The sequence below is a fragment of the Streptomyces sp. NPDC007808 genome, from assembly GCF_042868655.1.
Classification (GTDB): domain Bacteria; phylum Actinomycetota; class Actinomycetes; order Streptomycetales; family Streptomycetaceae; genus Streptomyces.
Genome location: NZ_JBIAEQ010000008.1, coordinates 337,644 through 395,314 on the forward strand (window position 1 = coordinate 337,644; position 57,671 = coordinate 395,314).

The following is a 57,671-nucleotide window of genomic DNA, read 5'->3' on the forward strand; positions in this document are numbered from 1 at the left end:
CGGCAGGCGGCGAGCGTACGGGCGCCGCGCACCGTGATCAGGTCGGCGGCGCCGGGGCCGGCACCGATGAAGTACACGGTCATCTGTCTGCTCCAGGAAGGGAATCGAGGGTTTTCTCCACGGCCCACTGCGTCACCGGCATCGCCTGCCGCCAGCCGGTGAAGCCGCCCACGGGGACGGCGTGGGCCACCGCGAGCTTGGTCAGTTCGCCGCCCAGGCGCCGGTAGGCGTCGGTCAGCAGTGCCTCCGACTCCAGTGTCACGGTGTTGGCGACGAGCCGCCCGCCGCCGGGCAGCGCCTCCCAGCAGGCGTCGAGCAGGCCGGGCGCGGTGAGCCCGCCGCCGATGAACACGGCGTCGGGAGCGGGGAGTTCGGCCAGGACGGCGGGTGCGGCACCGGTGACCACGCGCAGTCCCGGGACGCCCAGCCGCTCGGCGTTGCGTCCGATGCGCTCGGCCCGTACCGGGTCGCGCTCCACGGTGACCGCCCGGCACGAGGGGTGCGTCCGCATCCACTCCACGGCGATCGAGCCGGAACCGCCGCCGATGTCCCACAGGAGTTCCCCGGGGGCGGGCGCGAGAACGGCCAGTGTGGCGGCGCGGACATGGCGCTTGGTGAGCTGGCCGTCGTGTGCGTAGGCGGCGTCCGGCAGTCCGGGTACGGCGCCCAGGCGGGGTGCGTCCGGGGCGCGCCGGCATGCGACGGCGATCAGGTTGAGGGGGTCGCCGGGCGGCTGGGACCACGTGTCGGCGGTGTCCTCGGCCGTGATCCGTTCCCGCGGGCCGCCGAGTTGTTCCAGCACGCGCATCCGGCTCGGCCCGAAGCCGCGGTCCCGCAGCAGGGCGGCGACCTCCCCGGGGGTGGTGGCGTCGGCGCTGAGCACCAGGAGCCGGCGGCCCTCGTGCAGGGCGGCGGCCAGGCGGGCGGCGGGCCGGCCGACCAGGGTGACGACCTCCACGTCCTCCAGCGGCCAGCCGAGGCGGGCACAGGCGTACGACACGGAGGAGGGGTGCGGCAGGACACGTACGGCACCGGCGCCGAGCACCTCGGTGAGGGCGCGGCCGATGCCGTAGAACATCGGATCGCCGCTGGCGAGGACGGCGATACGGCGGCCTGCGTGCGCGGCGAGCAGGCCGGGGACGGCCGGCCGCAGGGGTGAGGGCCAGGAGATCCGCTCCCCCGGGCACTCGGGCGGCAGCAGGTCCAGTTGGCGGGGCCCCCCGATGAGGACCTCGGCGTCGAGCAGCGCGGTGCGGGAGGCCTCCGGGATGCCCGCCCAGCCGTCGGCTCCGATCCCGACGACGGTCACGGCGACGGGCCGGGCGGTTCCGGCTCCGGCGGGTCCGGCGGCATCGGCGGGGTTCACGGAGGTCACGGCTCGGTTCCTCGGGCTCGGCAGGGCAACGAAGAGGCACTTTACGGGGCAGTGGCCTGCGCTTCCTCGGTCGGGTCGCCCCCCGCGCATCGCCGTTGCGCACGCGGGCGTGAGGCCGGCCGTACGACGCCGGACACCACGGCGCCGACGACGAGGGCGGGTGCCAGGTGAGGGACGGGCAGGACGGCGGCGCTCCGGCCCCCGGGCGGGTTCAGCGGTCGATCGGGTCGTGGTACGGGTCGGGCGGGGCGTCGCCGCCGCCCGACCGGACGCGGCGGTAGGCGGCGCGGGCGTGCAGGAGGCGGGCCAGGGTCGTGCCGAGGAGGGTGGCGGCGAGCAGGCAGGAGAGCCAGAACGTGTCGCGGTGCCCGGCCCAGGTGAGGGTGCCGGCCGGCGGGATGGCGAAGCCGTTGAGGAACAGCCAGCACAGGACGGCCGTACCGGGCGCCGCGGCGAAGTGGGCGCGCAGCCCGAGGAACGCCGCGAGCAGGGACAGCACGACCAGGGCGAGCGAGGGGCGTCCGATGCCGACGAGGAAGTTCAGCAGGGCCACCAGGAGCAGTGCGCCGCCGGACGCGGCGGCCCACACCAGCGGCGTGGCCGCGGGTTTGGGAACGGGCCGGGCTCCGGTACCGAGTGACACCCACTCAATCATGCCTGCGCTTCCTTCCGGTGTCCCCGTCCCGGTGATGCGGGATCCCGGGCGTTCGTCAGGGTGTCATTAAAGATCGTCCGTGGAAACACCGTTGTCGGACAGGTACGTGCGGCCATGCCCCCGGGTCCTCGGCCGTGAAGCGGACGGCGCCGAACTGCAGGAGATCGGGCCGGTGCCGCTGCGGAACTCTCATGTGCGTGGCCACCTGGACGCCGTGGCCGCGGTAATCCATGGAGCAGTACGGGCCGTTCACCTCGACCGTGCGGCCGGCCTCCTGCGGGCGGAGCGCGGTGGCCTCACCCGAGGGGCCCGTCGGCGCCGTGGGACGAGGTGGGGTTCGCCGCCGCCCGGGTCAACCAGGGCTCGGAGTACTACACCATCCGGTGACTAATGGGCGCCGCCGCGTTATTCATATCACCCGATTTCCTATTCATTCCACTGTCCGGCTCTTGGTGCTGACGAGTTGTCACTAGGCCCTGACCCAAGTCGAGGAGAGTGGAGAAGATGACACCATCGCCGAGATGGCGATCTGTTCTGGTGCCGGCGGCCATGGCTGCCGCGCTGGCCGCAGCCGCACTGGGGAGCGCGAGCACTGCCTCCGCAGGAGACCACACCACCCCGCACCCCCCGTACCCGGCGAAGCCCGCCCACCCGGCCCACGGACCGAAGCCCGCCCACCCCGCGCACGCGGCGAAGCCGGCCCACCCGATCCACCATGCGAAGCCGGCTCACCCCGTGCACCCTGGGAAGCCCGCCTACCCGGTCCACCCGGTCAAGCCCGCCAAGCCCGTACACCCGGTCAAGCCCGCCTACCCGGTCCACCCGGTCAAGCCCGCCAAGCCCGAACTCCCGGTCAAGCCCGCCTACCCGGTCCACCCGGTCAAGCCCGCCAAGCCCGAACTCCCGGTCAAGCCCGTTCTTCCGGCCAAGCCGGCTCACCCCGTCAAGCCCGAACTCCCGGTCAAGCCCGTTCTTCCGGCCAAGCCGGCTCACCCCGTCAAGCCCGTTCTTCCCGCCAAGCCTGCGATGCCGGCGAAGCCTGTCCTTCCCGCCAAGCCTGCCTTGCCGGCGAAGCCGGAACTGCCTGCCAAGCCCGCGCTGCCTGCAAAGCCCGTACTCCCGGCCAAGCCGGATCTCCCCAAGAAGCCCGACCTCCCCTCGAAGCCACACCTCCCGGCCAAGCCCGCACTTCCTGCCAAGCCGGAACTGCCCGCAAAGCCCGCACTCCCCGCCAAGCCCGCCTTGCCGGCCAAGCCGCAACTGCCCGCGAAGCCCGCACTCCCGGCCAAGCCCGCACTCCCCGCGAAGCCGGAACTGCCCGCCAAGCCCGCCTTGCCGGCGAAACCGGAACTGCCCGCAAAGCCCGCACTCCCGGCCAAGCCCGCACTCCCCGCAAAGCCGGAACTCCCCGCCAAGCCCGCCTTGCCGGCGAAACCGGAACTGCCCGCAAAGCCCGCACTCCCGGCCAAGCCCGCACTCCCCGCAAAGCCGGAACTCCCGAAGAAGCCCGACCTTCCCTCGAAGCCGCACCTCCCGGCAAAGCCCGACCTCCCGTCAAAGCCCCACCTGCCGTCGAAGCCCGACCACCCCAAGAAGCCCGACCACCCGAAGAAGGGCGAGCACCACTCGAAGAAGGGCGAGCACCACTCGAACGAGCACCACGGCTGACGACCATCAGTGGTAGCTGATCCAGTTCGGCCATCGAGCCGGGCCCGGGACACTCGGGCCCGGCTCACCGCTGCGTCGTCGTGAAGCACCACCCCGGTCTGCAGGCGGCAGCGCTGCGGTCGGCGTACGGCGCGCTGTCGTGATCGCCCGTCAGGGGGTCTCCTGCTCGGCCCAGATGACCTTGCCTCCGGCCGTGTAGCGGGCTCCCCAGCGATGGGTGAGCTGGGCCACCAGAAACAGGCCGCGGCCGCCCTCATCCATGCTGCGGGCGTGGCGCAGCCGCGGCGCGGTGCTGCTGCCGTCGGCGACCTCGCAGGTCAGCCGGGAGTCGCGCAGGAGCCGTACGCGGATGGGTGGTTCGGCGTAGCGGATCGCGTTGGTGACCAGCTCGCTCACGATCAGCTCGGTCGTCATGGCCAGTTCTCCGAGGCCCCAGGCCTCCACCTGTCGGGTCGCCAGGGCCCGGATGTCGGCGACGGCGGCCGGGTCCACGGGCACGTCCCAGGAGACGATGTGATCCGGGCCCAGGGCGTGGGTGCGGGTGAGGAGGAGGGCGATGTCGTCGGGCTGCGGTACGGGCAGGAGGTGGCGCACCGCGGTCGCGCACAGGGTGTCGAGGTCGAGGCCGCGCCGGGACAGCAGTTCACCGAGCCGGGTCATGCCGCGTTCCATGTCCCCGTCGGCGGACTCGACCAGGCCGTTGGTGTACAGGCCGAGCAGGCTGTTCTCGGCGAGTTCGATCTCGCCGGCCTCGAACCCCATGCCGCCGAGCCCGAGCGGTGGTCCGGCAGGGGGTTCCGGGAAGGAGACCTGACCGTCGGGTGCGACGACGACCGGGGGCGGATGGCCGGCGCGGGCCATGGCGCAGCGCCGGGTGGCCGGGTCGTAGACGGCGTACAGGCAGGTCGCGCCCTGGAAGGCGGTCGCGCTGTGGGTCGTCCCGCCGTCCGTCTGCTCCTCGCTGAGCCGGAGCACGAGGTCGTCGAGGTGGGCCAGCAGCTCGTCGGGCGGCAGCTCCATGTCGGCGAGGGTCTGTACGGCGGTGCGCAGCCGGCCCATGGTGGCCGCCGCGGTGATCCCGTGGCCGACGACGTCGCCGACGACCAGGCCCACGCGGGCGCCGGACAGCGGGATGACGTCGAACCAGTCGCCGCCGACTCCGTCGCTCGGGTCCGCCGGGAGGTAGGAGGAGGCCACCTCCAGTGCCGTACCGCCGGTCAGGGCCTGGGGCAGCAGGCTGCGTTGCAGGGTGACCGCGGCCGTGTGTTCCCGGGTGTAGCGGCGGGCGTTGTCGACGCACAGTGCGGCGCGGGCCACCAGTTCCTGGGCGACGAGGACGTCGTCGGGCTGGAAGGAGGCGGGGTTGAGGGACCGGATGAACGTGGCGAGGCCGAGGGCGGTGTTGCGGGCCCTCATCGGCACGGAGATGAGGGAGTGCAGGCCGAACTCGCGGATGCTGGCAGCTCGCGCGGGCTGTTCGGTGGCCCACGCCTCGTCGGAGGGGTCGAGGACGGGGATGAGGATCGGGTCGCCGTCGACGATCACGTGGGCGTCGTGCGGCGGGGGCACGAAGTCCACCGGTTCCCCGATCCGTACCACGGCCTCCGGGCAGCCCTCGCGCACCGAGCTCATTCCGGCCCGGCGCATCACCGGCCCGGCGGGTGCGGGGCCGGCGTCGGGGAGCCACGCGCCGTGCCCGTCGGTGCTGAGGACCGGCTCCAGGAGGTCGACGACGACGAAGTCGGCGAAGCGCGGTACGGCGAAGTCGGCGAGCTCCTGAGCGGTGCGCAGCACGTCCAGCGTGGTGCCGATCCGGGTGCCGGCCTCGTTGACCAGCGCGAGCAGCTGGCGGGCGTTCCATCGCTCGGTGACGTCCAGGACCATGTAGCCGACGCCGGTGATCGAGTTGTCGGCGTCCACGAGGGGGAAGAACGAGGTGGAGTAGGCGTGCTGACGGTGGGGGTCGGCCCAGCTCCATCCCACGTACTCGTAGTCGGTGACCGGGACGCCGGTCTCGATGACCTTGCTCATCAGGCCCTCGATGGCGTCCGTCTCCAGGCCGGGCAGCAGTTCGCTCAGCCGGCGGCCCAGCCGCTGCTGGCGGGGCACACCGCCGAAGCGCTCCAGGGTTTCGTTCAGCCAGAGGTAGCGCAGCTGGGTGTCCAGCACGGCCATGCCGACCGGGGCGCGGGTCAGGAAGCCGTCGAGGAGGGACCGGCCCACGGTCCACTGCGGGCGCTGTTCGCGTGCCGAGAGCAGGAAGCACTCGTCGGCGCCCAGCTGGAAGGAGGCGGAGACCCGCAGGTCCGCCTCGACGCTGCGGCCGTCGCGGTGCCGCAGCCGGATGAGCCCGCTCCAGCCCTTGCCGGCCCGGCAGCGCTCCGCGACGCCGGCCGCCCGTACCGGATCGCCGGGCATCGCCAGCAGGCGTGCGGCCGGGGCGCCGACGATCTCTGCGGCGGGGATGCCGAGGAGGTCCTCGGCGGCCCGGGTCCAGCCGATCACCACGCCGCGCGCGTCGACCACCGCCACGGCGTCGGTGGACGCATCGAAGACAGCGCGCTGTCCTGCGGACGCGGGCGCCGCCGTTCCCTCTCGCGGAGCATCCATGGGTCCTCACGGAGCGTTCCTGGGTCCCACCTCTACAGGACCATGTTCCTGCTTGTGCGCCCGATGTGCACGGGCCCGGCGGACCGCTCTTCCCCGTGCGGGCCCGGCGGAGCCCTCTTCCCCTGTGCGGGCCCCGCGGACCGCTCTTCCCCGTGCGGGCCCCGCGGACCGCTCTTCCCCCGTGCGAGCCCGACGGACCGCTCTTCCCTCGTGCGAGCCCGGGGCCGTCCTCAGCCGCGGGGCGGGTGCGCTCGGACGGTCGAGCCCGGTCACGCCCTCGCAGGTCGAGCCCGATCGCGCCCTCGCAGGTCGGGCGGTCGTGGGTCCCGTCGACCGTCCGGACTGGGCAAGGCGCCGGGGCGGAGGGAGCATGGAGGTACCGGTCGTCGCAGTCGGGTACCGGCTGTGGCCGAGTGGCAGGGCCTGCCGGCCGGTGGCCAGGGAGCTGCGATGACAGCGGGATCCGGATCCTTCGAGTCCAGCGGTGGCGGGTACGGCGCGGAGTCGCCCCGGCCGACCGGTCTGCTGGACATGCTGAGTGTTGCCGCGGTGGTGGTGGACGCCGACGGGCGCATCGTGTTCTGGACGCCGCAGGCCGAGGAGTTGTTCGGCTACACCTCCGAGGAGGCGCTCGGCACGTACGCGGCGCGGCTGTTCATCCACCCCCAGCACCTGCCGGCCGTGGCGAAGCTGTTCGCCGAGGTGCTGAAGACCGGCCGCAGCTGGGCGGGGGCCTTCCCGGTGCGGCACAAGGACGGCAGCACCCGGCTGACGGAGTTCCGCAACATGCGGCTGCTGGACGACCTCGGTGACGTCTACGCCCTCGGCATCGCGGCCGACCACTCGCTGCTCCAGCGGGTGGAGACCGATCTGGCCCTGTGCGAGCGGCTGATCAGCCAGTCCCCGATCGGCATCGCCCTCCTCGACCCCGATCTGCACTATCTGCTGGTCAATCAGGCTCTGGAGCGGATCGACGCCACCCCGGCCGAGGAGCACATCGGCCGACGGCTCCGGGAGACCCTGCCCCTGCCGGACATCGACACCATCGAGTCCTCTCTGCGTCAGGTGCTCACCACCGGCACCCCGCTGCTCGACCAGTACCACGTGGGCCGCCCGCCGGCCGACCCGGACACCGAGCACGCCTGGTCCCTGTCCTTCTACCGGCTGGAGGATCCCAGCGGTCGGGTCCTGGGCGCGGCGATCTCGTTCGTCGACGTCACCGAGCGGCACCGCGCCTCCGCCGAGGCCGACCGGGCCCGGCGGCGGCTGGCACTGATCGCCGACGCCTCCACCCGCGTGGGCACCACGCTGGAGGTGGAGCAGACCGCCCATGAGCTGGCCGAGGTCGCCGCTCCGGAGCTGGCGGACGTGGTCGCCGTGGACATCCTCGACTCGGCCCTGGCCTGCCGCCGCAAGCGCAGGCCCGACAACGGGCCCGAGCTCTTCCGGGCCCTCGCCCTCAAGGCGGCGTATCCCAGCGTGGCCCTGCGTGCCGCCGACCCGCCGGGTGACCTGGCCGCCTACGAAGGGGACCGCCTGGTCACCCTGTGCGTGCACACGGCCCGGCCGGTCCTGGTGCGCCATGTCGGTGAGCGCGATCTGCCCCGTATCGCGCGGGACGCCGAGGCCACGACGCTGCTGGCGCGGGCCGGGGTGCACTCGTATCTCGCCGTGCCGTTGATCGCACATGGCGAGGTGCTCGGCGCCCTCGACCTCAAGCGCACCCGCAACCCGGTGCCGTTCGACGAGGACGACGTCGTCCTGGCCAGTGAGCTGGCCAGCCGTGCCGCGGTGGCCATCGACAACGCCCGCTGGTTCCAGAGCGTGCGCAACACCGCGCTGACCCTGCAGCGCAGCCTGCTGCCCGACCACCCGCCCCACCACACCGGTCTGGAACTCGCCTCCCGCTACCAGCCCGCCCAGGCCACCAGCGAGGTCGGCGGTGACTGGTACGACGTGATCCCGCTGACCGACGACAAGACGGCCCTGGTCGTCGGCGACGTCATGGGCAACGGCATCGACGCCGCCGCCACCATGGGCCGGCTGCGCACCGCGACCTGCGCCTACGCGGACCTCGACCTGGAGCCGGCCTCCGTGCTGCAGCACCTGGACAAGATCACCTGCGATCTGGAGCACTACATCGTCACATGCCTGTACGCGGTGTTCGACCCGCGTACCGGGCAGTGCCACATCGCCAACGCCGGACACATGCCGCCCGCGCTGGCCCGCCCCGACCGCCCGCCCGAGCTGCTGGAACTGCCCGCCGGAGCTCCGCTCGGCGTCGGGGGCGTCCCCTTCGAGGCCACCACCGTCGACCTGGGACCCGGTGATCTGCTGGTCCTGTACACCGACGGCCTCGTCGAGACCCGCCACCACCCGATCGACGACCGTCTGGACGTGCTCCTCGGTTTCCTGGACGAGCCGCGCCGCCCCTTGGAGGAGAGCTGCGACCTCCTCCTGTACGGTCTGCGCCACCCAGACGACCACGACGACGTCGCCCTGCTCGTCGCGCGCGTCCTGTAGTTGCCCGTACCGTGCGCCGGGCGCACGCTGTTCGTATGGGTGCGAGTGACGGCCCGACGCTGATCAGCTCCGTGCAGCGGGCCTTCCGGTTGCTGGAGGTGGTGAGCGCGCACGAGAACGGTGCACCGGCGAAGCAACTGGCCCGGGAGGCGGACCTGCCCCTGGCCACGGCGTACCACCTGCTGCGCACGCTGGTCCACGACGGGTACGTGCGCAAGCTCGACGACGGCGGGTTCATCCTGGGCGACCGGCTCCGGACGCTGCACACGGCGGGTCGGACGCAGACGCTGCTGAGCCGGATCCGGCCGACGCTCGCGGCACTGCGGGACGAGCTGTCGACCCCCGCCTACCTCACCTTCTACGAGGAGGGCGAGATCCGGGTCGCCGAGATCGTCGACGGGCCGCGCACCCCCAGGGTCGACCTGTGGGTGGGGTTCGAGGACGCCGGGCACGCCACGGCGCTCGGCAAGTCGGTGCTGCGGGAGCTCGACGAAGAGGCGCGCAAGGACTACCTGTCCCGGCATGCCCTCGCCGACCTGACGCCCAGGACGATCACCCGCACTCCGGAGCTGCTCCGGCGACTGGACTCCTCGCCGCTGGCGCCAGCCGTCACGGACATGGAGGAGTACGCCCTGGGCACGGTGTGTGTCGCGGTGCCGGTGTACAGCGGGAGCACGCTCGGCTCGCTCGGCGTCTCGCTGCGGGCCGACCAGCTCTCCCGTCTGCCGGAGATCAGGGCACGTCTGATCCCGACCGCGAGCCGGGTGACCAGAGGGCTGTCGTTCACTATCTGAAAATCCACGCCTTGTCGCGCCAGGGGTCGAACCTATTCCCTAGACGAAACGGACATTTCCGGGCTACATGCCCCTGCGTACAGGTGAGGACAGCGGACAAGACATGAGCCAGGCTGCAGACCATGGTCCTGATCACTGGCCCAGGCAATGGGTCGCCGCTCTGCCCATACTGCCCCTCCTTCCGATACTGATCGTCTCCGTCATCGTGCTGATCGATGTGATCGGCGGCTCGGGGATGACGTGGCTGCCACTGCTCGCCGCGGCACCCGCGCTCTCGGCGACCACCAACGCGCCGCGCGGTGTGCTGAGCGTGGGAGTGCTCACCGCCGCCGTCGGCGCGGTCCTCGGCATCCGGGACGGCGCCGCGCGCAGCGATCTGGCGGTCGTACTCGCCGCCCTGCTGGCCGTCACGCTGGCGGGCTGCCTGGCCAGCGCGCTGCGCGGACGGCGCGAGCGGGTGCTGGCGGCGGTCCGCTCGGTCGCCGAGGCGGCCCAGCACGCGCTGCTCCAACCGGTGCCAGCGACGGTGGGGCCGTTCCGGGTGGCGGTGCGCTACAGCGCCGCCGCGGCGGAGGCCCGGATCGGCGGCGACCTCTACGCGCTGGTGTCCACGCCGTACGGCGTGCGGATGATCGTCGGCGACGTGCGCGGCAAGGGGCTGCCGGCCGTGGGGACCGCCGCGCTGGTGCTCGGCGTCTTCCGCGAGGCCGCCCACGACGAGCCCGACCTGCTCGCCGTCGTCGCCCGGATCGAGCGCAGCCTGGCGCGCAACCTGGACAGTGACGACTTCGTCACGGCCGTGGTCGCCGGGTACCCGCGGGCGGGCCGGATGGAGGTGGTCAACTGCGGCCACGCCCCGCCGCTGCTGGTGCGCGACGGGGACGTCGTCCCGGTCGAACCGGACCGTCCGACGCCGCCCCTCGGCCTGCGCACGCTCTCGGGGGAGACGCCCGTGCTCCAGGTACTGCCCTTCGCCGACGGCGACCAGTTGCTGCTGTACACGGACGGGGTCACCGAGGCCCGCGACCACGCCCGGGAGTTCTACCCCCTCGCCGAGGGCCTGGCACGGCACGCGTGCGACGAGCCCGCCCGCACCGTCACGGCGCTGCACGACGAGCTCCTGGCCCACGTGGGCGGCCGGCTGCACGACGACGCGGCGCTGCTCCTGCTGCGCATACCGGCCGCCGAGGCGCCGGTCACCGCCTCGCCCGCCGGGGCCGACCCCGATCGGGTGGGGACCCGCTCGCCGTAGCACGACGACTGTCCGCCGCCTGTCCGTACGGCGCCGGGACGGTACCGGCTGCCGCTGACCGTGCCGTGCCCACCTGCGCCGAACGGTGCTAGAAATGAGGCATGGCCGGAATCCTCGGCCGCCTGCGCTCGCTGTTGAGCGCGCGTACCGTCGCCCGGCAGGTCTTCGTGATGCAGGCGGCGATCGTCGTGCTCCTCGTCGTCGCCGCGGTGGTGGCCCTGGTGCTGCAGATCCGCACCGACACCGAGCGGGAAGCCCGCAACCGGTCTTTGGCCGTGGCCGAGTCCTTCGCGAATGCGCCAGGTGTCGTCGAGGCCCTGTCCGAACCGGATCCGACAGTCGTGCTCCAGCCGCGTGCCGAGGCGGCGCGCGAGGCGACCGACGTGGACTTCGTCGTGGTGATGAGCCCGCAGGGGCGCAGGTACACCCACCCCGACCCGGAGCAGATCGGCAAGCAGTTCGTCGGCACGATCGCCCCGGCCGCGGCGGGCGGGGTCGTCCGGGAGACGTACACCGGCACCCTGGGTCCGTCCGTGCGGGCGGTGGTGCCGGTGACGGACGACGGCCGGGTCGTCGGACTGGTGGCGGCCGGGGTGACCCTGGCGAGCGTGAGCGGGCTGGTCGACCATCACCTGCCGGTGCTGCTCGGCTCGGCGGCGGCCGCGCTCGTCGTGGCCACCGGCGGGACCGCGCTGGTCAGCCGACGGCTGCTGCGGCAGACGCACGGGCTGGGGCCCGCCGAGATGACCCGGATGTACGAGCATCACGACGCCGTGCTGCACTCCGTACGGGAGGGCGTGCTGATCCTGGACGGCGAGCGGCGGCTGGCGCTGGCGAACGACGAGGCGCGCCGGCTGCTGGGGCTCTCCGCGGACGCGGAGGGGCGGCTCTGCGCCGACCTGGGCATCGGCCCCGATCTGGCCCGGCTGTTCGCCTCGGGCCGGGACGCCACCGACGAGGTGCATGTGGCGCGGGGCCGGCTGCTGGCGGTGAGCCAGCGGTCGACCGACCGGGACGGCGGGCCGCCCGGCAGCGTGGCCACCCTGCGGGACACCACCGAGCTGCGGACCATGACCGGCAGGGCGGATGTGGCGCAGGAGCGGCTGAAGCTGCTGTACGACGCGGGGCTGGAGATCGGCACCGTCCTCGATGTCACGCGCACCTCTCAGGAGCTGGCCGACTTCGCGGTGCCGCGGTTCGCCGACTTCGTCAGCGTCGATCTGGCGGATCCGGTCCTGCGGGGCGAGGAGCCCAAGGTGGGCCGTACCGACATGCGCCGGGTCGCCTTCCGGGGTGTGCGGGAGGGCAGTCCGCTCTATCCCCTCGGCAAGCTGATCCACTTCGCTCCGTCCACCCCGCAGGCCTTCGGTTTCGGCACCGGCGAGTCGGTGCTGGAGGCGGACATGCCCGCCTTCTCCGGCTGGCAGGAGCAGGACCCGGTGAACGCCCGCCGGATCGTCGACTTCGGGATCCACTCGATGCTGACGGTCCCGTTGCGGGCCCGCGGCGTCATCATGGGCATGGCCACCTTCTGGCGGGCCGAGCGGCCCGAACCCTTCGAGCCGGACGACGTCTCCCTCGCCGAGGAGCTGGTGGCCCGGGCCGCCGTCAGCATCGACAACGCCCGCCGCTACACCCGCGAGCACACCCTGGCTGTGACGCTCCAGCGCAGTCTGTTGCCGCGGGCGCTGCCCGAGCAGAGCGCCCTCGACGTCGCCTACCGCTACCTGCCCGCGCACGCCGCGCAGGGCGGGGTCGGCGGGGACTGGTTCGACGTCATCCCGCTGCCGGGCGCGCGGGTGGCGCTGGTCGTGGGGGACGTGGTGGGGCACGGGCTGCACGCGGCGGCGACGATGGGGCGGCTGCGTACGGCGGTCCACAACTTCTCCGAGCTGGACCTGCCACCCGAGGAACTGCTCGGCCATCTGGACGAGTTGGTCGCCCGTATCGACCAGGACGAGGGCGACGGGGAGGCCGCGCCGGTCACCGGGGCGACCTGTCTGTACGCCGTGTACGACCCGTCCTGCGGGCTGTGCACCCTCTCCCGTGCCGGCCATCTGGAACCGGCCCTCGTGCACCCCGACGGGGCTGTCGAGTTCCCGGCCGTGCCGGGCGGACCGCCGCTGGGCCTGGCCTCCGGCCTGCCCTTCGAGTCGGTCGAGTTGCGGCTGCCCGAGGGCAGCGGGCTGGTCCTGTACACGGACGGGCTGGTCGAGGACCAGGGACGGGACATCGACGAGGGGCTGGCCCTGCTGCGCGGGGCGCTCGCCTCGGCGCCGCCGACGGGCGGCCGGACTCCGGAGGAGACCTGCAAGGAGGTCCTGGAGGCCCTGCTGCCGGAGCGCCCGCGTGACGACGTCGCCCTCGTGGTCGCGCGGACCCGGCTGCTGCCCGCCGACCGTACGGCGGAGTGGGACGTCCCGGGTGATCCCTCGGCCGTGGCCCGGGTGCGGGCGGCGGCCGCGCGGACGCTGGACGAGTGGGGGCTCGCGGAGGAGGCGTTCACGACCGAGCTGATCCTGAGCGAACTGGTCACGAACGCCATGCGCCACGCCACCGGGCCGATCCGCGTCCGCCTCCTTCGCGACCGGGCCCTGATCTGCGAGGTCTCCGACGGCAGCAGCACCGCCCCGCACCTGCGCAGCGCGGCCACGACGGACGAGGGCGGCCGGGGGCTGTTCCTGGTGGCCCAGTTCGCCGAACGCTGGGGCACGCGGTACATGGCGGGCGGCAAGGTGATCTGGACGGAACAGCCGCTGCCGGACGGGCGGGCGGACGTGTCGGCCGAGCCGTGACGGCGGACGCGCGGCGCGAGACGGCGGCTTTGCGGCCACGCGCCGGTTCGTGAAGCTCGACCGGACCGAAGCGTTGACTGGAGCATGTCCCCCTCTTATCTTCTGACCCAATCACGATCGGAATCACGAACCTCGTTCGAAATAGCGGACAAGACGGTCTCGTATGCCACGAACGCCTGACCCGCCCCTGCGGAAGCGCACCCCCTGATCTGGAGAACCCCCTTGAGACGCATAGCCATCCGGCTGCTCATGGCCGTCCTCGTCGGCCTGGCGGCCTGCCTGGTCGGGCCGGCCCCCGCCGCCCAGGCCGCCGTGCCCGCCTCTCCCGCCGTGACCTACACCAACCCGGTCGCGGAGAAGCGGGCCGACCCGCACATCTTCAAGCACACCGACGGCTACTACTACTTCACGGCGACCGTCCCCGAGTACGACCGCATCGTGCTGCGCCGCGCGACCACCATCCAGGGCCTGTCCACGGCCCAGGAGGTCACCATCTGGACCAAGCACACCAGCGGCGTGATGGGCGCGCACATCTGGGCGCCGGAGATCCACTTCATCGACGGCAAGTGGTACGTGTACTTCGCCGCCGGGGCCACCAACGACGTGTGGGCGATCCGGATGTACGTCCTGGAGGGCACCGGCGCCAACCCGCTGACCGCCACCTGGACCGAGAAGGGGCAGATCAGGACCCAGTGGGAGAGCTTCTCGCTGGACGCCACGACCTTCGTCGTCAACGGCGTGCGCTACCTGGCCTGGGCGCAGCGCGATCCGTCGGTGAACAACAACACGGACCTCTACCTCGCGAAGATGGACACCCCGTGGTCCATCACCGGCACCCCGGTGATGCTGTCGCGGCCCACCTACTCCTGGGAGACCGTCGGCTACAAGGTCAACGAGGGCCCGGCGGTGATCCAGCGCGGCGGCAAGGTGTTCATGTCGTACTCGGCGAGCGCCACCGACAGCAACTACTGCCTGGGCCTGCTGTCCGCCTCCGCGAGCGCCGACCTGCTGAACGCGGCCAACTGGACGAAGAGTCCGACGCCCGTGTTCACCAGCAACGCGGCCACCGGTCAGTACGGACCGGGCCACAACTCCTTCACCGTCTCCGAGGACGGAAAGAGCGACGTCCTCGTCTACCACGACCGCAACTACAGGGACATCACCGGCGACCCGCTCAAAGACCCCAACCGCCGCACCCGCGTCCAGAAGCTGTACTGGAAGGCCGACGGCACCCCCGACTTCGGCATCCCGGTGGCCGACGGTGTGACGCCGCAGCGCTTCTCCTCGTACAACTTCGCGGACCGCTTCATCCGGCACTGGGAGTACCGGGCCCGTATCGAGGCGGGCGTCTCGCCGCTCGCGGACTCGCAGTTCCGGGTCGTCACCGGCCTGACCGGCAGCGGCACGGTCTCGCTGGAGTCGACCAACTTCCCGGGCTACTACCTGCGGCACAAGAACCAGGAAGTGTGGCTGGAGAGGAACGACGGATCGGCCCAGTTCAAGGCGGACGCCAGCTTCCACAGGCGGGCCGGGCTGGCCGACTCGGCCGGGGCGTCCTACGAGTCGTACAACCTCGCGGGCCGCTACATCAGGCACTACGCGTACCTGCTGTACGTCCAGACGCCGAGCACCGCCACGGACCGGGCGGACGCCACGTTCTACGCCCAATGATTCCCTAAGATCGTTCCGTGGTCGACTTCCTCCTCGAACGTACGGTTCCGCTCCCTCTGGACGAAGCATGGCGTCGCCTGACGGAGTGGCACCGGCACGGCGAGGCGGTCCCCTTCACCCGCGTCTCGGCGACCACCCCCGAGCCCACCCACGAGGGCACCCTCGTCGTGGCCCGCTCGGGGGTCGGCCCGCTCTCCTTCGACGACCCGATGGAGGTGACCGTGTGGCAGCCACCCGGCGACGACACGCCCGGGCTCTGCCGGCTCGAGAAGCGGGGCCGGGTGGTCACGGGCTGGGCCGAGATCGAGGTGCGGCCCGGGCCGGGAGGGCGTGCGCGGGTGGTGTGGCGGGAGGAGCTGGAGGTGCGTCGGCTGCCGGGGCTCTTCGACGGTGTGCTGGAGCGTACGGCGCGCCATGTGTTCGGGCGAGCCGTGAACCGCCTGCTGCGCGGAGCCTGACCGGTCGTCGCCGGTGCCCTCTCCCGGGCGGCCGTGGCCGTGATCAAGCCACCGACCCGATCCGCCCCGTCGGCTCGGACGTCGACGTGGTGTCGTGGTGGATCGGCGTGTGGGCGCCGGTCAGTGACACCCCGCTGCCGCCGCGTCGGGCGGCGACGATCTCCGAGGCGATCGACAGGGCCGTCTCCTCCGGGGTGCGGGCGCCGAGGTCCAGGCCGATCGGGGAGCGCAGCCGCGCCAGCTCCAGGTCTGTGACGCCGACCTGCCTGAGCCGCTCGTTGCGGTCGAGATGGGTCCGGCGCGAGCCCATCGCGCCCACGTACGCCACCGGCAGCCGTAGGGCGAGCCGCAGCAGCGGTACGTCGAACTTGGCGTCGTGGGTGAGGACGCACAGGACGGTGCGTCCGTCGACCTCCGTGCGCTCCAGATACTGGTGGGGCCATTCCACGACGATCTCGTCCGCCTCCGGGAAGCGGGCCTTCGTGGCGAAGACGGGGCGGGCGTCGCACACCGTCACGTGGTAGTCGAGGAACTTGCCGATCCGCACCAGCGCTGACGCGAAGTCGATCGCGCCGAAGACGATCATCCGGGGCGGCGGGACCGAGGACTCGACCAGCACCGTGAGCGGGGCGCCGCAGCGCGAGCCCTGCTCGCCGATCTCCAGGGTGCCGGTGCGGCCCGCGTCGAGGAACGCCCCCGCCTCCGCCGCGACCGTGCGGTCCAGTTCCGGGTGGGCGCCGAAGCCGCCCTCGTGGGAGCCGTCGGGGCGGACCAGCAGGGCACGGCCCGTCAACTCGGCGGGGCCCCGCACGATCCGTGCCACCGCCGCAGCCCGGGAGCCCGCGGCCGCCCGCAGTGCGGCTGCGAGTACCGGGCGGGCCGGATCGGCGGACCGTACCGGCGTGACCAGGATGTCGATGACGCCCCCGCAGGTCAGGCCGACCGCGAAGGCGTCCTCGTCGCTGTAGCCGAAGCGTTCCAGGACCGTCTCGCCGTCCCTGAGCGCCTGTTGGCACAGCTCGTAGACCGCGCCCTCCACACAGCCGCCGGAGACCGAGCCGATCGCCGTGCCGTCGGCGTCCACCGCGAGCGCGGCGCCGGGCTGGCGGGGCGCGCTGCCGCCGACGGCCACCACGGTGGCCACGGCGAAGTCACGTCCCTGCTCGACCCACCGGTGCAGCTCTTCGGCGATGTCCAGCATCTCTCGGTCTCCTTAACGGCGGATGTGTGGAGGGTGGTTCACCGACTGGCTCTCGGTGAACCGGTGTTCATGTACGGGCCTAGTGCACGCCCATCCAGCTCTCAATGGGATTGAGGGCGAAAAAGACCAGGAAGATGCCTGTCAGGACCCACATGAACGCCCCGACCTCCCGTGCCTTGCCCTGCGCGATCCTGATGGCGACGTAGCTGACGACACCGGCCGCGACACCGGCGGTGATCGAGTACGTGAACGGCATGATCACGACGGTGAGGAACACCGGGATCGCGGTGCCCCGGTCGGCCCAGTCCACGTGCCGCGCGTTCATCATCATCATGGCGCCGATCACCACCAGGGCGGCCGCCGCGACCTCGCCCGGCACGATCGCCGTCAGCGGGGTGAAGAAGAGGCAGGCCGCGAAGAACAGGCCGGTGACGACCGAGGAGAGGCCCGTACGGGCGCCCTCGCCGACGCCGGTCGCCGACTCGACGAACACGGTCTGGCCCGAGGCACCGGACACGCCGCCGATCGCGCCGCCCGCGCCGTCGATGAACAGCGCCTTGGACAGGCCCGGCATCCGGCCCTTGTCGTCGGCCAGCTTGGCCTCGGTGCCGACGCCGATGATCGTCGCCATCGCGTCGAAGAACCCGGCGAGCACCAGGGTGAACACGATCATGCCGACCGTCATCGCGCCGACCTCGCCCCAGCCGCCGAACTCGACGTTGCCGAAGATGGAGAAGTCGGGCATGGAGACGGCGCTGCCGTGCAGTTCGGGGGCTCCGCCGGCCCACTGCTCGGGGTCGATGGCGCCGAGTGCGTTGAGGGTGACGGCGAGGACGGTGCCGCCGACGATGCCGATCAGGATGGCGCCGGGGATGCCGCGGGCCTGCAGCATGAAGATCGCTAGGAGGGTGACCGCGAAGAGCAGCACGGGCCAGCCGGCCAGTTCACCGGCGGGGCCGAGGGTGACCGGGGTGGCCTCGCCCTGGTGCACGAAGCCGGCCTTGTAGAAGCCGATCAGGGCGACGAACAGGCCGATGCCCATGGTGATGGCGTGCTTGAGGGCGAGCGGGATGGCGTTCATGATCATCTCGCGCAGGCCGGTGACGACCAGCAGCATGATGACGACGCCGTACATCACGCACATGCCCATGGCCTGCGGCCAGGTCATCTGCGGGGCGACCTGCGAGGCGAGCACGCCGGAGACGGACAGGCCGGCGGCGAGGGCGAGCGGCACCTTGCCGAAGAAGCCCATCAGCAGCGTGGTGAGGGCCGCCGCGAACGCGGTCGCGGTGATCAGTGCCTGCTGGGCGAGGGTGTCCCCCGCGGAGTCCTTGCCGGACAGGATCAGCGGGTTGAGCAGGAGGATGTACGCCATCGCCATGAAGGTGGTGACGCCGCCGCGCACCTCGCGCGCGACGGTGGATCCTCTGTGGGATATGTGGAAGTACCGGTCGAGCCACGACCTGCCGGCGGGGACGCGGGTGCCTTCTCCCGCGTCTTCGGCTGAGGTCGTGGGCTCCAGTGACTGCTGGGTCATGTGGGCCTACTCCCAAGGTTCAAAGGGGCACCCGCATCGGAACCCTGACGGGCTGCGGGATTTGGGAAGGTGCTTCGGCCGCACGACCCGGGGGACGGCCCGAGGCGAACGAAAGGGATCTCTAGCACGGGTACTTGCTCCTCGACCGCCGCGAGCGGTGCGGCGTGCCGAGTACTCCGGGCGGCGCGGCGGAGTGTGTGACGTTCCCTGCGCCGCCCGGAGGGTATTGCGGGTTCTTCCTTACGCCGTACCGGTGAGGTGTTCCGGCCGTACCGGCGTGCGGTTGAGCTCCAGCCCGGTCGCGTTCCGGATCGCCGCGAGGACGGCCGGTGTCGACGACAGGGTGGGGGCCTCGCCGATGCCCCGCAGCCCGTACGGGGCGTGGTCGTCGGCGAGTTCGAGCACGTCGACGGGGATGGTCGGCGTGTCGAGGATCGTGGGGATCAGGTAGTCCGTGAAGGACGGGTTCCTGACCTTGGCCGTCTTGGGGTCGACGATGATCTCCTCCATGACCGCCACGCCGAGGCCCTGGGTCGTACCGCCCTGGATCTGGCCGATGACGGACAGCGGGTTGAGCGCCTTGCCGACGTCCTGGGCGCAGGCCAGCTCGATCACCTTCACCAGGCCGAGTTCGGTGTCGACCTCGACGACGGCGCGGTGCGCGGCGAAGGAGTACTGGACGTGGCCGAAGCCCTGGCCGGTGCGCAGGTCGAAGGCCTCGGTCGGGCGGTGCCGCCACTCGGCCTCCACCTCGACGCTCTCGCCTTCGAGGACGTCCACGAGGTCGGCGAGGACCTCGCCGCCGTCGGTGACGACCTTGCCGCCCTCCAGGAGCAGTTCGGCGGTGGCCCAGGCGGGGTGGTAGGAGCCGAACTTGCGGCGCCCGATCTCAAGGACCTTCTCGCGGACCAGCTCGCAGGAGTTCTTGACCGCGCCGCCGGTGACGTACGTCTGCCGGGAGGCGGACGTGGAGCCGGCGCTGCCCACCTGGGTGTCGGCGGGGTGGATGGTCACCTGGGTGACGCCGAGTTCGGTGCGGGCGATCTGCGCGTGGACGGTGACACCGCCCTGGCCGACCTCCGCCATGGCCGTGTGCACGGTGGCCACGGGCTCACCGGCGATGACCTCCATGCGCACCTTGGCGGTGGAGTAGTCGTCGAAGCCCTCGGAGAAGCCGACGTTCTTGATGCCGACCGCGTAGCCGATGCCGCGGACGACGCCTTCGCCGTGCGTGGTGTTGGACAGGCCGCCCGGCAGCTGCCGTACGTCCGCGCCCTCGCTGGACTCCCACTGGCGCTCCGGCGGCAGGGGCATCGCCTTGACGCGGCGCAGGAGTTCGGCGACCGGCGCCGGGGAGTCGACGGGCTGGCCCGTCGGCATGATCGTCCCCTGCTCCATGGCGTTCAGCTGCCGGAACTCCACCCGGTCCATGCCGACCGCGTCGGCCAGCTTGTCCATCTGCGCCTCGTAGGCGAAGCACGCCTGGACCGCGCCGAAGCCGCGCATCGCGCCGCACGGCGGGTTGTTGGTGTACAGGGCGATGGCCTCGATGTCGACGTCGTCGACCACGTACGGGCCGATCGACAGCGAGGAGGCGTTGCCGACGACCGCCGGGGAGGCGGAGGCGTACGCGCCGCCGTCCAGCACGATGCGGCACTTGACGTGGGTGAGCTTGCCGTCCTTCGTGGCGCCGTGCTCGTAGTACAGCTTGGCGGGGTGGCGGTGGACGTGTCCGAAGAAGGACTCGAACCGGTTGTAGACGATCTTGACCGGCTTGCCGGTGCGCAGTGCCAGCAGGCAGGCGTGGATCTGCATCGACAGGTCCTCGCGGCCGCCGAAGGCGCCGCCGACGCCGGACAGCGTCATGCGGACCTTGCTCTCGGGCAGGCCGAGCACGGGCGCGATCTGCCGCAGGTCGGAGTGCAGCCACTGGGTGGCGATGTAGAGGTGGACGCCGCCGTCCTCGTCCGGCACCGCGAGACCCGACTCGGGCCCGAGGAAGGCCTGGTCCTGCATACCGAAGGTGTACTCGCCGCTGACGACGAAATCGGCCCTGCGGGCCGCCTCTTCGGCGTTGCCGCGGATGATCGGCTGACGGTGCACGATGTTCGGGTGCGGCACATGACCGCAGTGGTGGTCGTCGCGGTTCTCGTGGATGAGGATCGCGTCGGGGGCGGTCGCGGAGGCCTCGTCGGTGATGACGGGCAGCTCGCGGTACTCGACCTTGATCTTGGCGGCGGCGCGGCGGGCCGTCTCCGGGTGGTCGGCGGCGACGATCGCGACCGGCTCACCGTGGTGGCGTACCTTGCCGTGCGCGAGGACCGGCGTGTCCTGGATCTCCAGGCCGTAGTTCTTCACGTCGGTCGGCAGGTCGTCGTACGTCATGACGGCGTAGACGCCCGCCATGGCGAGGGCCTCGCTCGTGTCGATGGACACGATCTCGGCATGCGCGACGGTGGAGCGCAGGATCTGCCCCCAGAGCATGTCCTCGTGCCACATGTCGGAGGAGTACGCGAACTCGCCGGTGACCTTGAGGGTGCCGTCCGGACGGAGCGTGGACTCGCCGATGCCGCCCTTGGTCCGGGAGCCCTGCGTGATCTTCGTCGGAGCGCCGTTGGTGGGCATGATCAGACCGCCTCTCCCTGCCGGGCGGCCGCGAGGCGGACCGCGTCCATGATCTTCTCGTAGCCCGTGCAGCGGCACAGGTTGCCCGACAGGGCCTCGCGGATGTCCGCGTCGGTCGGGTTCGGGTTGCGCTCCAGCATCTCGTCGGCGGCGACCAGCAGACCCGGGGTGCAGAAGCCGCACTGGACGGCGCCGGCGTCGATGAACGCCTGCTGGATCGGGGAGAGTTCGGTGCCCTCGCCGGTGTGCGAGTCCTGGCCCTTGGCGGACCAGCCCTGGGCGTCCTGCACGGACGTGCCGCAGGCACCGGAGGCGCAACCGCCGCCCTCCGCACGCTGCTTGGCGTAGTCGGCGAGCCCCTCGACGGTGACGACCTCGCGGCCCTCGACCTGCCCGGCGGCGACCAGGCACGAACACACCGGCACACCGTCCAGCCGGACCGTGCAGGACCCGCACTCGCCCTGCTCGCAGGCGTTCTTCGAGCCCGGCAGACCGAGCCGCTCGCGCAGCACGTACAGCAGGGACTCGCCCTCCCAGACGTCGTCGGCTTCCTGCGGACGTCCGTTGACAGTGAAGTTGACGCGCATCAGGCGACACTCCCTTCCTGATTGGTCGTGCCGTCGGTGCCGCGGTACGACTCCCAGGTCCAGGTCAGCGTGCGGCGGGCCATGATGCCGACCGCGTGGCGGCGGTAGCTCGCCGTGCCCCGGACGTCGTCGATCGGGTTGCAGGCGGCGGAGCACAGGTCCGCGAACTGCTTGGCGACCGACGGGGTGATGATCTTTCCGTTGTCCCAGAAGCCGCCCTCTTCGAGCGCCGCGTTCAGGAACTCCTCGGCGGCCTTGGCCCGGACGGGCGTGGGAGCGGCCGAACCGATCCCGGTACGGACGGTCCGCGTCTCGGGGTGCAGCGCGAGCCCGAAGGCGCACACGGCGATGACCATCGCGTTGCGGGTGCCCACCTTGGAGTACTGCTGCGGCCCGTCGGCCTTCTTGATGTGCACGGCCCGGATGAGCTCGTCGGCCGCGAGCGCGTTGCGCTTGACGCCGGTGTAGAACTCGTCGATCGGGATACGGCGGCTGCCGCGTACCGACTCGACCTCGACCTCGGCGCCGGCCGCCAGCAGGGCGGGGTGGGCGTCTCCGGCCGGGGAGGCGGTGCCGAGGTTGCCGCCGACGCCGCCGCGGTTGCGGATCTGCGGGGAGGCGACCGTGTGCGAGGCCAGGGCGAGGCCCGGCAGCTCGGCGCGCAGGTGCTCCATGATCTGGGTGTACGGGACGGAGGCGCCGAGCCGCACGCTGTCCTCGCCGACCTCCCACTCGTAGAGGTCGCCGATGCGGTTCAGGTCGAGCAGGTACTCGGGCCGGCGGTGGTCGAAGTTGATCTCGACCATCACATCGGTGCCACCCGCAATCGGCACAGCGGTGGGGTGCTCGGCCTTAGCGGCGAGCGCCTCCTCCCAGCTGGCGGGGCGAAGGAAGTCCATGACCGGCTCTCTTCTTCTTCGTCTCGTGGGTCGTACGGTTTGAGCCAGATCAGGTGCGGCGGGCCCGGCTCGTTCATGTGCTGTTCACGCGGATCGACGTCAGTACACAGCGCCGTCCTCCACCGGGGTCAGTCACGGAAACCATGAAGGAGTTGGCTGGCCACGGAGGTCATCTTGTAGATTCGTATGAACGGGGGCCACCAGTAACCTCCCCGTTTTTCCGTGGAAACGTGAGACACACCCCTTGTGACCAGGGACACAGCCGGCACCCGGCCCGGCGGACGGCGGTCGTCACTCACCGGCCCGCAGTGCGGGCCGCTCACCACACGAGCCACTGGATCCATCGTAGATTTCGAGACAAAGAACGGCGGCGACGAGAATGCGGCTGCGCGCACTGCTGGACACCGACGCGCTGGGCCTCAGGCTGCTCGGCGGCGAGGACGAGCTGGACCGCACCGTGCGCGGTGTGATGACCACCGACCTCAGGGACCCCAGCCGCTACCTCTCGGGCGGTGAGCTGGTGCTCACCGGGCTGGCCTGGCGCCGGGGCCCCGCGGACTCCGAGCCGTTCGTACGCATCCTGGCGCAGGCCGGGGTGGCGGCTCTGGCGGCCGGTGAGGCCGAGCTGGGGGACGTCCCGGACGACCTGGTGACGGCCTGCGCCCACCACCGGCTGCCGCTCTTCGCGGTGCACGAGTCGGTGGCGTTCGCGACGATCACCGAGCATGTCGTACGGCAGGTCAGCGGCGAGCGGGCCGGGGACCTCGCGGCCGTCGTCGACCGGCACCGCCGCATGATGACGTCGGGCCCGACGGGCGGCGGCCCGGACGTGGTGCTCGACCTGCTCGGCTCCGACCTGGACCTGCGGGCGTGGGTGCTGTCGCCGACGGGGCGGCTCATCGCTGGCTCGAAGGTGTCGGGCCCGGCACTGCCGGCCGAACTGTGCGCGCGGCTGGCCTCGGAGCACCTGGCGGCCGCCCGCACGGGCCGGCGCGGCCCGCACCGGGTGGCCCTCGGCACCACCCCGTACTCCCTCTTCCCGATCCGCAGCTGGGGGCACCGCCCAGCGGCAGCGGGGGAAGGCCGCTCCCCGCAGGCCGCGCGGGACGTGCGCGAGACGGTCCTGTCGGACTGGGTGCTGGCCGTGGACGCGGACGCGAGCGACTGGCCCGAGGAGCGCCTCGACCTCCTGCAGGGCGTGACCCAGCTGATCGCGGTGGAGCGGGACCGCAGGGACGCGGCACGCACGGTCCGCCGGCGTCTGGCGCAGGAGGTGCTGGAGCTGGTCCAGACGGGCGCGGCTCCCGCCGAGATCGCCGCGCGCCTGCGGGTCGCGGCGCCGGTGCTGCTGCCGGGCCTGGGGGCGGCCCCGCACTGGCAGGTGGTCGTCGCCCGCGTGGAGTGGGAGGGCGGGGACGTCGAGACGGGCCCGGTCGCCCAGTCCCTGCTGGAGGAGATCCTGGTCGACCCGCGGGCGACCGGCCCCGAACCCTCCGACCGCATCGCCGTGGCGCACACCGGCGACGAGGCCATCGCGCTGGTCCCGCTCCCCGCGGTCTCCGCGGAGCACGACGGCTCCGAGGCGGGGATCCTCGCCGACGCGCTCCTGGAGGCGGTCCGCGGCCCGCTGTCGGCGGGCCTGGACGACGACGGCCGGGTCACGCTCGGCGTGAGCGCCGCCGTGCACTCGGCGGAGGGCCTGCGCGGCGCCCTGGAGGAGGCCCGCCACGCCCGCCGGGTGGCGGCGGCGCGCACCGGCCGGGTCTGCGCGGCCGGTCACCAGGAACTGGCCTCGCACGTGCTGCTGCTGCCCTTCGTCCCGGACGACGTGCGCCGGGCCTTCACAGCCCGCCTCCTGGACCCGCTGCGCGACTACGACCGCCGTCACCGCGCCGAGCTGATCCCCACCCTGGAGGCGTTCCTGGAGTGCGACGGCTCCTGGACGCGCTGCGCGACCCGGCTGCACCTGCACGTCAACACGCTGCGCTACCGGGTCGGGCGGATCGAGCAGTTGACGGGCCGGGACCTCTCGCGCCTGGAGGACAAGCTGGACTTCTTCCTGGCATTGCGGATGAGTTGACCCTCGGGGAGCCCGAGGGAACCGGGGCGCGGATGGCACCAAGTGCCGCCGCTGTCCCACGACTTTGTGAAATCCTTCACCCACCCTCTTGGCCGGGCGCGCCGATTCGTGCTGAGATGCCGCCACCACTCAACAGCTCGATGGCGTGCTCGGGGAGGGCGAGGTGGCGCATACCGCCATGTCTGGTAACGGAACGACCGCAGGCGACGATCCACTCCAGACCGCGGTATGGCGGTTGCGCTCCCGCGCCTGCTGGGCGGACGCGGCGGCCCTGCTCCAGCCGGTGACCGCGCCGGCCGCGCTCCAGCGGGCGGCACTGCTGGTGGAACGGTGTCTGTACACCGAGCAGGGCTGGGAGGAGGCCGAGGACGCGCTGCGCACGGCCGAGGCGCTCGCCCACACCGACGAGGAACGGGGCGCGGCCGCTTGTGAACGCGGGCAACTTGCGTACGCGGCGACCCTGCACTCGGTGCGCGACCGGGCCGACGAGGCGCGGGCCGCGCTCGGGCGGGCGGCGGCGCTGATCCCGCCGGGGGCGGCGGGGCGGGCCCTGCTGGACTTCCGGCGGGGGCTGCTGGCGGAGAACCTGGCGCGTTCGCCGCAGGCGGCGCGGGCGGCCTACCGCCGGGCGCACGCGGGCGCGACCGCGCACGCCGATCCCCTCCTGCTGTCCTTCACCTGGCGCCACCTGGCCGGACTCGCCCTGCGCGACGGGGAGTTGGCGGAGGCACGGCACGGCTTCGCCGAGTCCCTGCGAATCCGCGAGGAGCTGGGATATCTGGTGGGCACGGCCCCGGCCCTGGTCTCCCTGGCCGAGACGGAGCCGGAGCCGGAGGCCTCACGGCTGCGCGAGGAGGCCGGACGGCTGTTCCGCCTGCTGGGCGGTGTCCCGACGTGGCTGTCCCGCCAGCTGGCGGCGGCGCCACCGGCCGCGGGGGCGGCCACGGCGTGATACGGCGGCACAGGGCCCGTCGTTCGCTTGGGTTCGGCTGAGGCGAACGGCTGCGTTCAGCCGAGCCGAGCGGGTCCCGGCGCGTGCGGCTGCGAGGCGGCGCGGGACGACGACCCGACTGGGGGCACCCCTCCGGGAGCGCGCGTCCACTCCCGGACGCCGGCCGATCCGAACGACAGGCCCTGCGCCGGCCGTCAGCGCGCCCCGGCGAAGTGCTCCCCCACCAGCGACCGCACCACGTCCTCCTCGCGGGCGATCAACGCGTCCAGGAGCGCGGTGTGTTCCGCCGCGTCCGCGATGAGGTCGGCGCGGCCGCGGGCGGCGGGGCGGACCGGTCGCACCAGGGGCCACTGGGCACGGCGGTGGAGGTCGTCGGCGATCCGGACGAGTTGCTCGTTGCCGCACAGGGAGAGCACGGCACGGTGGAACGTACGGTCCGATTCGGCGTACGTCGCCGGACAGCCGGTCGACGCCGCGCGCACCGTCGCCTCGGCCAACGGGCGTAGTTCCGTCCAGCGTTCGGCGGGGACGCTGCGGGCGAGGCGGAGCATCACCGGGATCTCGATCAGCGCGCGGACCTCGGCCAGTTCGGCCAGTTCCCGGGCGCCGCGTTCCACGATCCGGAAGCCCCGGTTGGGGACGACCTCCACGGCACCCTCCAGCGCCAGCTGCTGCATGGCCTCGCGGACCGGGGTCGCCGAGACGCCGAAGCGCTCACCGAGGGCGGGGGCGGAGTAGACCGCGCCGGGGGTCAGCTCGCCGGTGACGAGCGCGGTGCGCAGGGCGTCGAGGATCTGCCCCCGCACGGAGGCCCGCTGGACGACCGGCCGGGGTCGTGGGACGGGCTGCTCACTGTGCGTGTGCTCGCCACGGGCCGTCGGCGCCGGGACGGCGGGGCCCGGGTCCAGGTCGGCGGCCGGTGCGGCCGTCCCCTGCGGCGGCACCCGGGGCGGGCCGGTACGGGCCCGCGGGGCCTCGTGGTGCTGAGGAGTGCCCGTGGCCGCGGAGCCCTGCGCGCCCTGCTTCACGGGTCCTCCTGCGGATGTGTCGGCACTTGGGGTCATTACTGCGGGTTGTTACTCGTCCGTCAAGCACCATAGGCGCAGAACTCGACAGTTCAAACCGCACCGATCTCAGGTAAGGTAAGCCTTACCTTAAAGTCTCGCGGATCGGCGGTCCTCCATGCCCGTGCCTTCCTCGGCCCTCGCGGACGCCCACACCCGGCTCGCCGAGGTCCTCCCCGGGCTCGACATCGTCCAGCCACCGCCCGGCGAGCAGCTCCCGCGGCACGCCGGCTGGGTCGCCGCCACCTCCCTCGCCTCGGGCGACAGCGGCCTCGACAAGTTCCTGGCCTGGGATGACGCACAGGTGCGACGGGACTACGGACAGTCGGGCCGCCCGGATGTGATCGCGAGCTTCGGCCTCCACCGCTACGCCTGGCCGGCCTGCCTGCTGATCACCGTGCCGTGGTTCCTGCTCCGCCGCGTCCCCCGCTACCCCGTGACGCATGTCTCGTACGACCGCACGGCCCCCGGTCTGTCCATGGGCCGCCTGGCGGCCCGCCCGGCCGGCTTCTCCTGCCTGCCCGGCGATCCGGCGGCCACGCTGCACGGCGCCAGGGTCGTCCCCGACGAGGAGGCGCTGCGCGCGGAGGTGCGGGCCGCCGTCGCCGAGCACCTCGAACCCGTCCTCGGCGGCTTCGGACCCCGCATGCGGCGGCGCGGGCGGGCCCTGTGGGGCATGGTGACCGACGAGGTCGTCGAGGGCCTGTGGTACGTCGCCCACCTGCTCGGCGACGACGAGCGGGACCGGGCGAGGCGCGAGCTGGAGCTGCTGCTGCCGGGCGCGACGAAGCCGTACGTCGGCTCGGCCGCCTTCCGTGAACTGACCGGGCCGAACGGCGAGTCGCTGCCCACCCGGGACCGGGCGAGCTGCTGCATGTTCTACACGCTGCGCCCGGAGGACGCCTGCGCCACATGCCCCCGCACCTGTGACGCCGACCGGGTCACCAGGCTTGTGGCAGCGGCGAGTTGAGGGCTCCTGGGATCGGGGCGTACGGCTTCGTGCCGTAAGATCACCCGCGAGCGCGACCCTCGTTGCGGTTACAGGCGTTTCACAAATCCCTCACGCGGCACGGGAACTTTTCCTGGAACCACCCGTACGGGTAGTCTTGTTCGAACTCAACTCCCGCCCCTCAAGCGGCAGTTCGAGCAGATCGTCGCCCTGGGCATCCCCTTGCACCTCCTTGGCGGCCTCTTGCCCCGAAACCCCCTGAGGGCCGTCGGGATTGGGCCACTATGGCGGGCGTTACGCCCTATCCCAATGCAAGGGACCCCAGATGAGATTGACCGACATATCGCTGAACTGGCTGCTTCCGGGCGCCGTCCTGCTCCTGGGCCTGCTGGCGGCGATAGCGGTGCTGCGGCGCGGGAAGGCCTCGGGGAAGGACACGAGCGCGGACGACTCGTGGGAGCGCAGCGAGGAGCGCCGCAGGCGCAAGGAGGCCATATACGGCACCGTCTCCTACGTCCTGCTGTTCTGCTGTGCGGCGGTCGCCGCGGCACTCTCCTTCCACGGTCTGGTCGGCTTCGGCGAGCAGAACCTCGGCCTGTCGGGCGGCTGGCAGTACCTGGTGCCGTTCGGCCTCGACGGCGCGGCGATGTTCTGCTCCGTCCTCGCCGTCCGCGAGGCCAGCCACGGTGACGCGGCGCTCGGTTCCCGGATACTCGTGTGGACCTTCGCCTTCGCCGCGGCCTGGTTCAACTGGGTGCACGCGCCGAGGGGCATCGGCCACGACGGCGCCCCTCACTTCTTCGCCGGTATGTCCCTGTCCGCGGCCGTGCTGTTCGACCGGGCGCTGAAGCAGACCCGCCGGGCCGCGCTGCGCGAGCAGGGCCTGGTGCCCAGGCCGCTCCCGCAGATCCGGATCGTCCGCTGGCTGCGGGCGCCCCGTGAGACCTACAGGGCCTGGTCGCTGATGCTCCTGGAGGGCGTGCGCAGCCTGGACGAGGCGGTCGACGAGGTGCGTGAGGACAAGCGCCAGAAGGACGAGGCCCGCCTGCGCCGACGCGAGCAGCAGCGCATGGAGCGCGCCCAGTTGAAGGCCATCAGCCGGGGGCACCGGGGTTTCGTCGGCCGGGTCGCCGGCCGCCAGGCCGAGCCGCAGGCGCTGGAACGCGCCGACCGAGTCACCGCGGAGCCTGCCATATCCGCGCCGGAGCAGCTGCCCGTCCGCTCGCGTCCGTCCCTGCAGCCCGTCCGCCCCGGTTCTGATCCGGTGACCGTCGACCTCACCGCGGAGGACGACACCATGGCACTGCCACGGCTCGACTCCCTGGAGCGCAAGCTCAAGGACCTGGAGCAGCAGTTCGGCTGAGACCGAGGACGCCTCTCATCGACGGCAAGGGGCGTGACCCGCAACCCGGGTCGCGCCCCTTCGCGTTGCCGTGGGGAACGCCCTCGTCACGCGGCTCCCGCGTCGAGTTCGAACCACACCGCCTTTCCCACGCCGTGCGCCCGCACCCCCCAGGCGTCCGCGAGGGACTGGACCAGGAACAGGCCTCTGCCGTTCGTACCGTCGTCGGCGATCGGTACGCGCAGTCGGGGCCGGCGGGCCACGAAGTCCCTCACCTCCACCCGGAGTCCGCGGGGTCCGACGGTGGCCGTCAGGACCGCCTCACGGTCGGTGTGCACCAGCGCGTTGGTGACGAGCTCGCTGGTGAGCAGCTCCGCTATGTCCGATCGTCCGGGTCTCCCCCACTGCCCCAACAGCTCGCGCAGCGCCCTGCGCGTCTCCGGTACGGCCCGCAGGTCCGCCCGCCCGAGTCTGCGACTGAGCTGAGGCGTCTGCGCGCGCTCCCCGGCGCTCGCGGCCTCGTCCTCCACCGTCTTGACCGAGGAGGCCCCGACCACCATGGGACCGCCTCCTCGTGCCTGCCTCTTCATGACCCCCGCCCGCGTGCCGATGTCGGTGCCCCTCCAGCTCGAACACGTTCACGGGAACCATTCCCAGTCGAACCGGCGCCAGTCATGCCGGGTCGTCGACGGCCGGGTGTTCGGCCATGGTGGTGGCGGCGCACGCCGGGTGGACGAGAAACGGAACGGCACCCACCGGGCGCTCCGGCGGCGCCGTGCGCCGTGACCGAACCGTGTCGGCCACCGGCGGCGAGCCCGACCGCCGAGCGCGGCGGGGCCGCGGCGGCGGGCGAGGAGTCGGTACGGGTGTTCCTTGAAGAGGCGGCCGACCAGGGCGGTCCGCGCGGCCGGCGGCCGACGTGCCCGACGGCGGTCCGAGCGCGGGGGATCGGCTCGTCCACGGACCCCGCGCTGCCGCGACGGCCGTACCGGACACGGACGGCGGGTGGCCGGGGACCGGTGCCGAGAACGGACCGGGCCACGGCACGGAGGGTGGAGAAACTGGCCGGAACTCGCTTGTCCGGTGGCCCTCGGCCGGTACGGCTCCGGCGCGGATGATCTTGTGGTTGGCGCCGCCTCGACGCTGTTCCGGTGGCACGGTGCTGCGGGGCCGCCCGCCCGACCCCCGTCCGGGAGGGCGGCCCCGCTGGTGCGGTGGTCCGGTGGTGCGCCCGTCAGTAGAGCTTGTTGACGGCGGTGGTGGTCGTCTTCTTGAAGGCCTTCACCGGCGCGTCCGTGAAGTCCCCCATCTGCCCCCACTGCACGACGGTGACGGTGCCGCCGTCCCGGCCGACGGAGACCAGGTGGATGTCCTTCGCCCCCCACGAGGCGCGGGTCGCGAAGCCGTGGACGCGGGCGCCCTCCTCGACCGGCAGGCTGCCGTAGCTCTTGTAGTCGGCCTCGATGTCCGCAGCGGCGTCCATGCGCGCGACACAGCGCCGGACCTCCTTGTCCAGGCGGGTGGCGAGGGCCTTGGCCTTGGCGTTGTCGCCGACGACGACGTTGAGCTGCTCGGCACCGGTTTCGAGCTCGGTACGGAAGGTGCGGTAGCGGGAGTCGTAGGCGAGCAACGCCTCGCCGAAGCAGTACTGCATCTCCTCCGGGACGCCGTCGGTGACCTTGTCGGCGACCCAGCCGGAGGAGGGGTGCGGCGGCAGTTCGGACGCCGACAGGAACTTCGGTGCCGGCGCCTTCGTCGCGGCACCGGCGGGCGCGGCGGCGAGTGCGGTGCCGGCGGCGAGGCCCGCGACGACGAGTGCGGTGAGCGCGCCGGCTCGGGTGTGCTTGGGCATGGGTGTCCCCCGTGGATGACATGAGTACGTGAACGGTTCGATGTCGCGACACCGACGCCGGGTGGTCCGTCCGGCCTGGTCGGTGCGACACCAAGAGCATCGGACGTCTCGGTGGCACCGCGCAACGGCCACCGCCCGATCCACCACCGTGGAACCATCCCAGCCTTTCTGACGTGCAGATATATGGAGTGCCTGGGATGCCGTCCCGGGACGGGGAGGACACGGGAGAACCAGTGTCGGCATTACAGGACGACGAAGTGCGTCAGTTCGCGGCGTTGCTCACGCGCCTGAAGGAGCGCACGGATCGCAGCTACGGTCAGCTGGCCCGCCGCCTGCACATGAACACCTCCACCCTGCACCGCTATTGCGCAGGTGACGCGGTCCCCCTCGACTTCGCGCCCGTGGAACGCTTCGCCGCCCTGTGCGGGGCGACACCGCAGGAGCGACTGGAGCTGCACCGGCTGTGGATCGGCGCGGTGGCGGCACGTCGGCGGGCACGGACGGCCACGCCCGACGACCCGGCTCGCGAAACCCCCGAGCCCGACACGGCGCCGCCCCCCGCGAAGGATCCGGTCACGGCGGACGACGCCCCCGCGAAGGATCCGGTCACGGCGGACGAGGCCCCCGCGACGGCGGCCGGCTCACCGGCGTCCCCGCTCGTCGAGCCGGCCCCTGCCGCATCCGACCGCCGCCCCTGGTTCCGCCGTCGGCGTCTGCTGGTCTCCGCCGCCGTGGTGACCACGCTCCTGGCCACGCTGGGCGCCCTGTCCGCCCTGCCGGACGACCGTCCCCGGGCGAGCGACTCCGTCGAGGGCGCCGGTCCCTCCCGTACGACGAAGGCGGGCGCTCCCCGGCCGACGTCGACGAGGTCCCCGAGCCCCACGCCCAGCACGCGGTCCCCGTCGCCGACCCCCTCGAAGAAGTCCTCGGCCGAGCCGAGCGGGCCGGCCGGCGGCCCCACGAAGAAGCCCGGCGGGAAGCCGCCCGCCACCGGCGTCCCTCTCACCTGGAGCACCGACTCGCACGTCTGGCAGGCCGGCTGCGGCCACGACTACGTCATCGCCAAGCCTCCGCGGCAGGTGCCGCCGCCCCCGGCCCCGCAGCACGCCGAGACCTGGGCGGCGACGCAGAACGCGGTGCACGGCGGGCAGACGATGGTGAAGATCACCGTGCAGGGGCGCTCATCGACGGCCGTCGTCCTGGAGGCCCTGCGGGTGCGCGTCGTCGGCCGCTCGACACCCTCGCAGGGCGCCGCCGCGTACGCCATGGACCACGGCTGCGGCGGAGCGTTGACGCCCCGTTACTTCGACGTCGACCTGGACAAGGACCGGCCCATCGCCCGCCCCGCCGACGGCAACGACACGGGCACCCCGATCCCGGCGATGAGGCTGCCGTACCGCGTGTCCGCCGAGGACCCGGAGGTGCTGCTGGTCGACGCGCGCACGAAGTCCTGCGACTGCGACTGGTACCTGGAGCTGGACTGGTCCTCGCAGGGCCGCACCGGCACGGTCCGCATCGACGACCGCGGCCGTCCGTTCCGTACGACGAGCATCGAGGGCAGGACGAGCTACGCGTTCGACACCTCGACCCGCGGCTGGGTGCCGTACTCCTGAGCCTGCCGTACGACCGCGAGCGCTCTCACGCCTCCCAGACCGCGGCGGCCGTGCGGTCGTCGGCGTACCCCTTGACCCGGACCTGTGCGTCGGCGAGGAACGCGGCGAGACCGGGTGGTTCGGGCGCCGCCCACCGCCCGCTGAGGTAGGCGGCCAGGTCGGGCTCGCCGCGCAGGGGGTCGGCGAGGCCGCCGGTGCACATCAGCAGCGTGTCCCCCGGGCGGGCCACCGAGGCGCGGAAGCGGAAGGGCTCGCGGGGCGGCTCGGGCGCGGGATCGTAGGGGCTCGGCGGTGTGGTGATGCCGAGGTCCATGGTGAGGCGGTCACCGTCGGGGGTCTCGGCGGGAGGCGCGGCGACAGCGCCGCCGGCCTCGGTGACACGGGGCTCGATGTCCTGCCACTCCCCGTCCCGCAGCCGGAAGAGCCCGCCGGTGCCGACGCCGAAGAAGACGCGGGTACGGCACTCGGGGTCGGCGGGCAGCAGCAGGCAGCGCAGCGTGGCCGCGTACTCCTCCGGTTCGATGCCCTGCTCGGCGGCGCTGGCGCGGAGTTTGCCGAGGCTGCGGTCGGTGAGGCGGTGCAGCCCGGACTTGAGGTCGCAGCGCCGTGCGGCCCTGATGTCCTCCGCGAGCCTCGGGTGGCTGCGGCCGACGGCCCGGCCGATCCAGTGACAGGCCTCGGCCGCCGCGCGATGGGCGTTCGGGGTGGCGCGGGCGCCGGTGGCCATCGCCACGAGGACCAGGGCGTGGTCGCCGGTGCCGAAGCGGGCCGTGAGAAGGGAGTCGCGGCGGGGTTCACCGCGGTAGCGGGCGGAGTCGCCGCGCAGGGAGACGGCGCGCAGGGTGCAGGCGCCGTAGTGGGCGCCGTCGAGGACGGTGTCGGCGACCAGGTCGTCGAGGTCGTCGGGGTCCGCGGGAGGCAGGGCGGTGGGTTCGGCGGCGTAGGTGGGCGGGCCGCTTCCCACGTAGTCCAGGGGCGCCGGGGGCGAGGCGGGAAGGTCCTCCCGGGGGGCGGGGCGCGCGGAAGGGGGTGGGGGCGGGGGCGCGGACCGGCGTGGGTCCTCACTCCCCGAGTCGGTGCGTTCCCGGGGTGGGTGGGGGCCGTCCTCCTGCGGTGCCTTCACCGTGAAGCCCGGTGGCTTCGGCAGGCCCGCCGGGAAGGCCGACGCCGGCGAGGGCCGCTCCTCGGCGTCCGGGGCGCCGCGCTGCGGTGGCACCGCGGTGCCCTTCCCCGGCACCCCGTTCACCGTCCCCGCCGCCGAGGCGAACCGGTCGTCCAGTGAGTCCGGCGCCGCCGTCGGACCCGTGTCCTCGGTGGCGTCGCCGTACAGCTGCCCCCACCAGTCGTCCTCGTGACCGGTGGGCCTTCCCCCCTGCTGGCTCATCCTCCGATTCTCCACCGCACGGGCCGGATGAAAACGGGGCATCCGGAAAATCCGACCCTGTACGCGGGGTCGAAAACGGCGGGTCGGGTGAGGTGGTGAACAGCCGTACGAAACACGCGGCACAGGTCGCCGGGCGGTCCCACCCCCCACGGGAGAACCGCCCGGCGACTGTCGGGTGACCCGGGCCCCGATCCCCTTCGCGCGCGTCGGCGCACGTCGTGGACCCGGGTCACGTCCTGGGTGACCGACCGTCCGCGCCCTGCGGCAGCGTGTACCGCGGGACGGCGCAGGTATGCCTCGCGCGTGGCCGTCGTCGTCCCGGGCGGTGCGCGGTGGCGCTCTCCCCGGGCCCGCCCTCTTCCCGTGCCGCCGTCCGCCCTCCGACGCCGAAGCGCAGGCCAGGACAGGTCAAGTCGGGCAAAGAGGGCGGCAGTTGATACTGCGGTGGCGACACCTTGGCACAGTGACGGGTGATACGGCGATGATGTGCCGAGGCGGTTTTGCGCCGTGGCCGTTTTCCGCCATGGGCCGAACGCCGGTGTTGCTGGGGAAGGGCGCAGCCTGATGCTGTCAGTGATCGGTCTCGACGAGACACACGAGTCGGCCTACCGGGCGCTGGTGTCCGTGGGCGCCGCCGACGTACCCGATCTGGCGCGACGGCTGACGCTCGGCGAGTACGACACCGAGCGCGCCCTGCGCCGCCTGGAACGGCACGGCCTCGCCGCCCAGTCCTCCGCCCGGCCCGGCCGCTGGGTCGCCGCACCCCCCGGGGTTGCGCTGGGCGCGCTGCTCACCCAACGGCGCCACGAGCTGGAGAAGGCGGAGCTGGCGGCCGCGACGCTCGCCGAGGAGTACCGGGCGGCGGCCGCCGAACCCGCGGTGCACGACCTGGTGGAGGTGGTGGTCGGCGCGACCGCGGTGGCACAGCGGTTCCTGCAGCTCCAGCTCGGCGCGGGCAAGGAGGTGTGCGCCCTGGTCACCGGCAACCCGGTCGCCGTCACCGGCATGGAGAACGACGCCGAGGCGCAGGCCGCCGGCCGCGGCGTCCGCTACCGGGTGGTCCTGGAGCGCTCGGTCCTCGACCAGCCGCACGGCCTCACCGAGCTGTCCGCCGCCCTCGGCCGCGAGGAGGAGGTCCGGGTGATGGACCGGGTGCCCACCAAGCTGGTGATCGCCGACCGGACGCAGGCCCTGGTGCCGCTCACCTCGCACACCGCGGAGCCCGCCGCGCTGGTCGTCCATGCGAGCGGCCTGCTGGAGCTGCTGTGCGGGCTCTTCGAGTCGGTGTGGCGGGAGGCACTGCCGGTACGCCTCGGAGCGGCCGGCATCACCGAGGAGGAGCCGGACGGGCCCGACGACACCGACCTGGAGGTGCTGTCCCTGCTGCTGGCCGGCCTGACCGACGCCAGCGTCGCCAAGCACCTGGACCTGGGCCTGCGGACCGTGCAGCGCCGGGTGAAGCGGCTCATGGAGCTGACCGGGGTGACGACCCGGCTGCAGCTCGGATGGCACGCGTACGAGCGGGGGTGGGTGGCGCGGGAACGGCGGGGATGACGGGGCCGCGTTCCGTGCCGCACCCACGGTGACAAGGCTGATCTGCGGGTTCTCCTGAGCTCCGGCAGTCTGGTCAGATGGGAGTGTCGGACCTCGTGCTGGTCGGCCTGGTCCTCCTGCTCGGCCTGTGCGGAGTGCTGATCCCCGGGGTGCCGGGGTCGTGGCTGGTGTGGGCCGCGGTCATGTGGTGGGCCCTGCAGGACCCCCAGCCGGTCGCGTGGTGGGTGCTCGTGGGGGCGACCGTCGTGCTCTTCCTCTCCCAGGTGGTCCGCTGGGCGTTGCCTCCTCGCCGACTGCGCCCGAGCTGGGCGAGCCCTCGTCAAGCCGTGTACGCCGGAGCGGGGTCCCTGCTGGGCTTCCTCCTGATCCCCGTGCTCGGCGCGATCCCCGGCTTCATGGCCGGCCTCTACGTCGAGGCACGCCTTCGGCTCGGCCGCCACGGAGAGGCGATGGCCGCGCTGCGGACGGCGATGCGGTCGGGTGGGTCGAGCGTCCTGACGGAGCTGTACACCTGCCTGCTGATCGCGGGGGCCTGGGTCGGGGCGGTGATCTGGGGGTGACCCCTCAGGGGAGCGCGCCTTCGAGCGAGAGCAGCCGTACCTTGCGCTCGATGCCACCCGCGTACCCGGTCAGTGAACCGTCCGCGCCGATGACCCGGTGGCAGGGGCGGACGATCAGGAGCGGATTGGCGCCGATCGCGCCGCCGACGGCCCGTACCGCGGCCCGGGAGGCGCCGATCCGCGCGGCGATCTCGCCGTACGTCGTGGTGGCCCCGTGGGGAACGGCGTCCACGGCGGCCCAGACCCGCTCCCGGAACCCGGTGCCGTGGGTGGTCGTCTCCAACCGGAACTCCTTCAGTTCACCGGCGAAGTAGGCGGCGAGCTGTTCCTCGGCCGCGCGGAAGAGCGCGGGGTCGCGCCGCCAGCCGTCCTGGACGGTACGGCCACCCTTCTGACCGGGCACGGACAGGGACGCCAGGGCGCCGGTGGCGGGGTCGGCGGTGAGCAGGAGCGGGCCGACCAGGCTGTCGAGCTCGGTCCAGCGGGTCACTCCCGCCATGGTGGTCGAGGTGGTCATCAGTACTCCAACTCCCCTGCTGCGCGCAGGTGCTGTGCGGCGTAGGAGCGCCAGGGGCGCCAGCTGTCGGGGACGTCGACGCCGGGCGGGGCGACGTCCGGGTCACCGAGGGCACGGGTGCGGATACGGGCGACGGTCCGATCGTCCAGTCCGGGCACGCCGAGCAGCGCGGCCGGCGCCTCGGCCCGGTCGGCACCCGGGTCCAGTCGTACGACACCGTCGGCGAGGGCGGCGGCGAGCGCGCCCAGCGGCCCGTCGGGCTCGGCCTCGGCGAGGACGGCCGGTTCGGGGAACAGATGGGTGAGGCTGCCGCAGGGCGCGTCGAGCGCCTTGCCGTACCGCCGCACCAGCCGCTCGGCCTCCGCCGGCCCCACCAGTGCCCGTACCGCCAGTTCGTCCGGGTCGGCGGCGCCGGGCGAGCGCAGCCCCGGCCGGGCGGCGACCATCGGCCCGAGCCCGGGATCGGCGGCGAGCCGCTCGTCGACGGCGTACGGGTCGGCGTCCAGGTCGAACAGCCTGCGCAGCCGGTGGACGGCGGTGGTCAGATCACGGGGGTCGGTCAGGTGAAGCCGGACGTCGAGCCAGCCGCCGACGCGGGCCGGGGCGCCGGGTGCTGTCGGACCTGGGCCCGCGCCCGGTGCCGGGGAACGGCGATGCACTCCGGCTGCCGACGGACCACCACCCCGGTCGGCGAACCGCTCCGCCGAACCGTCGGGAGCGACGGCCGGGGCCGTGGACCGGTGCCTGCCCGTACCGCCGAGTCGCTCCTGCACCGCCACGATGCCGGTGCCGTGCGGCAGCCGGAGGGTACGGCGGTAGGTACGGCGCCCGACCGGCCCGGTGAGGTCCTCGATGCCGGGTACGGTCTCCCGCGCCAGCAGATCGAAGACGGCACCGACCTGGTACGGGCCCCGGTACGCCAGGCGCAGCGGTATCCCGGCCGACGGTGTGCCCGCGTGCCGGGCGCCGCGGCCGCCCCCGGGCGCGGCGGCCCGCAGCCCGCTCGGCGTCGAGGCGTACACCTGCCTGACGGTGTCGTTGAACTGCCGCACGCTGGCGAACCCCGAGGCGAACGCGATCTCGGTGATCGGCAGCTCGGTCGTCTGCAGCAGCACACGCGCGGTGTGCGCCCGCTGCGCCCGGGCCAGCGCGACCGGCCCGGCCCCGAGCTCGGCGGTGAGCTGCCGCTGGACCTGCCGCGCGCTGTACCCCAGCCGCGCGGCGAGCCCGGCGACGCCCTCCCGGTCGACGATCCCGTCACCGATCAGCCGCATGGCCCGCCCCACCACGTCGGCCCGCACGTTCCACTCGGCGGACCCCGGCGCGGCGTCCGGCCGGCACCGCCGGCAGGCCCGGAAACCCGAGCCCTGCGCGGCGGCGGCCGTCGCGAAGAACCGTACGTTGCGCCGCTTCGGCGTGACCGCCGGGCAGCTGGGGCGGCAGTAGATCCCGGTCGTCTCGACGGCGAAGAAGAACGCGCCGTCGAACCGGGCGTCACGGCTGCGCACCGCTTCGTACCTGGTGTCCTCGTCCCTCACGACGTCCAGTCTCCGCCCTGCCGGGAAGCGGGGCTGGCGGAAATCGGACAGGGCGCTCCGCGCGCCGTGGTGCTGCGCGGGACCAGTGCGTGCCGGGCGTCGCGGGGCAGGCGGGACTCTGGGGACACGGCCTCAGGTCGTGTCCGCAAGTCCCGTCGTCCGCCCGGAGGGCGGGCCCCGCGGCGTCCGGTGCGTGCTCCGGGTGCGCCGGGCGCAGTCCCTCGTACTGGATGTACTCGGGGCTTCGCCCGGTGCGGCGAGCGTGCGTGCCAGGCGTCGCGGGGCGGGCGGGATTTTACGGACACGGCCTCAGCGCCAGCCGCGCCGCTTCGCCTCCATGGCCGCCCTCCCCTCGGCGCCCTTGCGCTTCCAGTCCTTGCGGATCTCGGCCCGGACGCGCGCGTCGGTCTTGGCCACGATCCACTGGTTCTCGCGCATCAGCTTGCGGTAGCTCTCCAGTCGGCGCAGCGCAAGCGCGCCCGAGTCGATCGCGGCCAGTACGGCGCACCCGGGTTCGCTGTCGTGCGCGCAGTCGTGGAACCGGCACTGCCGACCCAGTTCCTCGATCTCGGCGAAGACCTGCCCGACCCCGGTCCCGGCGTCCCAGAGCCCGACGCCCCGCAGCCCGGGTGTGTCGATCAGGACCCCGCCGCCCGGCAGGGCGAGGAGGTTGCGCGTGGTGGTCGTGTGCCGGCCCTTGCCGTCGACGTCACGCGCGGCCTGGACCTCCATGGCGTCCTCGCCGAGCAGCGCGTTGGCGAGCGTCGACTTGCCCGCGCCGGACTGGCCGAGCAGCACGGACGTACCGCCGCCCACGATGGCGGTGAGGACGTCCAGCCCCTCGCCCCGCGTCGCGCTGACCGTCAGCACGGGCACGCCGGGGGCCGTGGTCTCCACGTCCTGGACCAGGTGCGACAGGGTCACCGCGTCCGGCACCAGGTCCGCCTTGGTGAGCACCACGACCGGCTGCGCGCCCGACTCCCAGGCCAGCGCGAGGAACCGCTCGATGCGCCCGAGGTCGAGCTCGACGGCGAGGGACACGGCCACGATGGCGTGGTCGACGTTGGCCGCGAGGATCTGCCCCTCGGACCGCTTGGAGGAGGTGGAACGGACGAAGGCGGTACGGCGCGGCAGATACGCGCGGACGTACTGCGGGTTCCCCGCGGGCTCGACGGCGACCCAGTCACCGGTGCACACGACCCGCAGCGGATCGTGCGGGGTGACGAAGGCCGTGTCGGCCCGTACGACACCGTCGGCGGTGACGACGTCGCACTGCCCGCGGTCGACCCGCACGACCCGTCCGGGCAACAGCCCTTCGGCGTCGTACGGGATGAACGCGTCGGCCCAGGCGGAGTCCCAGCCGTAGGGAGCCAACGCGGAGAAAACAGAGGTGGAAGTCAACGGGTGACCCTTCACGAGGGTGGCCCCGGCAGCCGCGTACGAGGGACGCGGAGAGATCAGGTGGGATCAGCCGGCGGCCATGGAGGTGGACGTGATGAACTGGATGCGGGCAGCGCTCATCGCAAAGACAGCCATCGGTCAACACCTCCTCATGCGGGTCTGCTCGGCAGCGGCGGCCCTGGGCCACCGCTCGGAACTGCCGTCACTCTATCCGGGCCCCTCGAAGGCCCGTCAACCGGTTTTGGCGCAGTCGTGGCCGTTCAGCGCGAAGTCGTATCCCGCCGCGTTCTCCCCGTCCCTGGAGGCGAGGAAGCCGAAGGAGAGGGTGCCGTTCGCGGCGACCTTCCTGTTGTAGTCGGCGGCGGTGGCGGTGACGCGGGAGCCGCTCTGGGCGAAGCGCGCGTCCCACATCTGGCCGACCTCCTGGCCGTTGCGGAAGGACCAGGCGACGCGCCAGTCGTCGAGGGCCCGTTCGGTGGTGACGGTGACGGTGGCCTGGAAGCCGTCGGGCCATTCGTTGACGAGTTCGTACGCGACACTGCACAGGGGCGGTGCGCTCGTCGACGGCTCCGGGTCGTCCTCGCCGGCCGTGGCCGACGAGGTGCCCTGCGGGCCGGGGCCGGGGCTCTTCGGTTCGGGCGAGTGGTCGTCGGACGGAGCGCTCCGGGACGGCTCCGGGGAGTCCTCGGAGGGGCGGGGGGCATCGGCGACCGGCAGGGAGAAGCCGGGGTCGGCGACCGGCTGGCGGTCGGACGGATCGCCGCCGGCGGTGGCACCGTCGACGCTGGTGCCGCCCGGCATCATCGACACGGCGAGGGCCAGCAGGGAGACGAGGACGGCGGCCACGAGGAGGCCGCTGCGCACGACGCGCGCCTTCTGCGCGCCGGGCTCGTCCGGGTCGGTGTCGGTGTCGGGGCGGCCGGGGCCGAGGCGCACGTCGGCGGCTCGGCGGCGCCGCTCCAGGTAGGCGAGCCCGCCCCAGCCCATCACGCCCCCGGCCAGAGCCGCGGGCAGCCCGCCGCCGTGCAGCCGCAGACAGGCGGCGGCCTCGGCGCACTGCACGCAGGTGGCGAGGTGGCGGGAGAGGTCGTCGGGGGTGTCGGCGGCGGTCGAGCGGGTGACGGCGTCGAGGAGCCGGGCGTAGCTGCGGCACCCCGCGTCCATCGGCGTGTCGAGATGGTTGCGCTGGCAGCGGTCCCTGAACAGGCCCCGTACCTGGGCGAGTTCCTCGGACAGGGTGGCCGGGTCGAGACCGAGCCGCCGGGCCACCACGGCCGGTGGCAGCGCCTCCACCTCCGCCAGCCACAGCAGCGCGGCGTCCGGTTCCTGCAGGTCGCGCAGTCCGCGCAGCGCGAGCGGGCGCTGCAGCGGGGGGCCGGTGTAGCGGGCCGCCTTGTCGGAGTTGAGCCACAGGCGCAGGTCGGGGTCGAGCTTGTGGCCCTGACCGCTCTCCTCCCAGCCGGCCGCGGTGGTGCGTACGGCGGTCAGCAGCAGGGGGATGCGGGGCAGCCGGGCCGGGCGGCGGCCGGCGCTCCTGAGGGGCCCGGCCTCGGTCTCGCGTGCCTCGCGTATACCGGCGGAGAACGCCTCCCTGGCGAGCTGCCCGGCGGCGGCGGAGCCGGCCGTGCACAGGTCGGCGTACGACAGCACGGCGTCCCAGCACTCGGAGAACAGCGCGGCCTCGGTGGTGTCCTGGGGGGTCGGCAGGTCGGGCATGGGTCTCCTGCATCCACATGCGAGGTCAACTCGCCATATTGGCAGTGGAGTTGGGGGGAACCTCGCGGCAGGACAGGAGCCTTTCACGTATTCGACACAACTGACAAGCGCTGTGTTCACATGTCAGGACAGGCGGCCGCGTCCGCAACTCCGGCCTCTTGTACGGACGCAGGCCCCGCCTGTCTCAACGGTATCGCCGTGTTTTTCCGCCGTGCGTCCCGCCTACACCGCGGCGGTGTCCTCCGCGGCAAGGCTGTCCATGAAGGAACTGACCGAGAAGACGGCGCGGCCGGGCCCGGGCGGGCCGTAGCCGGGGGGTGAGGAGAGGCCGAAGTCCTCCATGGTGGCGCGGTACGCCTCCAGCAGGCGGATGTGGTACTCCAGCGGCGCGCCCTGCGGGTTGGCCTTGCCGAGCGGGGTCGTGGGTTCCGGGCACCAGGTGGTGAAGCGGGGTGTGATGCCGTGGGACATGAAGAAGCGCAGGCCCTCGGTCGTGGAGGCGATCGCCTCGTCGACCGTCTTGAAGCCGAAGGGCTCGGCCATCTCCACGCCCGCCACGAAGTTGGGGATGACGTTGCGCGCGCCGAAGACCTCGGCGGAGTCCAGGATGCGCTTGTGCCACTCGTCGCGGCCGACGTACCGCTCCTTGCCAGGGCAGTACATCTTGAACAGGTACTCGTCCCAGACCTCGTAGTTGGGGTGGTAGATCTGCACCCCGTAGTCCTTGAACCGCTGGACGTCGTCGCGCGGCAGGGCCTGGGCGACGACCTTGCCGATCCAGCGGCCGGGGAAGCGCTCCTCGATGGCCTTGGCGTAGTGGCCGTAGAAGTCGGCCTCGTCGCGGCCGGAGACCGTCTTGGTGATGGCGCCGCCCGTGAGCGTGTAGGCGGTGGACGCCTTGGCGGTGTCGTAACGATCGATGATCTCCAGGGCTTCGAGGACCTCCTCGACGTCCTTCACCCCGGTGTACGGCCGCCCGGCGGCCTTGTGCTGGCGCCAGTTGTGGTTGATGTCGCAGTACTGGCACTCCTCCTTGGCGCCGAAGTACTGGCAGACCCGGAAGACGGTCAGATAGATGAGGTAGCCCCACTGGATGGTCGGGGCGACCTCCATCACCGACTTCCCGCTCGCGAGGGTGTGTCGGTAGTACTCGGGCATCGGCGGCACACCGACGTCGGCGATCCGCTTGCCGTCGAGATACAGCCCGAGCACACCGTCCTCGTTCGCGGCGACCCGGTACGGCGAGGACGGGTTCACACGGACGGACACGACGGTGCGCCGCAGGTCGTACGGGCCGCCGGTGAGGATGATCTCCTCCGGCGGGCGGCGCAGCGCGGCCTCGCCCAGCTCGGGAAGCGTGCCGTGGTCGAAGGAGAAGATGAAGTACGACTTCGGCTTGACCTCGCCGCCCTCGTTGTCGCTGAGGGCGGACGGGTCGAAGGCCACGCCGCCCCGGAGCAGGTCCTCCTTGAAGACGGCTTCCCGCGGCACGTGCGGGAAGCGCTCCATCAGATCCTCGACCAGCGCGGTTCGGCTGCCCATCCGTAATCTCCTCCCGGCTCAGGCGTACGACTCCTCACGGTATGCCCCCGCCCGGGCGTGAGCCGCGCCGGGGCCCCCTGAGAGCCGCCCGGCGCCGAGGGAGACCCTCCGAAAGCCTCCGCCGGGACGACTCACCACACCGTGCCGCTCCCCCTCACGCCTCCCGCTCCAGCGCGCCGGGGTCCACGGGGTGGGCCAGTTCCTCACCCGCCGCCAGGCGCTCCGCCTCCCGCGCCACGGCGAGACCCAGGCGGGCCGCCTCGTTGCCCTGGGAGCCCGCGAGGTGGGGGGTGATGAAGGCGTTCGGCAGGTCGAACAAGGGTGAGTCGGCGGGCAGCGGCTCGGGATCGGTGACGTCGAGGATCGCGGAGAGGCGGCCGGTGCGCAGTTCGGCGATCAGGGCCTCGTGGTCGACCAGGGCGCCGCGCGCCGTGTTGATCAGGACGGCTCCGTCGCGCATCAGGGCCAGTTCGCGGCGTCCGACGAGGTGGCGGGTCTCGGGGGTTTCGGGGGCGTGCACGGTGACGACGTCCGAGGTGCGCAGGAGGTCGTCCAGCGGCAGCAGCGGTACGCCCAGTGCGGCGGCGCCCGCCTCGTCGACGTACGGGTCGGTGAGGCTCACGGCCAGGTCGAAGGGGCGCAGCAGTTCGATCACCTTGCGGCCGATGCGGGAGGCGCCGATGACGCCGACCCGGCGGCCGTGGTTGCCGATGCCGGGGACGAGGCCCCAGCCGGGGAAGGCGCGCTCGGTGCGCAGTCGGTCGCGGGCCGCGAGCAGGTCCTTCCCGGTGAGCAGGATCATGGCGAGCGTGTACTCGGCGACCGGGACGGCGTTGGCGGCGGCGGCCGAGCTCACCGCGATGCCGCGCCGCCACAGTTCGGGGGTGGCGAAGCCCTTGACCGAGCCGGCCGAGTGCAGCACCGCGCGCAGTTTCGGCGCCGCGTCCAGCACGGCCGCGTCGAGGCGGGGGCAGCCCCAGCCGGTGACGAGGATCTCGGTGCGGGCGAGCACGTCCCGCAGGCGTGGGTCGGTGAGGTCCTCGGCCACCAGGGCGGGGTCGATGTCCAGCGAGGCGCGCAGCCGCGCGAGCACGTCCGGCGGGAAGAGTTGGGGCACGTTCTCGGCGGACATGGCGAAGAGAGCGTGCGGCCGCGGGGTCAAGGAGGTGGCCTCCGGTTCGGCGGGACGGGGGCGAGAAAGCGTTCTCTACGGTAGGCAGGCGCGGGTGAGAGGGTCAACGCACACGCAGGCACCTCGAAGGGCGGGCAGGGATGACCGAGACGATCACCAACTGGGCCGGGAACATCACCTACTGCGCCAAGGAGCTGCACCGGCCTTCCTCGGCCGGCGCCGTCAGCGCCCTGGTGGCCGCCGGCGCGAGGGTGCGGGTACTGGGCAGCGGGCACTCCTTCAACGAGATCGCGGAGCCCGGCCCCGAGGGTGTCCTGCTGTCGATCGCCGGGCTGCCGCCGGTGATCGACGTGGACCGGGAGGCGCGGACGGTACGGGTCTCGGGTGGCGTTCGGTACGCCGAACTCGCCCGCGCCGTGCACGCGCACGGCCTCGCGCTGCCCAACATGGCCTCCCTGCCGCACATCTCGGTGGCCGGCTCGGTCGCGACCGGTACGCACGGCTCCGGGGTCGGCAACGGCCCGCTCGCCACGTCCGTACGGGAGGTCGAGCTGATCACGGCGGACGGGTCGGCGGTCACCGTCGGGCGGGACGACCGCCGGTTCGGCGGCGCCGTCACCTCGCTGGGCGCCCTCGGCGTCGTCATGGCGCTCACCCTCGACCTGGAGCCGACCTTCGACGTCGAGCAGCACGTCTTCACCGAACTCCCCCTCGACGGACTGGACCCGGCCGTGTTCGAGACGGTGATGGCGTCGGCGTACAGCGTGAGCCTGTTCACCGACTGGCGGGCACCGGGGTTCCGGCAGGCCTGGCTGAAGCGGCGCACCGACCAGCCGCTGCCCGGCTTCCCGTGGGCGGCGCCCGCCACCGAGAAGATGCACCCGGTACCGGGGATGCCCGCCGTCAACTGCACGGAGCAGTTCGGGGTGGCGGGCCCGTGGCATCAGCGGCTGCCGCACTTCCGGGCGGAGTTCACACCCAGCAGCGGGGTGGAGTTGCAGTCGGAGTACCTGCTGCCGCGCGGGTACGCCGTGGACGCGCTGCGTGCGCTCGACGCGATACGGCACACCGTCGCGCCTGTTCTGCAGACCTGCGAGGTGCGGACGGTCGCCGCCGACGACCAGTGGCTCAGCCCGGCCCACGGGCGGGACTCGGTGGCGCTGCACTTCACCTGGATCGAGGACACCGCTGCCGTGATGCCGGTGGTGCGGCGGCTGGAGGAGGCTCTGGACGCGTTCGAGCCGCGGCCGCACTGGGGGAAGGTCTTCGCCGTGCCGGCAGGGGTGCTGCGCGGGCGGTATCCGCGGCTGGACGATTTCAGGGCGCTCGCGCGGGAGCTGGACCCGGGGCGGAAATTCGCCAACGCCTTCGTGCGGGAGATACTGGGGGACTGAGGCCCTGCCGGACTTTATAAAGCCCCTTTCCTAACCCCTTGTCGAAAGTCCCCGCAGGCCATAGCCTTGCGGCGCGCCGGGGCCGATGACGCTGCGGTGCCCGAGCGAGAGGACGGGGGCAGGTCCGGTGAAGCGCACATCACGCGACATCCGCACGGCGAACCGCTACGAGGTGCTGCGCCAGATCATCGCCGCGTCACCCACCTCCCGGCAGGAGCTGGCGGCCGCCACCGGTCTCAGTCTCGCCACCGTCGCCACTCTCGTGGGCGAGCTGCTCGACCTGCGGATGATCACGGAGGTCGGGTTCGAGGACTCGGCCGGTGGCCGCCCCCGAGGGCTCGTGGCGGTCAACGCCCCCGGCGGGGCGTTGATCGGCGTCGACATCGCGGAGACGTACGTCCATGTCGAGCTGTTCGACCTGGCGTTGAACGTGCTGGCCCGCGCCGAGGAGGACGTCCGGCCCGGCGAGAGCCTGCCCGAGCAGGTCGTCGGCCATGTCGCCGCGGCGGTCGGCTCGGTCGTGGCGCAGGCCGGCGTGGAGGGCGCCCGGGTGCTCGGCGTCGGGGTGAGCGTGCCGGGACAGGTGGACCGGGCCACGGGCATCTCGGAGTACGCGCCCAACTGGGACTGGCACGACGTGCCGCTGCTCGACCTGCTCACCGAGCACATCGCCTATCCGCTGTACCTGGACAACCCGTTGCGCGCCTCCGCGGTGGCCGAGCTGTGGTTCGGGGCGGCGCGCGGGCGCGGGGACGCCGTGGTGGTCAACCTCGGGACGGGCGTGGGTGCCGGGCTGGTCCTGGGCGGTGGGCTGCACCGGGGCGTGAGCAACAGCGCCGGCGAGTGGGGCCACACGACGATCGTCCTGGACGGCCGGCTGTGCCGCTGCGGCCGGCACGGCTGCGTGGAGGCGTACGTCGGGGCGTCCGGGATCATGCTGACGCTGCGGGAGCTGAGCGCCGACAGCGCGCTGCTGCACCCGGAGGACCAGACGGCCACGATCGCCGCGCTGGCCCGGGGTCTGCGTGAACGCGACCCGGTGGCGCTCCGGGCGGTGCGCGACACGGTCCGCTATCTGGGCGCGGGCATCGCTGACCTGGTGAACCTGTTCAACCCCGAGGTCGTCGTGCTCAGCAGCTGGGTCGCGTCCGCCCTCGGTGAGCCCCTGGTGGCGGAAGTGCGCGAGGCCGTGGCCCGGCATGCGCTGCCGCGGCCGATGGCCGCCACCGAGATCGTCCTGTCCCCCATCCCCAGCGACCCGGTGTGCCTGGGCGCGGCGACGTTCGCGCTGGAGGGGGCGCTGCAGTCGGTGGGGCAGCGGGCTTCGGCCAAGCGCGCCGCCCCGGCGAGGAGCCGTACCGCGCCGCATCCGTGACGGCGGAAGGGACAGGGAAGGGGGCTCGCTGACCGCTGGTGCGGCGGACCGCGAGCCCGTTGCGTCCGGTATTCCGAACGTTCCGCAACGCTTCGCACAGACTTCGTCCAACCCCTTGCCGAAGCCTTAGCCGAAGGTTAACGTCCCGCACCGCAACCCCGTTTGAGCCAACTGGCGCTGAGCCGCTCCAGCCACGGACACAGGGCGCAGCCGCACTCGAGACAAGGACGTCAGCATGTCGGCATCGAGCAACACCAACTGGGACCGCCGAAACGTTCTGCGGGCCGCGATGGGCCTGGCCGCGGCGGGCGGACTCGCCGCCTGCGGCAGCAACACCGGACGCAGCGGCGGAGGTTCGGGCGACGGCCTGGTCCAGTACTTCCACGCGTACGGCGAGGCCGGCGTCGAGCAGGCCGTGAAGAGGTACGCCAAGGCGTACGACAAGACCGACGTGACCACGCAGTGGATCACCGGCTCCAACTTCGAGCAGAAGCTGTTCGCCGCGCTGCTCACCAAGAACGCGCCGGACGTCTTCGAGTTCCACCCGCAGATCCAGCTCATCAAGAGCGGCCAGGTGGCGGACCTGACCGACATCATCGAGCCGGTCAAGGACGACTTCAACGCGGCCGACATCACGTCGCACACGGTCGACGGGAAGATATACGGCGTCCGGATGATCGACGACCCGCAGTTCTTCTTCTACCGGCCCTCGCTGTTCGAGAAGGCCAAGGTCGAGGTCCCGACCACGCTCGAAGAACTGATAGAGGCCGCCGACAAGCTCACCACCAACAAGGTCAAGGGCGCCTACCTCGGCAACAACCTCACCCCGGTCCAGCACAACCTGATCTGGTCGGCCGGCGCCGACACCCTCACCGCGGACAACAAGCCGGCGTTCAACACCGACGGCGTCGCCGACGGCCTGAAGCAGCTGCGGTCCCTGTTCACCAGCGGCAACCTGCTGCTCGACGCCCCCGCCGACTGGTGGGACCCGTCGGCCTTCACCCAGGGCCTGGCCGCGATCCAGTGGTGCGGCATGTGGGCCATGCCCGCCATGCAGCAGGCGCTCGGCGACGACATCGGCATCTTCCCGTTCCCGAAGGTCGGTACGGCCGGCAAGGATTCTGTGTACAACGGCGGCTGGTCGATGTTCGTCAACGCCAAGGGCAAGAACGTCGAGGCGGCCAAGGAGTACGTCAAGTGGCTGTGGATCGACAAGAAGGAGTACCAGGAGGACTTCGCCACCTCCTACGGCTTCCACATCCCGCCGCGCACCTCCCTCGCCGAGTCCGCGAGCAAGCTGAAGGCCGGCCTGCCGGCCGAGGGTGTGAAGCTGTTCAACGAGTTCGGCCACTTCGACAACATCGGCTGGACCCAGTCCATGATCGCCTCGTTCAACGACGTGATGGCCAACGCCGTCCGCAAGAACGGCGACCCGAAGGCCCAGCTCGACGCCTGTGAGAAGAAGGTCGACGCGGAGCTCAAGAAGCTCTTCGGATAGGCCGCCGGACGGATCTCGACATGTCGACCACCACCACACCCGGGGTCGCCAAGGACCCCGCCCCGGCCGAGGTCTCCCAGGACCGGCCGCGGCGGGGCCTCAGGGCGAGCAGCACCTTCAACTTCTGGCTCTTCACCGGGCCGTTCCTGATCGGCCTGGTGATCTTCGTCTTCGTGCCGATCGGCTGGAGCGTCTGGCTCAGCTTCTTCGAGGCACGTTTCACCGTCACGCCGAGCGAGTTCGTCGGCCTCGACAACTACCGGTCGATCCTGACGGACGAGGACTTCCTGAACTCCCTCGTCACGTTCACCGTGTTCGCCGCGTTCATCGTGCCCGCCACCTGGGCCCTCTCGCTGGGCCTGGCACTGCTGGTCAACCGGCTGCGGTTCATGCGGGCGTTCTTCCGGTCGGTGTTCTTCCTGCCCACCGCCGTCAGCTACGTCGCCGCCTCGCTGATCTGGAAGATGTCCCTCTTCAACGGCGTCCGCTTCGGCCTGGCCAACACCGTTCTCGACTGGTTCGGCATCGAGAACATCGCGTGGCTGGCGAACCCCGATCCGCCCTGGTACTGGCTGGTCATCGTGACCGTCCGGCTGTGGCTCCAGTCGGGTTTCTACATGATCCTGTTCCTCGCGGCGCTGCAGAACATCCCGCGGGAGCTGTACGAGGCGGCCGCCATCGACGGCGCCAAGCCGGGTTGGCAGACTTTCCGGTACATCACGCTGCCGCAGCTGCGGGCGACCTCGACCGCGGTGATCCTGCTCCTGCTCATCGCCGCCTACCAGGCCTTCGACGAGTTCTTCAACCTGCTGCAGAAGGCGACCTGGGGCCAGCCGCCACTGGTCGAGCTGTACAAGATGGCGCTGGGCGAGAACCAGAACTACGGCGTGGGCAGCGCGGGCGCGGTCGTCCTGACCGTCCTCATCTGCGTCGTCACCCTGTTCCAGGGCAAGATCATGGGTTTCGGAAGGGGTGAGGAGTCCAAGTGACCACCACAGCACCCGACCTCGGGAAGACCACGGAGCCGGCCAAGGCCAGGCGCGGCGGCGGCGTCATGGGCAGCACCGGTCTGTACATCGCGACCGGCGTCGCCGCCCTCCTGTTCCTGATCCCCTTCTACCTGATCGTCCGCAACGCCTTCATGACGGACCCGGAGATCACGGGCGAGGAGTGGAAGTGGTTCCCCACCTCCATCCAGTGGGGCAACATCACCGAGCCGTTCGACGACGTCACCGTCGACTTCGCGCAGTCGCTGTGGAACTCCGTGGTCGTCGCCGTCCTGCACACCGCGGGAATCCTGCTGATCTGCTCGATGGCCGGGTACGGCCTCGCCCGCATCCCGTACAAGCACGCCGACAAGGTGTTCTACGCCGTCCTGGTGACCCTGATGGTTCCGACCGCGGTCACCTTCGTGCCGAGCTTCGTCCTCGTCTCGTCCCTCGGCTGGGTGGACAGTTACCGGGGTCTCATCATCCCCGGCCTGTTCAGTGGTTTCACCTGCTTCCTGTTCCGGCAGTACTTCCTGGGGTTCCCCAAGGAACTGGAGGAGGCGGCACGCGTGGACGGGCTCGGCTACTGGGGCGCGTACTGGCGTGTCGTGGTGCCGAACTCGCTGAACTTCTTCGCGGCGATCGCCACGATCACCTTCATCAACGGCTGGAACGCCTTCCTGTGGCCGCTGGTCATCGGCCAGGACCCGAGCGCCTGGACCGTTCAGGTCGCGCTCTCGTCGTACATGACGAACCAGACCGTCAACTACCACCTGATCTTCATGGCCACGGCCATTTCCATCCTGCCCCTGGTGTTCGTGTTCCTCTTCCTCCAGCGCTGGCTGGTCCAGGGGATCGCGCAGACCGGCATCAAGGGCTGACCTAGGAGAGAGATGTCTTTCCGCACGACCCCATCCGTCGCATACGTCGAGGACGTCTCCCCGGGCAGCGGGACCCTGCCGCCCCGCGCCTGGTACGCGCGCTCGGACGCGAAGTCCCTGTCCCTGAACGGCCGATGGCGCCTGCGTCTGTCGGCCACCGCCGACGCCGAGGACGACTCCTTCGCCGAGGAGGGCCACGAGCCCGGGGACTGGGCCGAGGTCACGGTCCCCGGCCACTGGGTCCTGCAGGGCGACGGAGCGTTCGGCTCGCCGATCTACACCAACCACCTCTACCCGTTTCCGGTCGACCCGCCGCACGTCCCGACGGAGAACCCGACCGGCGACCACCTGCGGGCCTTCGACCTCCCGGCGGACTGGCCGGCAGACGGCGACACCGTCCTGCGCTTCGACGGCGTCGAGTCCTGCGCCCGCGTCTGGCTGAACGGCACGGAGCTGGGCGAGTTCAAGGGCTCCCGGCTGCCGCACGAGTTCGCCGTGGGGCAGGTGCTGAAGCCGAAGGGCAACGTGCTCGCCGTCCGCGTCCACCAGTGGTCGGCGGGCTCGTACCTGGAGGACCAGGACCAGTGGTGGCTGCCCGGCATCTTCCGTGACGTCACCCTGCTGCACCGCCCCGAGGACAGCGCCCGCGACTTCTTCGTGCACGCCTCCTACGACCACGCCACGGGCGAGGGCACCCTGCGCGTCGACTCCGACGTCGAGGGGCGGGTGTCCGTGCCCGCCCTGGACATCGATGTGGCCACCGGCGAGCCGGTGACGGTCCCCGTCGAGCCGTGGTCGGCGGAGACGCCGAAGCTGTACGACGGGGAGCTGATCACGCCCGGCGAGCGCGTGCCGCTGCGAATCGGCTTCCGCACGGTCGTCCTGGAGGACGGCCTGATCAAGGTCAACGGCAGGGCGGTCCTGTTCAAGGGCGTCAACCGGCACGAGTGGCACCCCGAGCGGGGCCGCGCCCTCGACCTGGAGACCATGCGCGAGGACGTGCTGCTGATGAAGCGGCACAACCTCAACGCCGTGCGCACCTCCCACTATCCGCCGCATCCCGCCTTCCTCGACCTGTGCGACGAGCTGGGCCTGTGGGTCATCGACGAGTGCGACCTGGAGACACACGGGTTCACCGAGCAGGCGTGGCGCGACAACCCCGTCGACGACGACCGCTGGACCCCGGCCCTGCTGGACCGGGCCGCCCGGATGGTCGAGCGCGACAAGAACCATCCGTCGATCGTGATCTGGTCCCTCGGCAACGAGGCCGGCACCGGGCGCGGCCTGACCGCGATGGCCGAGTGGATCCACGGCCGGGACCCCGACCGGCTCGTGCACTACGAGGGCGACTGGGACTGCCGGGACACCGACATGTACTCGCGGATGTACGCCTTCCACGACGAGGTCGAGAAGATCGGCCGCAAGCTCGACGGCGGCACCCACAGGCGCCGCGAACTCCCCTTCATCCTGTGCGAGTACGGGCACGCGATGGGCAACGGGCCCGGCGGGCTCGCCGACTACCAGGAGCTGTTCGAGAAGTACGACCGGCTCCAGGGCGGCTTCATCTGGGAGTGGATCGACCACGGCGTCAAGCATCCCGAGCTGGGCTACGCCTACGGCGGCGACTTCGGCGAGGAGTTGCACGACGGCAACTTCGTCTGCGACGGGCTGGTCTTCCCGGACCGCAGGCCCTCCCCCGGGCTCGTCGAGTACAAGAAGGTCATCGAGCCGGTCCGCATCGAGGGCGACGGCGCGGGCGGGACCGTACGCGTGACCAACCGTTACGACTTCGCCGATCTGTCGGCGCTCGCCTTCGAGTGGTCGTACCAGGTCGACGGTGAGACGGTCGAGGCCGGCAGCCTGTCGGTGCCGGCCCTCGCGCCCGGCGAATCGGCGGAGGTCAAGCTGCCGGAGCCGCCCGGCCACGAGAGCGGCGGCGAGACCCAGTGGACCGTACGGGCGCTGCTCGGCGCCGACACGGCGTGGGCGCCGAAGGGCCACGTGGTCGCCTGGGGCCAGTTCCCGGTGTCCGCACGGCGGTCGCCGTCGGTCGCCGCGAGCGACCGTCCGACGACCGGGGATCGCCTGATCACCCTCGGCCCGGCCGCCTTCGACGCCCGCACCGGGGCGCTGAGGAGCATCGGCGACGTGGAGGTGGCCGCTGCACGCCTGGACGTCTGGCGGGCGCCCACCGACAACGACGACGGTGCCGAGTGGCAGACCGACACCCGCTACGGGATGCTGTGGCGCAAGTACGGCCTGCACCGCATGCGGCACCGCCTGGACGCCGTGGAGCTGACCGACGACGCGCTGACGGTACGGACCCGGGTGGCGCCCGCCGCCTGGGAGGTGGGCCTCGCCACCGTGTACCGCTGGACCTCCGACGGCAGCCGGCTGCGGCTCACCGTGTCCGTGACGCCGGAGGGCGACTGGAGGGTGCCGCTGCCCCGGCTCGGCATCCGCTTCGGGTTGCCGCAGGCGGACGCGGTGCGGTGGTTCGGTGGCGGCCCCGGTGAGGCCTACCCGGACACCAGGACGGCCTCGATGCTCGGTCGCTGGCACTCCACCGTGGACGAGCTGCAGACGCCGTACGTGCGTCCGCAGGAGAACGGCGCCCGGGCCGACGTCCGCTGGGTGGAGCTGGGCGGGCTGCGCATCGAGGGCGATCCGGAGTTCTGGTTCAGCGCCCGGCGCTGGACCAGCGAACAGCTGGACGCCGCGCGGCATCTCACCGATCTGGCGCCCGGCGACACCGTGTGGGTCAACCTCGACCACGGGCAGCACGGCATCGGTTCGCAGTCCTGCGGCCCGGGCCCGCTGCCCCGGTACTTCCTGGCGGCCGAGCCCACGGAGTTCTCGTTCGTGTTCTCGACCACCGGGTGAGAAGGCCGGTCATGAGAAAACCGGTTAATCGATTGACCGATTGATCGACATTCCGACAGGGTCGGGATGTCATCCGCGGCCGGTCGGCCCTCGCAGCCGACCGGCCGTAACTGTGTTCACCACAACGGAAGTCGGTGGGTCGGTTGAATGTCGCCATCGAGGTCCGCGGGTTGTCCCGCACCTTCCACACCACTGTCCGTCGCCCCGGTCTCCTGGGCGCCGTCCGCTCCCTGGTCAACCCCGAGCGGGTGGCCAAGCACGCCGTCACCGAGATCACCTTCGACGTGGCCCAGGGCGAACTCCTCGCCCTGCTCGGCCCCAACGGCGCCGGCAAGTCCACCACCATCAAGATGCTCACCGGCATCCTCACCCCCACCTCCGGCGAGGCCCGGGTCGCGGGTGTGGTGCCGTACCGGGAGCGTGAACGAAACGCCCGCAACGTCGGCGCGGTGTTCGGGCAGCGCACCCAGCTGTGGTGGGACCTGCCGGTGCGCGAGTCGTTCGCGATCCTGCGGGACATCTACGAGGTGCCGCGAGCCGAACACGCCGCCCGGCTCGCGGAGTTCGACGACATCCTTGACCTGTCGGCGTTCTGGGACACCCGGGTCCGTCACCTCTCCCTCGGCCAGCGGGTGCGCAGCGATCTGGCCGCGGCCCTGCTGCACGACCCGCCGGTGGTCTTCCTCGACGAGCCGACCATCGGCATGGACGTCGTCGTCAAGGAGCAGGTGCGGGAGTTCCTGCGCCACCAGGTGGAGCGGCGCGGCCGTACGGTCCTGCTGACCACGCACGACATGACGGAGGTCGAGCGGCTCGCCGAGCGGGTGGTGCTCGTCAACCACGGGCGGCTGATGCTGGACGGCACCCTCGACGAGATCCGCCGGAAATTCGGCTCGACCTGGCAGGTGCGGGCCACGCTCGCCGACCCGCACGCCGACGTCGTGCCGCCGCCGGGCACCGCGCTGCTGCGGCACACCGGCGCGCAGGTGGTCTTCGGCCCGGACGGGTCGGACGCCCCCACGGTGCACCAGGCGTTGAAGGCGGTGATCGAGCGGTTCGAGGTGACCGACATCGCGCTGGACGAGGCGGACCTCGAAGACGTGATGCGGGCCGCCTACGTGCATGCCGGGGAGGCCTGAGATGGCGGTGCCGCACGCATGGCGCGCCGCCCGCGTAACCCCGCTCGGCGAGTTGAACGCCCCGCCCCGGATGACCGCCGTCGCGCTCCGGCTGACCGTGCAGGTGGTGCTGGTCTGGTCGCTGTGGCGGGGTCTTTACGCCCAGACCGGCACGACCGCGGGCCTGAGCCGCGACCAGGCGGTCACGTACGCGGTGCTGGCCGTACTCGCCTCCCGGCTCAGGGAGCTGGACCAGCACGCGGGCCGGGACACCGTCCTGCAGCACATGCACTTCGGCACCATTGTCTACTGGTACCTGCGCCCGCTGCCCCCGCAGCGCTACTACGCCCTGCGGGCCGCCGGGGAGCAGGTCTACGGGCTGGCCTGGGCGCTGACCGGGTACGTGATCTGCCTGGCCGCGGGCATCGTCGAGCCGCCCCGTTCGGCGGCGGTGGCCGGGCTCTTCGTGGTCAGCATGCTGCTGGGCCAGTGGGTGCTGTACTACGTGATGCTCGTGCTCGACCAGTTGTGCTTCTGGACGATCCGCAACAACGCGGCCATGCTCATCCTGCTGTTCGCGCAGAACCTGCTGTCCGGGGTGTACGCGCCGCTGTGGTTCTTCCCGGACTGGTTCGTGACGATGAGCGCCTTCCTGCCCTTCCAGGCCACGCTGAGCGTGCCGCTGTCGCTGTACGTGGGACGGATCCCGTTGTCCGACGCGGCGTTCCAGCTCTGCGTCCAGGCGGCGTGGGTGGTGGCGCTGGCCCTGTTCACCCGGCTGCTGTGGCGGCGGGCCGCCCGGCGCGTGATCTCGCAGGGAGGCTGAGATGTCGCTGAAGGCACTGCGGATCGTCTGGCGGGTGACCGCGCTCAACTTCCGCGCGCAGATGGAGTACCGCACCGAGTTCCTGCTGATGATCGCGATCGGGGCGGTCTGGCAGGTGTCGGTGATCGTGTTCGCCACGGTGCTGCTGTCCCGGTTCACCGGGATGGGCGGCTGGGACAGTTCGGACGTGCTGCTGATCCCGGCCGTCCGGATGCTGGCGCACGGGCTGTTCGTGCTGTTCCTGGGGCGGATGCACTGGGCGGGCCGGCAGATCCAGGAAGGCCGGGTCGACATCTACCTGATGCGCCCCATGCCGGTGCACCGCCAGATCCAGCTCGCCTACTTCCCCACCAACGCCATCGGTGACCTGACGGTCGCGGCGGGCCTGATGGTGGGCGCCCTGTCCCGCAGCGACCTGGACTGGACGGCGGGCCGCGTCGCCTACCTGATCGCGGCCGTGCTGGGCGGCATGCTTCTGGAGGCGGCACTGTTCACGCTCGTGGCCAGTGCGGCCCTGCGCTTCCCGGCCGCCGACTACTGGGGCCGCTGGCTGGAGGAGCTCCTCGGCACGTTCGGCAGCTACCCGCTCAACGTCCTGCCGCGTGCGGTGGGCGGCTTCCTGACGTATGCCCTCCCCCTCGCGTTCGTCGCCTATCTCCCGACGGCCGTCCTGACGGGCCACGACCACGACATCGGGGTGCCGTACTGGCTGGCGGCCGCCTCTCCGCTGCTCGGCGTCGCCGGGTACGTGGGGGCGCGGCTGGTGTGGCGGTGGTCGCTGCGGCACTACACGGGAGTGAACGGCTGACCCGGTCACGGCAGCCTGAAGGGCGCCGGCCACGACCAGGTGCGCGAAGTCCTGGGGCGCGGACGGGAAGCCGCTGCGTCACCGGGACGCCGTCTGCGGGTGACGGCACTCGTCCCCCACTGTTTTCCCGACTTCCCTTGCGTCGCACCGGGGTTGAGCTCGAACCTGAGCACTGTTCACTTCTTCCGCCCCTGCTCGACTCACCCCCTGTTCCCCCACCGAAGACAGGACCCCATGAGAAGACTGACCGGCGCCCTCACCGCCGCCGTACTGGCACTCACCGGCCTCACCACCGCGGGCGCGCCGCCCGCCTCCGCCGCGGACTCGGGCTCCTTCGACGTCCTGACGTACAACATCGCGGGCCTCCCCCTCGGCCTCGGCGACAGCGATCCCGAGACGAACACGCCGCTGATCGGCCGGAGGCTGGCCCCGTACGACATCGTCAACGTCCAGGAGGACTTCAACTACCACGCCTCGCTGTACGCCAACGACACCCACCCGCACCGCACGGCCACCAGCGGCGGGGCCGCGTTCGGCGACGGCCTGAACACCCTCTCGGACCACTCCTTCGAGGACTTCGAGCGGGTGAAGTGGAAGAACTGCACCGGAACGAACTGCCTGACCCCGAAGGGGTTCACACTCGCGCGGGTACGGCTCGCCGAGGGCGTGTTCCTGGACCTGTACAACGTGCACACCAACGCGGACAGCGACGACGCCGCGCTCGCCGCCCGCCGCGCCAACATCGAGCAGCTGTCGGACTTCATCCGGGCGAACTCGTCGGGCAACGCGGTGATCGTGATGGGCGACACCAACACCCGCTACACGCGCACCGGCGACAACATCCGCACGCTGACCGGCGAGAACGGGCTGCGCGACGCCTGGGTCCAGCTGGTCAGGGGCGGTACGCCCCCGGCGGCCGGCAGCGACGCGCTGGTGTGCGACGCCACGGCTCCGACCGACGGCTGCGAGGTCGTCGACAAGGTCCTGTACCGCGGCAGCGACCTGCTGAGCCTCGACGCGACCCGCTACCGCAACGACTGGGCGAAGTTCCGCCGCGACGACGGCAAGCACCTCTCCGACCACTTCCCGCACGCGGTCGACTTCTCCTACACCCTGAACCCGTCCCTGCGGGCGAGCGACTTCTTCGGTGGCCCGCACGGCACGGCCTTCAACGACGCCGACGACATGCCCGCCTCGGTCTCTCCCCGCACCCTGACGCTGCGCGGCGGCTCCCGTCTCGACGCGGTGTCCCTCACGCATGACGGCGGCACGACCCTCACCCACGGCGGCACCGGAGGCACGGCGACGTCACTCACCCTGGCCCCCGGCGAGCACCTGACCTCCGTGAAGCTGAGCCAGGGTCAGAAGGACGGCCGTACCCGGATCTTCTCGGCGTCCTTCACGACGGACAAGGGCCGTACCCTCGCCGCCGGTACGCCCACCTCGGCGACCAGGACCTTCACGGCACCGGCCGGCCGGCAGATCGTGGGGTTCACGGGTCGCTCGGGGAGCGAGGTGGACAAGCTCGGCGTGCTGTACGCGCCGATCGGCTGAAGCCCCGCCCGCTCGGCACCGACACGGCTGCGGCACCCGCCCGCTCGGCACCGACACGGCTGCGGCACCCGCGTGCCGCAGCCGCGCGGCGAGGGGGCTGTGTACCCGGGCACCGCCCCGCTACTCGCTCCGCAGCACCTGCGCGATCGGCAGCCGCCCGGCCCGCCGCGCCGGAACGAACGCGCCCAGCACCGCGATCACCAGGCCCGCGAGGGCGAGTACGGTCAGGGTCGGCAGGTTCCAGACGTCCGTCATGTGGGCGGGCAGGGTGATGTCGACGGCGTCCGCCATCCGCGGGACGACCAGGTGGTGGCCCGCCACGCCCAGCGGGATGCCGAGCAGCGAGCCGATCGCGCCCAGGACGGCCATCGACGTCACCGTCATCACCGTGACCTGCCGCGGCGTCATCCCGATCGACTTCAGCATGCCCAGGTCGCGTCGGCGGTCATGGGTGTTGAGGACGACCGTGTTGAAGACGCCGAGGGCGGCCACCACGGCC

At 72.1% G+C, this 57,671-nt stretch carries 44 protein-coding genes (2 of these 44 cut by a window edge); 24 read left to right on the forward strand and 20 right to left on the reverse strand.

The genetic code is table 11. The annotated features are described in order from the left end of the window. From cobM to ACFYNL_RS29915, 3 genes are all read right to left on the reverse strand, one after another. A protein-coding gene (gene cobM / locus ACFYNL_RS29905; RefSeq protein WP_388808534.1) for a precorrin-4 C(11)-methyltransferase crosses the window boundary here: on the reverse strand, nt 1-83 show its 5' end (the start). 667 nt of this gene lie to the left of the window's left edge; the window shows 83 of its 750 coding nt (coding positions 1-83); its start codon is at nt 81-83; the stop codon falls past the left edge of the window. Then, nucleotides 80-1,366, reverse strand: a complete 1,287-nt coding sequence (gene cbiE / locus ACFYNL_RS29910) for a precorrin-6y C5,15-methyltransferase (decarboxylating) subunit CbiE (RefSeq protein ID WP_388809091.1) — start codon at nt 1,364-1,366, stop codon at nt 80-82. Before cbiE ends, cobM begins: the two co-directional genes overlap by 4 nt. A gap of 220 nt (nt 1,367-1,586) precedes the next feature. Beyond that, nucleotides 1,587-2,030, reverse strand: coding sequence for a hypothetical protein (locus tag ACFYNL_RS29915; RefSeq protein WP_388808537.1), 444 nt, complete (start codon nt 2,028-2,030; stop codon nt 1,587-1,589). 549 nt (nt 2,031-2,579) lie between these two features. On the opposite strand from ACFYNL_RS29915, the gene ACFYNL_RS29920 reads away from it, so the two are divergent. Beyond that, nucleotides 2,580-3,698: a hypothetical protein gene (locus ACFYNL_RS29920; protein ID WP_388808539.1), complete on the forward strand. Its 1,119-nt coding sequence runs from the start codon at nt 2,580-2,582 to the stop codon at nt 3,696-3,698. Nucleotides 3,699-3,848: 150 nt separating this feature from the next. Here ACFYNL_RS29920 and ACFYNL_RS29925 read toward each other — a convergent pair whose 3' ends face one another. Beyond that, on the reverse strand, nt 3,849-6,308 hold the full coding sequence (locus tag ACFYNL_RS29925; RefSeq protein ID WP_388808541.1) for a SpoIIE family protein phosphatase: 2,460 nt from the start codon (nt 6,306-6,308) through the stop codon (nt 3,849-3,851). A gap of 450 nt (nt 6,309-6,758) precedes the next feature. Between ACFYNL_RS29925 and ACFYNL_RS29930 the strand changes: the two genes are divergently transcribed. From ACFYNL_RS29930 to ACFYNL_RS29955, 6 genes are all read left to right on the forward strand, one after another. Beyond that, on the forward strand, nt 6,759-8,831 hold the full coding sequence (locus ACFYNL_RS29930) for a SpoIIE family protein phosphatase (protein ID WP_388808543.1): 2,073 nt from the start codon (nt 6,759-6,761) through the stop codon (nt 8,829-8,831). 35 nt (nt 8,832-8,866) lie between these two features. After that, nucleotides 8,867-9,625, forward strand: coding sequence for an IclR family transcriptional regulator (locus tag ACFYNL_RS29935; protein ID WP_388808545.1), 759 nt, complete (start codon nt 8,867-8,869; stop codon nt 9,623-9,625). Nucleotides 9,626-9,728: 103 nt separating this feature from the next. Beyond that, complete coding sequence (locus tag ACFYNL_RS29940) at nt 9,729-10,877, forward strand: PP2C family protein-serine/threonine phosphatase (protein ID WP_388808548.1); 1,149 nt, start codon at nt 9,729-9,731, stop codon at nt 10,875-10,877. Nucleotides 10,878-10,978: 101 nt separating this feature from the next. Next, nucleotides 10,979-13,672 (forward strand): SpoIIE family protein phosphatase, encoded by a 2,694-nt coding sequence (locus tag ACFYNL_RS29945; RefSeq protein WP_388808550.1) that lies wholly within the window; start codon nt 10,979-10,981, stop codon nt 13,670-13,672. A 249-nt stretch (nt 13,673-13,921) separates the two neighbouring features. Next, on the forward strand, nt 13,922-15,343 hold the full coding sequence (locus tag ACFYNL_RS29950) for a family 43 glycosylhydrolase (protein ID WP_388809094.1): 1,422 nt from the start codon (nt 13,922-13,924) through the stop codon (nt 15,341-15,343). Nucleotides 15,344-15,360: 17 nt separating this feature from the next. Then, nucleotides 15,361-15,801 carry an SRPBCC family protein gene (locus ACFYNL_RS29955; RefSeq protein WP_388808552.1) on the forward strand — a complete coding sequence of 147 codons (441 nt, stop codon included), beginning with the start codon at nt 15,361-15,363 and terminating at the stop codon, nt 15,799-15,801. A 43-nt stretch (nt 15,802-15,844) separates the two neighbouring features. On the opposite strand, the gene ACFYNL_RS29960 is transcribed toward ACFYNL_RS29955, so the two are convergent. The 5 genes from ACFYNL_RS29960 to ACFYNL_RS29980 form a co-directional block, all read right to left on the reverse strand. After that, nucleotides 15,845-17,002: an XdhC family protein gene (locus ACFYNL_RS29960; RefSeq protein ID WP_388808554.1), complete on the reverse strand. Its 1,158-nt coding sequence runs from the start codon at nt 17,000-17,002 to the stop codon at nt 15,845-15,847. A 79-nt stretch (nt 17,003-17,081) separates the two neighbouring features. Further along, complete coding sequence (locus ACFYNL_RS29965) at nt 17,082-18,539, reverse strand: NCS2 family permease (RefSeq protein ID WP_388808557.1); 1,458 nt, start codon at nt 18,537-18,539, stop codon at nt 17,082-17,084. 240 nt (nt 18,540-18,779) lie between these two features. Continuing rightward, nucleotides 18,780-21,164, reverse strand: a complete 2,385-nt coding sequence (locus tag ACFYNL_RS29970; protein ID WP_388808559.1) for a xanthine dehydrogenase family protein molybdopterin-binding subunit — start codon at nt 21,162-21,164, stop codon at nt 18,780-18,782. 2 nt (nt 21,165-21,166) lie between these two features. Further along, nucleotides 21,167-21,751, reverse strand: a complete 585-nt coding sequence (locus ACFYNL_RS29975; RefSeq protein ID WP_388808562.1) for a (2Fe-2S)-binding protein — start codon at nt 21,749-21,751, stop codon at nt 21,167-21,169. After that, entirely contained in the window at nt 21,751-22,650 is a 900-nt protein-coding gene (locus ACFYNL_RS29980; protein ID WP_388808565.1) for an FAD binding domain-containing protein, read from the reverse strand. The genes ACFYNL_RS29975 and ACFYNL_RS29980 overlap by 1 nt, the downstream gene beginning before the upstream one ends. 379 nt (nt 22,651-23,029) lie before the next feature. Between ACFYNL_RS29980 and ACFYNL_RS29985 the strand changes: the two genes are divergently transcribed. Further along, nucleotides 23,030-24,730 carry a PucR family transcriptional regulator gene (locus tag ACFYNL_RS29985; RefSeq protein ID WP_388808568.1) on the forward strand — a complete coding sequence of 567 codons (1,701 nt, stop codon included), beginning with the start codon at nt 23,030-23,032 and terminating at the stop codon, nt 24,728-24,730. A gap of 163 nt (nt 24,731-24,893) precedes the next feature. Next, the gene (locus ACFYNL_RS29990) at nt 24,894-25,682 is read left to right on the forward strand and encodes a hypothetical protein (RefSeq protein ID WP_388808571.1); all 789 of its coding nucleotides are present in this window, start codon (nt 24,894-24,896) and stop codon (nt 25,680-25,682) included. Nucleotides 25,683-25,876: 194 nt separating this feature from the next. Here ACFYNL_RS29990 and ACFYNL_RS29995 read toward each other — a convergent pair whose 3' ends face one another. Then, the gene (locus tag ACFYNL_RS29995) at nt 25,877-26,710 is read right to left on the reverse strand and encodes an FCD domain-containing protein (protein ID WP_388808573.1); all 834 of its coding nucleotides are present in this window, start codon (nt 26,708-26,710) and stop codon (nt 25,877-25,879) included. Nucleotides 26,711-26,864: 154 nt separating this feature from the next. Between ACFYNL_RS29995 and ACFYNL_RS30000 the strand changes: the two genes are divergently transcribed. Both ACFYNL_RS30000 and ACFYNL_RS30005 read left to right on the forward strand, forming a co-directional pair. Continuing rightward, the gene (locus ACFYNL_RS30000) at nt 26,865-27,716 is read left to right on the forward strand and encodes a (2Fe-2S)-binding protein (protein WP_388808576.1); all 852 of its coding nucleotides are present in this window, start codon (nt 26,865-26,867) and stop codon (nt 27,714-27,716) included. A 304-nt stretch (nt 27,717-28,020) separates the two neighbouring features. Continuing rightward, on the forward strand, nt 28,021-29,058 hold the full coding sequence (locus tag ACFYNL_RS30005) for a DUF2637 domain-containing protein (protein WP_388808578.1): 1,038 nt from the start codon (nt 28,021-28,023) through the stop codon (nt 29,056-29,058). 86 nt (nt 29,059-29,144) lie between these two features. Here ACFYNL_RS30005 and ACFYNL_RS30010 read toward each other — a convergent pair whose 3' ends face one another. Beyond that, complete coding sequence (locus ACFYNL_RS30010) at nt 29,145-29,597, reverse strand: ATP-binding protein (protein WP_388808581.1); 453 nt, start codon at nt 29,595-29,597, stop codon at nt 29,145-29,147. Nucleotides 29,598-30,271: 674 nt separating this feature from the next. Then, complete coding sequence (locus ACFYNL_RS30015; protein ID WP_388808584.1) at nt 30,272-30,889, reverse strand: hypothetical protein; 618 nt, start codon at nt 30,887-30,889, stop codon at nt 30,272-30,274. Between the two features lie 233 nt (nt 30,890-31,122). Here ACFYNL_RS30015 and ACFYNL_RS30020 point away from each other — a divergent pair, with 233 nt between their 5' ends. Next, on the forward strand, nt 31,123-32,502 hold the full coding sequence (locus tag ACFYNL_RS30020) for a helix-turn-helix domain-containing protein (RefSeq protein WP_388808587.1): 1,380 nt from the start codon (nt 31,123-31,125) through the stop codon (nt 32,500-32,502). A gap of 25 nt (nt 32,503-32,527) precedes the next feature. Here ACFYNL_RS30020 and ACFYNL_RS30025 read toward each other — a convergent pair whose 3' ends face one another. Beyond that, nucleotides 32,528-33,886 carry a PP2C family serine/threonine-protein phosphatase gene (locus tag ACFYNL_RS30025; protein ID WP_388808590.1) on the reverse strand — a complete coding sequence of 453 codons (1,359 nt, stop codon included), beginning with the start codon at nt 33,884-33,886 and terminating at the stop codon, nt 32,528-32,530. A 564-nt stretch (nt 33,887-34,450) separates the two neighbouring features. Between ACFYNL_RS30025 and ACFYNL_RS30030 the strand changes: the two genes are divergently transcribed. Then, a complete protein-coding gene (locus tag ACFYNL_RS30030) occupies nt 34,451-35,440 on the forward strand; it encodes a helix-turn-helix domain-containing protein (RefSeq protein WP_388808593.1) in 990 nt (329 codons plus the stop codon). A 77-nt stretch (nt 35,441-35,517) separates the two neighbouring features. Then, nucleotides 35,518-36,000, forward strand: a complete 483-nt coding sequence (locus tag ACFYNL_RS30035; RefSeq protein WP_388808596.1) for a DUF456 domain-containing protein — start codon at nt 35,518-35,520, stop codon at nt 35,998-36,000. Nucleotides 36,001-36,004: 4 nt separating this feature from the next. Here the strand turns inward: ACFYNL_RS30035 and ACFYNL_RS30040 are convergent, their stop codons facing one another. From ACFYNL_RS30040 to ACFYNL_RS30065, 6 genes are all read right to left on the reverse strand, one after another. Then, a complete protein-coding gene (locus tag ACFYNL_RS30040) occupies nt 36,005-36,517 on the reverse strand; it encodes a methylated-DNA--[protein]-cysteine S-methyltransferase (protein ID WP_388808598.1) in 513 nt (170 codons plus the stop codon). Next, entirely contained in the window at nt 36,517-38,055 is a 1,539-nt protein-coding gene (locus tag ACFYNL_RS30045; RefSeq protein WP_388808599.1) for a DNA-3-methyladenine glycosylase 2 family protein, read from the reverse strand. Before ACFYNL_RS30045 ends, ACFYNL_RS30040 begins: the two co-directional genes overlap by 1 nt. Before the next feature lie 309 nt (nt 38,056-38,364). After that, entirely contained in the window at nt 38,365-39,456 is a 1,092-nt protein-coding gene (rsgA, locus tag ACFYNL_RS30050) for a ribosome small subunit-dependent GTPase A (protein WP_388808601.1), read from the reverse strand. A gap of 231 nt (nt 39,457-39,687) precedes the next feature. Next, entirely contained in the window at nt 39,688-41,172 is a 1,485-nt protein-coding gene (locus tag ACFYNL_RS30055) for a cellulose binding domain-containing protein (RefSeq protein ID WP_388808603.1), read from the reverse strand. 222 nt (nt 41,173-41,394) lie between these two features. Further along, a complete protein-coding gene (locus ACFYNL_RS30060) occupies nt 41,395-42,714 on the reverse strand; it encodes a radical SAM protein (RefSeq protein WP_388808605.1) in 1,320 nt (439 codons plus the stop codon). A gap of 154 nt (nt 42,715-42,868) precedes the next feature. Continuing rightward, nucleotides 42,869-43,876 (reverse strand): hydroxyacid dehydrogenase, encoded by a 1,008-nt coding sequence (locus ACFYNL_RS30065; RefSeq protein ID WP_388808608.1) that lies wholly within the window; start codon nt 43,874-43,876, stop codon nt 42,869-42,871. Between the two features lie 110 nt (nt 43,877-43,986). On the opposite strand from ACFYNL_RS30065, the gene ACFYNL_RS30070 reads away from it, so the two are divergent. The 10 genes from ACFYNL_RS30070 to ACFYNL_RS30115 all read left to right on the forward strand — a co-directional run bounded on the left by ACFYNL_RS30070 (nt 43,987) and on the right by ACFYNL_RS30115 (nt 57,172). Next, a complete protein-coding gene (locus ACFYNL_RS30070; protein WP_388808610.1) occupies nt 43,987-45,240 on the forward strand; it encodes an FAD-binding protein in 1,254 nt (417 codons plus the stop codon). A gap of 127 nt (nt 45,241-45,367) precedes the next feature. Then, nucleotides 45,368-46,615, forward strand: a complete 1,248-nt coding sequence (locus ACFYNL_RS30075) for an ROK family protein (protein ID WP_388808613.1) — start codon at nt 45,368-45,370, stop codon at nt 46,613-46,615. Nucleotides 46,616-46,850: 235 nt separating this feature from the next. Beyond that, nucleotides 46,851-48,113, forward strand: coding sequence for an ABC transporter substrate-binding protein (locus tag ACFYNL_RS30080; protein WP_388808616.1), 1,263 nt, complete (start codon nt 46,851-46,853; stop codon nt 48,111-48,113). Nucleotides 48,114-48,133: 20 nt separating this feature from the next. After that, on the forward strand, nt 48,134-49,102 hold the full coding sequence (locus ACFYNL_RS30085) for a carbohydrate ABC transporter permease (RefSeq protein WP_388808618.1): 969 nt from the start codon (nt 48,134-48,136) through the stop codon (nt 49,100-49,102). Next, a complete protein-coding gene (locus ACFYNL_RS30090; RefSeq protein WP_388808621.1) occupies nt 49,099-49,983 on the forward strand; it encodes a carbohydrate ABC transporter permease in 885 nt (294 codons plus the stop codon). The genes ACFYNL_RS30085 and ACFYNL_RS30090 overlap by 4 nt, the downstream gene beginning before the upstream one ends. Before the next feature lie 12 nt (nt 49,984-49,995). Next, complete coding sequence (locus tag ACFYNL_RS30095; protein WP_388808624.1) at nt 49,996-52,866, forward strand: glycoside hydrolase family 2 TIM barrel-domain containing protein; 2,871 nt, start codon at nt 49,996-49,998, stop codon at nt 52,864-52,866. 143 nt (nt 52,867-53,009) lie between these two features. Further along, nucleotides 53,010-54,005: an ATP-binding cassette domain-containing protein gene (locus ACFYNL_RS30100; RefSeq protein ID WP_388809097.1), complete on the forward strand. Its 996-nt coding sequence runs from the start codon at nt 53,010-53,012 to the stop codon at nt 54,003-54,005. A 1-nt stretch (nt 54,006) separates the two neighbouring features. Continuing rightward, the gene (locus tag ACFYNL_RS30105; RefSeq protein WP_388808626.1) at nt 54,007-54,810 is read left to right on the forward strand and encodes an ABC-2 family transporter protein; all 804 of its coding nucleotides are present in this window, start codon (nt 54,007-54,009) and stop codon (nt 54,808-54,810) included. A 1-nt stretch (nt 54,811) separates the two neighbouring features. Continuing rightward, nucleotides 54,812-55,618: an ABC transporter permease gene (locus ACFYNL_RS30110; protein ID WP_388808628.1), complete on the forward strand. Its 807-nt coding sequence runs from the start codon at nt 54,812-54,814 to the stop codon at nt 55,616-55,618. A gap of 234 nt (nt 55,619-55,852) precedes the next feature. Then, complete coding sequence (locus ACFYNL_RS30115) at nt 55,853-57,172, forward strand: jacalin-like lectin (protein ID WP_388808630.1); 1,320 nt, start codon at nt 55,853-55,855, stop codon at nt 57,170-57,172. A 120-nt stretch (nt 57,173-57,292) separates the two neighbouring features. Here ACFYNL_RS30115 and ACFYNL_RS30120 read toward each other — a convergent pair whose 3' ends face one another. Next, on the reverse strand, nt 57,293-57,671 hold the end of the coding sequence (locus tag ACFYNL_RS30120; protein ID WP_388808633.1) for an ABC transporter permease. 1,943 nt of this gene lie beyond the right edge of the window; the window shows 379 of its 2,322 coding nt (coding positions 1,944-2,322); its start codon lies off the right edge, out of view; its stop codon occupies nt 57,293-57,295.

Coding starts and splice junctions, on each gene's coding strand:
- ACFYNL_RS29915 (WP_388808537.1), bottom strand. CDS start 2,030: ATGATTGAGTGGGTGTCACTCGGTACCGGAGCCCGGCCCGTTCCCAAA.
- ACFYNL_RS29920 (WP_388808539.1), top strand. CDS start 2,580: ATGGCTGCCGCGCTGGCCGCAGCCGCACTGGGGAGCGCGAGCACTGCC.
- ACFYNL_RS29925 (WP_388808541.1), bottom strand. CDS start 6,308: ATGGATGCTCCGCGAGAGGGAACGGCGGCGCCCGCGTCCGCAGGACAG.
- ACFYNL_RS29930 (WP_388808543.1), top strand. CDS start 6,759: ATGACAGCGGGATCCGGATCCTTCGAGTCCAGCGGTGGCGGGTACGGC.
- ACFYNL_RS29935 (WP_388808545.1), top strand. CDS start 8,867: ATGGGTGCGAGTGACGGCCCGACGCTGATCAGCTCCGTGCAGCGGGCC.
- ACFYNL_RS29940 (WP_388808548.1), top strand. CDS start 9,729: ATGAGCCAGGCTGCAGACCATGGTCCTGATCACTGGCCCAGGCAATGG.
- ACFYNL_RS29945 (WP_388808550.1), top strand. CDS start 10,979: ATGGCCGGAATCCTCGGCCGCCTGCGCTCGCTGTTGAGCGCGCGTACC.
- ACFYNL_RS29950 (WP_388809094.1), top strand. CDS start 13,922: ATGGCCGTCCTCGTCGGCCTGGCGGCCTGCCTGGTCGGGCCGGCCCCC.
- ACFYNL_RS29960 (WP_388808554.1), bottom strand. CDS start 17,002: ATGCTGGACATCGCCGAAGAGCTGCACCGGTGGGTCGAGCAGGGACGT.
- ACFYNL_RS29965 (WP_388808557.1), bottom strand. CDS start 18,539: ATGACCCAGCAGTCACTGGAGCCCACGACCTCAGCCGAAGACGCGGGA.
- ACFYNL_RS29970 (WP_388808559.1), bottom strand. CDS start 21,164: ATGCCCACCAACGGCGCTCCGACGAAGATCACGCAGGGCTCCCGGACC.
- ACFYNL_RS29975 (WP_388808562.1), bottom strand. CDS start 21,751: ATGCGCGTCAACTTCACTGTCAACGGACGTCCGCAGGAAGCCGACGAC.
- ACFYNL_RS29980 (WP_388808565.1), bottom strand. CDS start 22,650: ATGGACTTCCTTCGCCCCGCCAGCTGGGAGGAGGCGCTCGCCGCTAAG.
- ACFYNL_RS29985 (WP_388808568.1), top strand. CDS start 23,030: ATGCGGCTGCGCGCACTGCTGGACACCGACGCGCTGGGCCTCAGGCTG.
- ACFYNL_RS30000 (WP_388808576.1), top strand. CDS start 26,865: ATGCCCGTGCCTTCCTCGGCCCTCGCGGACGCCCACACCCGGCTCGCC.
- ACFYNL_RS30005 (WP_388808578.1), top strand. CDS start 28,021: ATGAGATTGACCGACATATCGCTGAACTGGCTGCTTCCGGGCGCCGTC.
- ACFYNL_RS30010 (WP_388808581.1), bottom strand. CDS start 29,597: ATGGTGGTCGGGGCCTCCTCGGTCAAGACGGTGGAGGACGAGGCCGCG.
- ACFYNL_RS30015 (WP_388808584.1), bottom strand. CDS start 30,889: ATGCCCAAGCACACCCGAGCCGGCGCGCTCACCGCACTCGTCGTCGCG.
- ACFYNL_RS30025 (WP_388808590.1), bottom strand. CDS start 33,886: ATGAGCCAGCAGGGGGGAAGGCCCACCGGTCACGAGGACGACTGGTGG.
- ACFYNL_RS30030 (WP_388808593.1), top strand. CDS start 34,451: ATGCTGTCAGTGATCGGTCTCGACGAGACACACGAGTCGGCCTACCGG.
- ACFYNL_RS30035 (WP_388808596.1), top strand. CDS start 35,518: ATGGGAGTGTCGGACCTCGTGCTGGTCGGCCTGGTCCTCCTGCTCGGC.
- ACFYNL_RS30040 (WP_388808598.1), bottom strand. CDS start 36,517: ATGACCACCTCGACCACCATGGCGGGAGTGACCCGCTGGACCGAGCTC.
- ACFYNL_RS30055 (WP_388808603.1), bottom strand. CDS start 41,172: ATGCCCGACCTGCCGACCCCCCAGGACACCACCGAGGCCGCGCTGTTC.
- ACFYNL_RS30060 (WP_388808605.1), bottom strand. CDS start 42,714: ATGGGCAGCCGAACCGCGCTGGTCGAGGATCTGATGGAGCGCTTCCCG.
- ACFYNL_RS30070 (WP_388808610.1), top strand. CDS start 43,987: ATGACCGAGACGATCACCAACTGGGCCGGGAACATCACCTACTGCGCC.
- ACFYNL_RS30080 (WP_388808616.1), top strand. CDS start 46,851: ATGTCGGCATCGAGCAACACCAACTGGGACCGCCGAAACGTTCTGCGG.
- ACFYNL_RS30085 (WP_388808618.1), top strand. CDS start 48,134: ATGTCGACCACCACCACACCCGGGGTCGCCAAGGACCCCGCCCCGGCC.
- ACFYNL_RS30095 (WP_388808624.1), top strand. CDS start 49,996: ATGTCTTTCCGCACGACCCCATCCGTCGCATACGTCGAGGACGTCTCC.
- ACFYNL_RS30105 (WP_388808626.1), top strand. CDS start 54,007: ATGGCGGTGCCGCACGCATGGCGCGCCGCCCGCGTAACCCCGCTCGGC.
- ACFYNL_RS30110 (WP_388808628.1), top strand. CDS start 54,812: ATGTCGCTGAAGGCACTGCGGATCGTCTGGCGGGTGACCGCGCTCAAC.
- ACFYNL_RS30115 (WP_388808630.1), top strand. CDS start 55,853: ATGAGAAGACTGACCGGCGCCCTCACCGCCGCCGTACTGGCACTCACC.